Raw genomic sequence first — 55,085 nt, 5'->3', positions numbered from 1 at the left:
ATGTTGGTCTACTAGGACTCGAACCTAGAAAGACTGCACCAAAAACAGTTGTGTTACCATTACACCATAGACCAGCAGTGCTGTTAAGCGGGTGCAAAATTAAAACTTTATTTAATTTATGCAAATTTTAAATAGATTTTTTTTGCATAAAAAAAGCCTCTCATTTCTGAGAGGCTTTATGTTGGTCTACTAGGACTCGAACCTAGAAAGACTGCACCAAAAACAGTTGTGTTACCATTACACCATAGACCAGCAATGCTGTTAAGCGAGTGCAAATTTAAGGCTTTATTTAGTTTACACAAACTTTTTGATCAAAAAAAATGATTTTTTTTTGGTTTTTTGATTTTAAAACTCCCGTTAATAAGCAAAGAGTCTCATATACAATATATTACTTTGAAAAGATAGTTTTGCAGAATTTTATGTTAATGCTCGTTTCTTTAAATAAAAAAACATTTTCTTTGTAGGATAGTAAATATTCAATTTTTTAACACCTAAATATGGCACAATTCAATTTCAATAAATGGAATACAATTATTGGTTGGTTTGCATTTGCAATCGCTTTAATCACTTACACTTTAACTGTTGAACCTACAATGAGCTTTTGGGATTGCGGAGAGTATATTGCTACCGCAGCAAAACTGGAAGTAGGTCACCCACCGGGAGCTCCTCTTTACCAAATGATGGGTGCTTTCTTCGCTATGTTTGCGACAGATGCGCAACACGTAGCGCTGATGGTTAATATGATGTCTGTTTTCTCTAGTGCATTTACCATATTATTTATGTTCTGGTCATCGTCTATGATCCTAAAAAAGATTGTAGCCCGTTTTGCAGAGATTGACCAAAACAATTCTATTGTTATTTTAGGAGGTTCTTTTGTAGGAGCTCTGGCTTACACTTTTTCAGACAGTTTTTGGTTTAATGCTGTTGAAGCCGAAGTTTATGCAATGGCTTCCTTATTAATTGCATTGCTTTTCTGGCTTGGTCTGCGTTGGGAACAGGATATGGACCAACCTAAAGGAAACAAATGGCTTTTAATTATTTCTTTGGTAGTTGGTCTTTCGTTTGGAGTTCACTTCATGGCACTTTTGACCATTCCTTCCATCGGGTTTTTATATTATTTTAAACACTACGAAAAAGTTACCATAAAGAACTTTATTATTGCCAACGTAGTGGTTATCGGAATCTTACTATTTATTTTTAAATTACTTCTTCCATTAACTATGGCATTTTTCGGAAAAACCGAAATCTTCATGGTAAACAGTATGGGACTTCCTTTTAACTCGGGAACTATTTTTGTGGCGTTACTATTTATTGCTTTCTTCTACTTTGGATTAAAATATACCAAACAAAAAGGATTAATATTTTACAACACTATTATATTATGTATTCTGTTCATCCTGATTGGTTTCTCAACCTGGATGATGCTTCCTGTTCGTGCAAATGCGAATACAGTTATTAACGAAAATAAACCTTCGGATGCTACTGAGGTTTTAGCCTATTATAATCGTGAACAATATGGTGTAAACCCTTTATTTTACGGTCCTCAATATACAGAAGTATTTGCGGGACTTGATGCTAAAACACCTTATCTGGACAAAAATCCAAACTACGAAAGAGATTATAAAACTGGTAAATACGTTGTTACCAATAACTATAAAAATGCTGAACAAAATTCTGATGACAATCAGAAAACAATTCTGCCGAGAATGTGGAGTACAGATACACCGCATATTCAGAATTATATCAACTTTACAAATCCTCCAAAATTCAGAATCAATCCAAATTATGATTATGATGAAGATTTGGCCAAATACGGAATTGATGCAAGTCAGTTAAGTGAAGAAGAATATAATAAAGCTACAGCGCAATTACGTAACGAAGTTGAAAAAACAGTTTCTGAATTCAGAAAAGCTTTTGCACAGAAACAAATTGACAACGAAGGCTATACAAAATTCTTAAAGAGTTACAGTGATTATTTAATTATTGAAAAACCATCTACAGCGGATAACTTTGGTTTTATGTTTGAATATCAATTCGGTTACATGTACTGGAGGTATTTGATGTGGAACTTTGTCGGACGTCAAAACGATGTACAGGGTAAATACGACAATCTGGACGGAAACTGGATCAGTGGAATCAAACCTTTAGATTCTGTTCATTTGGGTTCTCAGGATAATCTGCCTTCAGATGTTTTAAACAATAAAGGACGAAATGTATATTTTTTCCTTCCTTTTATCTTAGGTTTAATTGGTTTAATGTGGCATGCCCACAAAGACTTAAAGAGTTTTTATGTTCTTTTGGCTTTATTCTTATTTACAGGAATTGCACTAAAAATATATTTGAACGAAAGACCTTTTGAGCCTCGCGAAAGAGATTATGCACTGGTAGGTTCATTTTATGTTTTTGCGATCTGGATAGGATTTGGAGTGTATTCTTTATACGAGAGTATTCAGAAATATGTGGCACCAAAAATTGCAGGGCCAGTTATTATTGCCGGAAGTTTATTGGCTGCTCCTATTTTAATGGCCTCTCAAAACTGGGATGATCATGACAGATCAGGTAAATATACAGCTGTTGCAATGGCTAAAGCCTATTTAAGTTCTTGTGACAAGGACGCTATCTTGTTTACGATTGGAGATAATGACACCTTCCCTCTCTGGTATGCGCAGGAAATTGAGCATTTCAGGACCGATGTCAAGATTGTCAACACGAGTTTATTTATGACAGACTGGTACATCGATCAAATGAAAGCGAAATCATATGAGTCTAACCCACTTCCTATTTCTTTTACACACGATCAGTATGTGGGAGATAAATTGGATTATACAGTGTATATTCAAAAAATAGATACGCGTTGGAATATTACCGATTTTATCGATTTCATTAAAAACCCTAAATCAACTGTTGGTTTACAAAACGGACAAACCATTCATTTTTATCCAACAAATAAAATCAGGGTGAATGTTGACAAAAATGCCATCATCAAAAACAAAGTTGTCAATCCGAAATACAATGATTCTATTGTTCCTTATTTAGACATCGATATAAAAGGAGGCGCTTTATACAAAAACCGTTTAATGATGCTCGACATTCTGGCTAATAACAATTGGAAAAGACCTATTTATTTTAGTGGCGGAGCTTTTGACGATGAAGATTATTTATGGCTGAAAGATTATTTGCAGCTGGACGGAATGGTGTACAAATTGGTTCCTGTAAAAACAACGTCAAGCAAAGACGGAGGACCATTAGACATGGGACAGATCGATGCTGATAAAATGTATGACATTGTTATGAAATGGGATTGGGGTAACAGTGACAGCGAAAAAATCTATCATGACCCTGAAACCAGAAGAAACAGTATTACATACCGCACTAATCTTTCGAGATTAATGGATCAGCTTATCGCTGAAGGTAAAATTGACAAAGCCAAAAACGTGATTAATCTGGCTGTAACCAAATTACCTTTAGACAAATTTGGCTACTACTCTTTAGTTGAAGCTTTTGGAGATGGATATTACAGAGTTGGTGAAAAGGCGAAAGCTCAGGATCTTTTAAATAAATTAGTGCAGAAATATAAAGAAAATCTAAACTATTACAGCACATTACCACCATCTGATCAGACTGATATTGCAATGGATATTGTGACTGATATTGAACGATACAGAAGTTTGCTGCATGTAATGTTAAAAAATAAAGACAATGCTTTTTACAACCAACACAAAACAACATTTAATACTTATGTAAATATGTTTGAGCGTTTTGGACGTGAAAAAGAATAATATACGAAAATCTTAACAATTAAAAAAATGCAGCGCTGTTTGATAAATAGCGCTGCATTTTTTAATTTTACTTATAATATAAATCGATTCAGTATGAGCTTTTATTGGGTAAAAACGAATGCATTTATAAAAAAGGTGTTTTCTAAATATTGTTGGGACATCCCAAACAATGAAAAGAAAATATACCTGACTTTTGATGATGGTCCTACTCCCGAAATTACAGACTGGGTTTTATCTGAATTAAAAAAGTTTGATGCAAAAGCTACTTTTTTCTGCATCGGCAAAAACATTAAAGCCAACCTTACTTTATTTGAAAAATTAATTACCGAAGGTCATTCGATCGGAAACCACACTATGAATCATGTAAACGGTTGGAAAATCCACACGAACGATTATATCGAAAATGTAAAAAACTGCGCAGAAATTCTTGAAGAGCAGAAAAGAAATCAGAATCGTTTACTATTTCGTCCTCCTTATGGGAAAATCAAAAAAGCACAATCTAAAATTCTTAGAAAACTGGGCTATAAAATTGTAATGTGGGATGTTTTAAGTGCAGATTTTGATCAGAGTATTACTCCTGAAAAATGTCTTGAGAATGTCACAAAAAATGTAAAATCCGGAAGCGTAATTGTTTTTCATGACAGTATAAAAGCTTCACCAAATTTAAGATTTGCTTTACCGCGAACACTGCATTTTTTAAAAGAAAACGGGTATAAGTTTGATATTATCCATTAAATAACATCAGAAAAGAAGTTTTTTAGACGCTGAATTGATCCTGCACAATTCCGATAATAGTATTGGCATCCAGTTCTCCGGATTGTCTCCAGATCATTTGTCCTTCCTTATAAATCATTAATGTTGGAAGTCCTTTTATACGAAGTGCTTCTGCGAGTTCCTGATTCTTATCTACATCTATTTTGATTACTTTGGCTTTATCACCAAGCGCAGCAGCAACATCCTTAATTACAGGATGCATTGAAACTGACGATTCATTCCAATCTGTGTAAAAATCAATTAACACTGGAACCTGAGCATTTATTAGTTCTCCAAATTTTGACATAAAACCAAAAATTTAAGTTTCTTAATCTATTAATAGAAATAAATATAATACAAATTTAGCACTTTTCACGAATTAAGCGACATTAGTGCCTTTTTTTAGTTGGACAACCGTTATTTCAGGCATAATTCCAACCCTTCCAGGATAGGCATGAAAACCAAAGCCACGGTTTACATAAACGTATCTTCCGAGGTTTTCGTACAATCCTGCCCATTGTTTATAAATGTATTGTGCCAGACTCCATTTGAAATATCCGGGAATTTCAATTCCGAATTGCATACCGTGCGTGTGTCCTGAAAATGTCAGATGAAAATTTTTAGGATGCGATTTAATTTCGGCATCCCAATGGCTTGGATCGTGGCTCATTAAAATTTTAAAATCCTCTTTATGAAGATTTTCTGAAGCCTTGTTCAGATCTCCTGCTTTTTTAAAATTTACACCCCAGTTTTCTACACCAACTAAAGCGATTTTATCATCACCTTTATTAATATAAGTATTCTCATTCAGCATTAATTTAAAACCAATCTGACCATACAGCTTCTTGATTTCCTGAAAGTTTTCGTTTTTTTCTTTCTCAGAAGGCCAGGTTACATATTCTCCATAATCGTGATTTCCCAAAACAGCAAACTTTCCGTATTTATAATCCTTAATGCGATTAAAAGTTTCCAGCCATGGATGCATTTCTTTTGCGTGTGTGTTCACAATATCTCCTGTAAACAAAATCAAATCAGATTCCTGCTCATTTATCAAATCAATGGCATAATTTATTTTTTCGTGGTTATCAAAACTCCCACTGTGAACATCTGAAATCTGTGTGATTTTAAATCCGTCAAAAGCGTCGGGAAGATCAGGAAAATAGATTGTCTGTTTGAAAACCTTGAAATTATATTTCCCTTCAAAAATTCCGTAAATCAAGGACAGAAATGGAACTGCAGCCAAACCTAATGCAATCTGGCTAATAAATTTTCGCCTGTCGGGCATCATTTCTTTTCTGGGTGTGTTGTAAACAAAATAGTTGACGATACTTGCCCCTATTCTAAAAATATCTTCACCAAACATTACAAGCGTCAGAACAATTTTCGGTACATAAACCAATAACATTAATCCAGTTGTAAACATGAATTGTCTGGTTTGACCAACAGAACGATCTACCTGTGAAAAAGAATATATTATAAAAATTAAAAGCAGTGCACTTAGAACCTGATAGCTAATTAAGACCCATCTCACTTTGATTAAGGTTCGAAAAGCCTGATAAGAATAGAACTCAATAAATAAGAAAAGAGCGCATAGAATTACAAAACGAAGGATCATTTGTTATAGTTTTAAGCAAAGTAACAAAGATTGCAAATTTTATCTGTTTTTATTATAAAAAATTTAACTCTCTAAAAGTAAAAAGCTGAAAGATGACTCTTTCAGCTTTATCTACCAACCTTTAAAACTATTATTCCAAGAATAGAATTGCCTTTATTTTGCTTTTGGCGTTTCTGTTTTTGCAGTTTCTGCTTTTTTCTCTGCTTTTGCTTTTTTATGGGCTTTTTTCTCGTGTTTAGTTGCCTTAGCTTCTTTTGTTGTTGTCGCTGCTGCCGGAGTGGTTTGCGCGTTTACCATTGAGAATGTTCCTAAAACTGCTACCGCTAAAATTGCTAATTTTTTCATGACTTTAATTTTTTTGATTGTTGTTATTTCATTTTTATAAGTCAAAGATATAACTGGGAAATGAAGACAAAATGAAGATAAAGTCTTACAATAAATTTTAACTTTAAATTGGCTTTTCAAACAATAAAGTAAAGGTTGTCCCTTCATTTAAAACCGATTTCACTTTAATGACAATATGATGAAATGACGCAATACTCTGAGCAATCGCAAGTCCTAAACCCTGCCCTTCCTGGTCGGAACTAATTCTCGCAAATCTGCTGAATATTTTTTCGGTCTGCGACTCCTCCATTCCTATTCCAGAATCTTTTACAGTAATAAAATAACAGTCATCTGTAAAACCGTCTTCTATCATAATACTTCCTCCGTGCTTATTGTACTTTATGGCATTGGTCACCAAATTATAAATAAGAATATGAATTAAGGTTTTGTTTCCTTTAAAAGCAAAATTATTTGTGGTCTTATTGATAAAACTAATTTTTCTATCCTCCATACGATCCTGCAGATCTTCCTGCAAATCTGAAACTATCTCACGGAGATTTATCTCTTCATTGGCTTCATATTGATTATTATCAATTCGGGAAATCAGCAATAAATTATTTATGATTTTTTTGAGCATATCCAGCGTCTTTAACGAGCCTGCAATTTTATCGACTGCATTATCATTCAAAGATTCATTTTGCAGCAAATTTTCAAGTTTGTTTTTTAGAAGTGCAATTGGAGTTAAAAGTTCGTGCGAAACATTAGAAATAAACTGTTTTTCTTTTTTAAAAACCTCAGAAATCCTGTCCATCATTTGATTCAGAACAAAATCGAGTTCTCTAAAATCTCTGGAAACCGCTTTTATTGGCGTATGATCAAAAGCGTCCGGTTCGTTTACACGTCTTATTTTAGTATCGATAATTTTGTAGAAAGGTTTAAGAAGATATTCAATATAAAAAGTATCAGCCAAAAAAGTAATAAAGAGAATCACAACAAAAACGATGATAATAAAAAAGCGAATTACAAAAGTGAGATCATTGACTTCGCTCAGACTACTACCTATTTCCAGCTGATAATCTTCTCCCTGATAAGTAAAATGATGCTGCAGGATTCGGTATTCATTTTCTTCTCCCTCGATATTTCTTAATTCATTAGTAAAAGTTGTCTTTTTATGGCGAGGTTTTACAGGCACTCTCGACAAGACTAAAAATTCGCTGTGAAGTGTCGAAAACTCTGAAAAAGTCTCTGCAGAATCATCTTGGTTTTCAAGAAAATCATTAATCTCTTCCTGATTAAGATGCTCTATAAATTTCTTCTTTTTCTCCAGCAGCGTATTATTAATATGATTATAAACCACATTTTCTACCAGAATAGGAAGCATCAGCCATAAAATTAAAATCACCAACAATCTTGTCAGTGCATTAAATATGGCCAATTGATGTTTTATTTTCACAACGATTGATTTATTCGTTTATACGATATCCAACATTTCGAACAGTTTCAAACCAGTCAATCGGTGCATGTTTGTCTAATTTTTTTCTAAGATTCCGAACATGAACGTCAATAAAATTAGAATCTGAGTTTACTTCTAAAATATCTCCCCAAATGTGTTCTGTTAACTGAAGACGTGTAATTACGCGATTTTTATTCAAAACCAAATATTGAAAAATATCAAATTCCTTTTTGGTTAAACTTATGGGCTGCTCATTACAACTCACTTTATAGTCCTGAAGCTGAAGCACAAAATTATGAATCGAAAGATTATTTAAAGTAAAACCGTGTATCCTGCGGATAACAGCAAATAATCTGGCGCTCAATTCTGTTAATGCAAAAGGTTTAGTCAGATAATCGTCGGCACCAAGATGAAGTCCGTTAATCCGGTCATCCAGTTCGCCCCTGGCCGTTAAAACAATAACTGCCATTTTTGATTTAGTTTTTCTTACAGTTTTCAAAACCTCGAAACCATCACCGTCAGGAAGACCTAAATCTAAAAGCATTGCATCATAATCATTGCTGCTAAACTCTTCTAAGGCAGCCGCGCAAGTATGGGCAATCTTGCAAATATATCCGGTATTACACAAAAAATCATAAACTTCTGAGGCAATTTCCCGGTTGTCTTCTACAATTAAAATATTCATAAACAAATTTGTTTAGCACGACTAAAATTAGTCATTTATAAAAAACCAAATAAAGCATTATTAAAACATTAACGAAAAAAGCTGACAAATTCCTTTATCAGCTTTACCATCTTCATTCATCATAATTACTATTCCTGTTTTGTTTCCTTACAATGCTTCGAAAACAAAACAAAAACAACATTATTTTTTCATTTTTGGAGTTTCTGTTTTAGAAGCTTCGCTTTTTTCTGTTTTTGTTTTTTTATCCGTTTTGTGTTTAGGATGTTTTGTCGCTTTTACTTCTTTAGCCGGAGTTTCTTTTCCATTTTTCGCAGGAAATGCCTGAACCATTGAACTTGTTCCTAAAACTGCCACCAGTACCATCAATAAATTTCTCATGATTTCTAAGTATTTGAATTAATAATATTTTATTTTACAGATCAAAATTAGCTTCTGAAAATGAAGAAAAAATGAAGAATTGCCTTCATAAAAACATTTTAACCTGATATTAACATTATGTGTTTTTCCTATTATTTAAGTAATGCAGGTCTTTCAAAATTCTCAAAGCAAACAAAATCTTTTAGACGCACTGCTATGTGCTTCAACAAAAATGAACTGATATAACTTATATGGTTCAAATACCATTCAACAAATTAATTTCGAAAACTGCTTCGCTTTTTAAAACCCAATTGACTATTTTTACAGACTAAATTTTTTAATATGTCGACTCAAAAACGCCTTTTTCTTTTAGATGCTTACGCCTTAATATTTCGTGGTTATTATGCTTTTATAAAAAACCCGAGAATTAACTCTAAAGGAATGGATACTTCTGCCATTATGGGATTTATGAATTCTCTTTTGGATGTTATTAAAAGAGAAAAACCAGACCATCTGGCTGTTGCTTTTGATAAAGAAGGAAGCCAGGTAAGAACCGAAATGTTTGCAGATTACAAAGCAAACCGCGATGCGACTCCCGAAGCTATTAAAATTGCTATACCTTATATACAGGATTTACTTAGAGCTATGCATATTCCGATTATCGAAATCGCAGGCTGCGAAGCCGATGATTTGATTGGAACAATTGCCAAGCAAGCCGAAAAACAGAATTATAAGGTCTTTATGGTAACTCCCGACAAGGACTTTGCCCAGTTGGTTTCTGATAACATTTTTATGTACAAACCTGCACGTATGGGTAACGGAATCGAAATTTGGGGAATTCCGGAAGTTCTGGCAAAATTTGAAGTGGAAAGACCAGAACAGGTAATTGATTTTCTGGGTATGATGGGTGATGCTGTTGATAATATTCCGGGATTACCGGGAGTTGGAGAAGTTACAGCCAAAAAATTCCTGAAAGAATTTGGTACGATGGAAAACCTTTTGGACAATACGCATTTACTAAAAGGTAAAATGAAAGAAAATATCGAAGCCAATAAAGACAAAGGTATTTTATCTAAAAAACTAGCTACAATTATCTGCGACTGTGATGTTACTTTTAATGAAGATGATTATGCGCTTTCGCGTCCTGATATTGAAAAAACAGATGCTATTTTTCAGGAATTGGAATTTAGAAGAATGGCAGAGCAGTTTGATAATTTGTTTAAAGTAGGCGGTGGAAACGAACTAAACAATGCCAACACAGCTTCAGACGCTAAATTATATAAAAAACCGCAGCCTAAAAATGAAGATCAGTTTGATTTGTTTGGAGGCGGAAATACCTCTGACGAAAATGCAGACGCAAGAACTTCATTTTACAGCACTTTAGAAACTACCGAACATTCTTACCAGACGGTTCAGGGCGATTTAGGAATAAAATTGTTACTGCAAAATTTAGAAAAACAACCTGCCGTATGCTTTGATACCGAAACAACAGGAATCGACGCCCTGCACGCAGAATTGGTTGGTTTGTCTTTTGCTTACGAAAAAGGAAAAGCATTTTATGTACCGTTTCCGGAAAATCAGGAAGAAGCTCAAATTCTGATCAATAAATTTGTTCCGTTTTTTGAAAATGAAAACATTGAAAAAATAGGACAAAATTTAAAATATGATTTAAAAATCCTTTCCAATTATGGCGTTACCGTAAAAGGAAAGCTTTTTGATACCATGATTGCACATTATCTGATTAATCCGGATATGCGTCATAATATGGATATTCTGGCTGAAACATATTTGAAATATTCTCCAAAATCTATTGAAACTTTAATTGGTAAAAAAGGAAAAAATCAGCTTAATATGCGCGATGTTCCTTTAGAAGATATTAAAGAATATGCGGCAGAAGACGCTGATATCACTTTACAGTTAAAAGAAATATTTACAGCCGAATTGGACAAAACCGAAACTAAAAAGTTATTTGATGAAATCGAAATTCCTTTGGTAAGTGTTTTGGCCGATATGGAAACAGAAGGAATTCGTCTGGATGTAGATTTCTTAAGTATAATGTCCAAAGAAATGGAAGTAGAAATCAAATCTTTAGAGCAGCAAATTTACGAAACTGCCGGCGAGACCTTTAATCTGGCTTCTCCAAAACAACTGGGAGATATTTTATTTGATAAAATGAAAATTGGAGGTATCAAGCAAAAGAAAACCAAAACCGGACAATATGCAACCGGCGAAGAAGTTTTGACCTATTTGGCCAATGACAATCCGATTGTAAAACAAATTCTGGACTGGCGCCAAATGGTAAAGTTACAAAGTACTTATATTCTGGCTTTGCCGGAACAGGTTGATAAAAAGACTTTACGCGTACATACCGATTATATGCAGACCGTTGCCGCAACCGGCCGTTTGAGTTCTAATAATCCGAACTTGCAGAACATTCCGATTCGTACACAAAGAGGGCGTCAGATTCGTAAAGCTTTTGTGGCAAGAGATGAAAATCATACCTTAATTTCTGCCGATTACTCGCAGATTGAACTTAGAATTATTGCCGCTTTAAGCGGAGAAGAAAATATGATTGCCGCTTTCCAAAACGGAGAAGACATTCACAGGGCAACAGCTGCAAAAGTTTTTGATGTAGCGCTGGAAGAAGTTTCCCGTGAACAAAGAAGTAATGCCAAAACCGTAAACTTCGGAATTATATATGGTGTTTCTGCTTTCGGATTGAGCAATCAGACGTCTTTATCCCGTGGCGAAAGTGCCGCTCTGATCGATGCATATTACAAAACCTATCCAAGATTGCGCTCTTATATCAATGACCAGGTTGAATTTGCGCGCGAAAACGGTTATGTACAAACTATTTTAGGTCGCCGCCGTTATTTAAAAGACATCAATTCGGCCAATGCAGTTGTAAGAAGTGCTGCCGAACGAAATGCCGTAAACGCACCAATTCAGGGAAGTGCTGCAGACGTGATTAAAATTGCAATGATCAACATTCATAAAAAATTAAAAGAAGAAAACTGGAAATCCAGAATGTTACTGCAAGTACATGATGAGCTTGTTTTCGATGTTCACAACGATGAACTCGAAAAAATCCAGCCAATGATCAAACACGAAATGGAAAATGCTTTTAAAATGTCGGTTCCTTTGGAAGTTGAATTAGGAATGGGGAATGACTGGCTGGCTGCGCATTAATTAATTTTAGATTTCAGATTGTTGATTTTATTTTTAAACAATGAAAAAAGTTTTTTTGTTTCTAATGCTCTTTTATTCTGTCATTACATTTTGTCAGGAAAAAACATATTATCTGGAGGGAACTCTTGGAAAAAGCAAAATTTTTATGAGCGTTCAGTTTTATAAGTCGGATAACGAAACTCACATAAATTCAGTTTATTTTTATCAAAATTCATTAAAAGATATCAAGCTGGAAGGAAAAACAAAAGACAGTGATAATTTTAGTTTTTATTTTAAACCTAATGAAACTGTTCTGGAAAAGTTCTACCTAAAAAAATCAGGTAATAATTTCGATGGTTTTTGGTACGATGCAAAAAACAAACAATTACCCGTTCATCTTGAACCTGTTAATTTTGTCAATTACAAATCCAATATTAAAATTAGGTTTGATGATGAAAAACTGAATCTTATAAAATATAAATTTCTTGAATTTAAGAAAACAAAAACAACTACTTACAAAAATAAAGAATTTGTTTGGTATTCTGAAAAGCACTGTAAATCCGATTTCTTTAGACTTGGAAATAATTTCTCAGAGAAAAACAAAAATCTTGTTAATCCGGTTTTAGAGGAAATTCATGTTCAAAATACATTAAGCCAGCTTGGGTGTTCTTCCAACTTTCAATATAGTAATGGTGATGGAATTGAAGAAAGTACATCTATTAATTTTCTAAATCAAAACTTATTGGGGTTTGCCATTGCAAGTTTTTGGGATTGTGGAGGCGCGCATCCTGATCAGGGCAGCAGCGGTTATTTAATTGATTTAAATAATGGAAAAAATTATGAAATTGATGAAGTACTCGCATTTGACAAAAGTGTTATTGTAGAAAATAAAAACAACTTTTCTGCTTTTTCTAAATATAGAAATGATTATTTTTCTCCTAAACTTGTTGAAGTTCTCACTTCCATACATCATTTTGTTAAACCTACAGATGAAAACGATCCCTGCGATTATACTAACACAGAATATTGGGATTTCCCGTCCTGGAACTATACAGAAAAAGGAATTCAATTTACACCGATATTTTATAGAGCAGCAAGATCTTGTGAAGAGCCCTTTCTCGTTCCTTTTGAAAAATTGAAAAAATACCGGAATCCAAAATTCCCTTACGATTTAAACTAAAAAAAAATCCATTCGATATGAATGGATTTTTTTGTCTTATTTTTTTCTTGTAGATTCTCTTTCTTTTAATTTCGTCTTAATCACGATTGTTTCGTATTCAGAAACTGTTCCTTCCGGTTCTTCCAATCTTTCGATTAACCTTTTAGCAGCCACTTCTCCAATTTCAACACCATGCTGACTTACTGTTGTCAAACTAGGCGACAAACGTCTTGACGCTAAAATTCCATCAGCAAAACCAATGATTGAAATATCTTCCGGAACTCTGAATCCTTTTTTCAGGCTTACCCTTAAAGCCGCAACCGAATCATTTTCATCCAAAGCAAAAATTCCGTCAACCTTTTCATCCAGAATGCCGTCAATCCTGTTTTTCATATCTTCTTCAGAATCGGTACGTAGAATAATTTTTTCGTTTACCGGAATATTATTGTCTTTTAAAGCTTTCAGATAACCATCTGCTCTTAATTTTCCGATACTTAAATTATCAACAGAAGAGATCAAAGCAATATTTTTACATCCTAAATCAATTAAATGCTGTGTTGAATTTAAAGCAGAATCAAAATCATCTACTACCACCTTATCACATTCTACTTCATCGGCAATTCGGTCAAACATTACAATCGGTGTTCCGTCATTTATAATTTCAGAGAAATGATTGTAATCCTGAAGTTTTTGAGCTTCTTCAGAAACAGACAATATAAAACCATCAATTGTACCGTTGCTCAGCATTTCAAGTGTGTGTACTTCTTTTTCTAAAGATTCGTTAGAAATACACGTAATTACATTATATCCTTTTTTATCGGCTACTTTTTCGATACCGCTAAAAACTTTCGCAAAGAAAGAATTTAGAATATTAGGAATAATCACACCAATCGTTTTGGTTTTACGGTTTTTTAAATTCAGACCAATAACATTCGGCTTATAATTTTTGAGTTTGGCATACTCCTTAATCTTCACTTTAGTTTGTTCACTTATTTCAGGGCTGTCGTTTAACGCCTTAGAAACGGTCGAAACAGAAACACCAAGTTCTTTCGCAATTTGTTTTAGAGTTGCTTTAGCTTTCATTTAAAAATAGTTTTTAACGTAATTGATACAAATATAGTAGAATTACCGAAAATAAAACAAAAAACAAGCAGTTCATCTCGAAATCACTGAAATTGTTATAAAGGAAAAATAAAAAATGTTAAAGTTTAAAACCGTATCTCTAAAAATTTCGTTAATAAGTTAAGACCAATGTTATTAACCTTATTAAAAAACTATTATTATGAAAAACGAAGTTAAAATTCATGAAGTTGACCCTTCACTGAATAGCAGAAGGAGCTTTCTTAAGCTCAGTGGATTAACATTAGTGACCACAGGTTTGGTCTTAGCTGGCTGCAGCGACAATGATAATGATGATAATATGGAAGACACCTCGCTGCCGGGAGTGCGAAATGGCGTTTTTGATTTAGGTTCCGGAGACTTTGGTGTTCTGACCTATGCATACGCGCTGGAGCAATTGGAAGCGGACTTTTATACAAAAGTAGTAAACGGAAGTATGTTTAATACTGCCTTTAGTTCTTTGGAAAGAGAAGTTTTAACAGATTTGTACCATCACGAAGTTGTTCACAGAGATTTTTTCAAAGCTGCATTAAGCGGAGCACTTCCAAATCCGAGCACACAATTACTCCCTACACTTGCCTTTAATTATGGCAATTTAAATTTTAACAACCGTACCGAAGTTCTTGCTACTGCGAAAGCATTAGAAGATACCGGAGTTGCTGCTTATAACGGAGCCGGAAAATTAATCAAATCTGCTGATTACCTTTTATTAGCAGGAAAAATTGTTTCAGTAGAAGCCAGACATGCTTCTGCAATCAGAAGTTTGATTAATCCGAATTCTAAAGATTTTGCCGGAGATGATATCGTAAACATGTCAACAGGATTAGACGACGCAAAAGACCCGTCTAAAATCCTGCCAATTGCTGCCAATTTTATCACTACAAAATTTACAGCCAAATACTTACCTTAATCTAACCTGTTAAAACTTAGAAATTATGAACATTTTAAAATTTATAGAATCCTTTACTGATGACAATTTAATGAATAGTACTGGCTCAAGAAGAGACAGTTTTTCTCAGTTTGGTACCCTTGGAAAAAATTTAGCAATGGCATCGATCCCATTCGGATTATCGGCTTTAACTAATAAAGCTTTTGCTAAAGACATTACAGCAACACCCGCAACTCCAATTGGAGCATTGCAGTTTGCATTGACATTAGAATATCTCGAAAATGAATTTTACGCCATGGCGCTGGATTCTGGTGTAATTCCGGCTTCTGAAAATGGCGGACGCGATCTTAAAGTATTCCAGCAAATAGCAGATCATGAAGCAGACCACGTAAAATTCTTAATCGCAGGACTGGGCGGAACAGCAAGTGCTAACTTTGTTCCTAAACCTACGTTTGATTTTACTGTTGGAGGTGCTTTTGATCCTTTTAATGATTACCCTACCTTTTTAGCTTTAGCGCAAGCTTTTGAAGATACCGGCGTACGAGCTTATAAAGGACAGGCTGCCAATTTAATAACAACCCCAGATTTATTAACAGCTGCATTGCAGATACACTCGGTAGAGGCGCGTCATGCATCTGAAGTGCGTCGTCTGCGAGGTTTAAAAGGATGGATCTCTAACGCAGAAAGAGGCGCAGGAATGCCTCCTGCCACGCAGGCAGTTTATGATGGCGAAGGCGTAACGGTACAGGCAGGTTTTAACACTGCTGCTTCATTTGGAGCTGCCGCAGGATCAGAAGCTTATGATGAACCACTAACAACTCAACAGGTTGTTGATATTGCTAATATATTTATTGTATAATACCTTTTTATAAAATAAATTTGCCGTCTCTGCGATAAAACAGAGACGGTTTTTTTATGACCGATTATTTCAAAAACTGAGTGCCTGATTTTCAGCCAATAAAATATTCTTTCAGGTATTTGGTTTTAAAATAATTAATTGTACTTTTGCATCCCCTTTATTGGGGATGGAATGTTTAATTAAAATAATATTATGGACGCATTAAGCTACAAAACAGTTTCAGCAAACAAAGGCACTGTAACTAAAGAGTGGATTGTTGTTGACGCTGATGGTCATAACTTAGGACGTCTTGCATCTAAGGTCGCTATGATCTTAAGAGGTAAGTACAAGCCAAGTTACACACCGCACGTTGACTGTGGAGATAACGTAATTGTTATCAACTCAGAAAAAATTAACCTTACAGGTACAAAATTGAATGACAAAATTTACATGCGTCATACAGGTTACCCAGGAGGACAAAGAACTTTAACTGCTAAAGTATTGCAAGCAAAAAACCCTGCATTATTAGTAGAAAAAGCGGTAAAAGGAATGTTACCTAAAAACAAATTAGGAGCTGAACTTTTTAGAAATCTAAATGTTGTTGTAGGTGCTGAGCATACTCACGGAGCTCAAAAACCTAGAACTGTTAACCTTAACGATCTTAAGTAATGGGAGTTATTCACAAAATCGGTAGAAGAAAAACCGCTGTTGCACGTGTATACGTTTCTGAAGGAACAGGAAATATCACGGTAAACAAAAAAGAATTCGCAACTTACTTTCCAACTGCAACTTTACAGTACAAAGTTTTACAACCACTTTCTATGACAGAAAATGCTGGTAACTTTGACGTAAAAGTGAACGTTTACGGAGGTGGTACAACTGGTCAGGCAGAAGCTGTAAGAATGGCATTAGCACGCGTAATGTGTGAAGTTAACGCTGAAAACAGAGCTATCCTTAAACCAGAAGGTTTATTAACAAGAGACCCAAGAATGGTTGAACGTAAGAAATTCGGTCAGAAGAAAGCTCGTAAGAGATTCCAGTTCTCTAAACGTTAATATTACCTGTCTTGTTCAAATGGGACAAGACATGCTCAATTATTTATTGAAATTAAAAAACACAGTTATTGTTGCTCTCCTATCGAGGTAGGAAATAGTTTAGCATCTAAATGAAACTGGGATTGAAAGATTAATAAATTGATTAATTAAAAGATTACATACACTGTATTTTTAAATCTTTAAATTTTTAAATCATTAATCCAAACGGGACATTGCTAATCAACAGAACGTAAACTAGTACAAAAATGGCAAACAAAATAGAAGTTAAAGACTTACTAGAAGCAGGTGTTCACTTTGGACACATGACTAGAAAATGGGATCCGAACATGGCTCCTTACATTTATATGGAACGTAATGGTATTCACATTATCAATCTATATAAAACTGCAGCTAAAATTGAAGAAGCTAATGAAGCTTTGAAAAAAATCGCTGCATCAGGTAGAAAAATTTTATTCGTAGCTACCAAAAAACAAGCTAAAGACATCGTTGCTGAAAAAGCAAAAGCTGCAAACATGCCTTACATCACTGAAAGATGGCCTGGTGGAATGCTAACTAACTTCGTAACAATCAGAAAGGCAGTTAAAAAAATGTCTTCTATTGATAAAATGAAGAAAGATGGTACTTTCATGACACTTTCTAAAAAAGAGCGTTTACAAGTTGATCGTCTTCGTGCTAAATTAGAGAAAAACTTAGGTTCAATCGCTGATATGTCAAGACTACCTGCAGCATTGTTCGTAGTAGATATCAAAGCTGAACACATCGCAATAAAAGAAGCTCAAAAATTAAACATTCCAGTTTTTGCAATGGTTGATACGAATTCTGACCCAAGAGAGGTTGATTACGTGATTCCTGCAAATGATGATGCTTCTAAATCAATTGACAAAATTTTATCTTTAGTAACTGCTGCTGTAATCGACGGTCTTTCTGACAGAGGTTCTGACAAAGAAACTGAAGTTTTTACTGAAGAAGCTGCTGCTGATGCTGCTCCTGCTGTAGAGGCTGCACCAGCTGTTGAAGCTGCTGCTCCTGCAACTGAAGAATAAATAAACTTTTAAATTCCAAATTTTAAATTCCAAAATCCAAGAATAATTAAAAACGTTATGTTGATAATTTATTAAAATTGGAGTTTGGAATTTAAAAGATGGAATTTTTACTTTTAACATTAAAATTCAAAATATTATGGCAACAATTACTGCTGCAGACGTAAATAAATTAAGACAATCTACAGGTGCCGGAATGATGGACTGTAAAAAAGCTTTAGTTGAAGCTGATGGAGATTTCGATAAAGCGATCCAGGTCCTTAGAGAAAAAGGGCAAAAAGTTGCTGCTAACCGTTCTGACCGTGAGTCTTCTGAAGGAGCTGCTGTTTCTTTTATCAATGCAGATAATACTAAAGGAGCTATCATTACTTTAAACTGCGAAACAGATTTCGTAGGTAAAAATGAAGCTTTCGTAGCTTTAGCTAAAGCTTTAGTTGAAAAAGCAATCAATTTCTCTTCTAAAGAAGAATTTTTAGCTTCAGATTTCAACGGAATTACTGTTGCTGAAAAATTAATCGAGCAAACTGGTGTAATCGGTGAAAAAATCGAAATCGGTGGTTTCGAAATTTTAGAAGGAGCTTTTGTTGGATCTTACGTTCACGTTAACAAAATTGCTGCTTTAACAGCTATTTCTGCAAAAGTTGACAACGCTGAGACTTTAACAAAAGACATCTCTATGCAAGTTGCTTCTATGGGAGCTGATACATTATCTTACAAAGATTTTGATCCTGCTTTCGTTGAATCTGAACTTGCTGCACGTATCGCTGTAATCGAAAAAGATAATGAAGAAGCTAAACGTTTAGGAAAAACTTTGAAAAATGTTCCTAAATACATTTCTTACTCTCAATTAACTCCGGAAGTTATCAAACAAGCTGAAGAAGATGCGAAAGCTGAATTAAAAGCTGAAGGTAAACCAGAGCAAATCTGGGACAAAATTATTCCTGGAAAAGTACAGCGTTTTATCTCTGATAACACTACTTTAGATCAGGAAAAAGCTTTACTTGATCAAAACTTCATCAAAGATGACAGTAAGAAAGTAAGTGATTATGTTAAAGGATTCAATGTTGAAATCACTGGTTTCAAAAGAGTTACTTTAGGTTAATATATTATTATTCAATAGTAAAAAGCGCGAATATTTACCTATTCGCGCTTTTTTTATTTTTATAAGCTTTAGTTTTCAACAGGGAAATTTCGTGCACGCATTAATGCATCAGACTTTGGAGCATGTCCTCTAAAATTCTCATACATCTGCTCATTATCTATCGTATTTCCAACACTCAGAACGGTTTCATACAAACGACTTGAAATAGTTTTGTCAAATGGTCCGTTTCCTTCTAAAAAAGCTTCATACGCATCTGCATTAATCACATCGGCCCACAAATAACTGTAATATCCCGCCGCATATCCGTCACTTGAAAAGATGTGTGCAAATTGTGGAATCCTGTGTCGCATTACAATTTCTGAAGGCATATTAATTTCCTTAAGAACCTGGTCTTCAAAAGCATGCGGATCTATTTTATCGGTTGTTAAGTGCAGCTTCATATCAACAAAAGAACTCGAAATCGTTTCTACAGTTGCAAAACCTTCATTAAAATTTGCTGCCAATGCTATTCTTTCCACCAAAGACTGAGACAGAGGCTGGTTTGTTTTATAATGAAGTGCAAACTTATTTAAAACTTCAGGTGTTGCCAGCCAGTGTTCTAATAACTGCGATGGGAATTCTACATAATCGCGTGCAACTGAAGTTCCGGAAAGTGTAGGATAAGTAACATTCGAACATAATCCGTGCAGGGCATGTCCGAATTCGTGAAATAAAGTTGTCGCGTCATCCCACGAAATCAAAGTAGGTTCTTCGTCACTTCCTTTTATAAAATTACAATTGTTGGATACAATTGGGAGCACATTCCCGTTTATTTTCTGCTGATCTCTATGTGAGTTCATCCATGCACCGGATCGCTTCCCTACGCGCGCATAAGGATCAAAATACCATAATCCAATTGGTGCTCCAGTATTTTTATTGTGAACTTCCCAAACCCGCACGTCCTCATGATAGACCGGAATATCAAGTAATTGTTTAAAACCTAAATCAAACAATTCTCCGGCAGTCCAGAACATTGATTCTCGTAAATTTTCTAATTGAAGATAGTGTTTGATTTCGTTTTGATCCAAATCGTATTTTGCTTTTCGTACTTTTTCTGCATAAAAACGATAATCCCATGGTTGAATTTTAAAGCCCCCGTTTTCCTGATTAACGATTTGCTGCATAGCCGCAACATCATTTTTTACTTTATCAACCGCCGGTTTCCAGACAGAGTGCATTAAGTCTAAAGTTCTCTGAGGATCTTTAGCCATTTTGTCTGACAAACTCCACTCTGCAAAATTATTAAAACCTAAAATTTTTGCCTTTTCAGCCCTCAATTCCAAAATAGAGACCAGAGTCGCATTTGTATCATTTTGATTTTTATTGTCGCCTCTTTTTATAAAAATTTCAAAAGCCTTTTCTCTTAAATTTCGTTGCGTAGAGAAAGTTAAAAAAGGTTCAATTGAAGATCTTGTATTTACAATACAACCCAAAACATCCAGATTTCTTTCTTTTGCTTCAGTAATTGCGGCACTTTTAAACGCTTCGGGTAACCCATCAAAATCTGATTCTGATTTTAATTCTACATACTGATCATTTTCTTCCGCCAGTAATTTTTGACTAAACAATGTAAAAAGTCCGGCAAGTTCCTGATTAATTTGCGCAACTCTGGCTTTATCTTCTTCATTTAATTCTGCACCTTCTTTTACAAAATCAGAATAATAAACCCAAAGCAAACGTTTCTGCTCATTATTTAATTTTTCCTGATCTGCCGTGTATAAAAATTTTATTCTCGAAAACAGTTTTTCATTCTGATACAGTTTATCATTAATAGCGGCTAATTTTGGAGACATTTCTGTATCTACTTCATTAAATTCAGAGCTGCTTAGATTGGATCTGTAAATCCCGTAAACTGCGTGAATTCTGTTCAGTGTTTCTCCCGAAAGTTCAAGTGCCTTAATCGTATTGTCAAATGTTGCGGCTTCCGGATTATTGGCAATGGCAGCAATCTCCTCCAGCTTTTGTTCGATAGCAAATTCAATTGCGGGTTTAAAATCTGAAATTTTATATTTGGTAAAATCCGGAACACCTCCGTAGGGACCCGACCATTTATGAAGTAACGGATTATCAAAGTTTGTTTGTGTTTTCATAATGAATTCTTTTATTAATGCCAGCAATTCTTAAAATAGAATGCAGCAGAATATCAAAATTAACCAATCAAAAGCAAACTTCATATGGGAACGAATTATAAATTAATCCGGTTACAGGATTTAAAAGAAATAGCCTACTTTTGAATCTCCAAAATACAATACCATGTTTAAAACCCGAAGAGAAATTGTTTTTGTAATTCTGGCAGGAATTTTTATAACCAATGCCGTAGTGGCTGAATTAATTGGAGGAAAACTGATCCAGATTGGACCATTTGTAATGAGTATTGGGATTCTTCCGTGGCCCATCGTTTTTTTAACTACCGATTTAATTAATGAATATTTTGGAGAGAAGGGCGTAAAAAAGCTTTCTTTTATTACAGCTTGTTTAATTGCATATGCTTTCTTAATTTTATTTATGGCTATTGTGATTCCGGCAGCAAAAGGAATTAGCCCTGTAAACGACGAGCAATTTCAGGCCGTTTTTGGTCAGAGTATGTGGATTATAGTAGGAAGTTTGATTGCTTTTATAGCATCTCAGCTTATTGACGTCTGGATATTTTGGTTTTTTAAAAACAGAACGGGAGATAAGAAAATATGGTTACGAACAACCGGATCAACCGTAATATCGCAATTATTTGATTCGTTTATTGTTTTAGGAATTGCATTTTGGCTTCCGGGAAAAATTAATTTTAATACCTTTATATCATCTGCTTTAGTGGGGTACACTTTTAAATTAGCCATTGCGATTGTATTAACTCCGGCTATTTATTTAGGTCATCATTTAATAAAAAAATATTTAGAAGGAGATTCTACTAAAAATGAGTAAAAATTTGGGCCATGAAAAAAATTAAATTAATTATTTTATCCTCTCTTTGCTGTTTAGTTTTGAGCTGCGGCAATGAAGAAAAGAAGCCGCCCAAAAAAATTATTGAGTCTGTCAATAAATTGACACCTGCCAGTGTTAAAACAAAAATTTCTTCTCAAAATATCAGTGCACCAAGAGTGATTCAACTTAAAAAGAAAATAGATAAAAAGACAGCATTTGCCGTTAAAAATCCAATTGAACTCACTCCGATTGTGCAATCTCCACAGGATACAAAATCTGCAGAAACTGAGATAAATAAGGATGCAGGCAAGCAATTAATAAATTTTGTTAATATTAAAAAAATATTAGACAATTGCGAAATAGGACAGACTGTAACCCAAAAACAGCTGACCGAAAATTTTGATATTGCGAAAGAAGCGGTAAAACTGGTTAAAACGGTAACAAAAACAGCAGAAAACGAACTGGCTGTAAAATGGCAGTCTACCTGGTTTGTCGAAAAACTGTCTGATGCCAAACTTGAAGATGGCAAAATGAAAGTTAAATTTAAAGCCAATAAAATGTATCTTTCAGGGAAAGCCATTGGTATAAAATACGAAAGGAAAATTTACAATGATCTCATTATAATTGGCCGTTCGGCTTATATTCCCAGCGTAAAAGGTTATAGTTGGCAAATTGGGAAATAATGGAAAAACCAGATTTAGTAAGATGTGGCTGGTGCACCTCCAGCGATTTGTACAAAAAGTATCATGACGAAGAATGGGGCGTTCCTGTGTATGACGATACTATTTTATTTGAATTCCTAATTTTAGAAACTTTTCAGGCTGGACTAAGCTGGATTACCATTCTAAACAAAAGGGAGAATTTCAGATTGGCTTTTGATTATTTCGATTATAAAAAAATTGCCAATTATTCTGAAGATAAAATCGAAGAATTACTCGAGAACACGGGAATTATTCGAAATAAATTAAAAATTAAAGCTGCAGTATCCAATGCTCAGGCTTTTCTCAAAGTTCAGCAGGAATTTGGAACTTTCTCCAGTTATATCTGGAAATTTACAAATGGTAAACCTATTATAAATTCTCCTAAAACTTCAAAAGAGGTTCCTGCCACTACTCCACTTTCAGATGAAATTAGCAAAGATCTAAAAAAAAGAGGATTCAAATTTGTTGGTTCAACCGTTGTCTACGCTCACATGCAGGCAACTGGTATGGTCAACGATCACGCCGAAGATTGCTGGAAGAGAACAAGATAATTTTCTTGTTTCAGGTTTCATGTTCAAAGTTTCAAGTTTCAGGTTTCAGGTTGCATACAAAATGTGATTTATTGCGTAAAGTTTCAAAACTTGAAACTTTAAACAAAAATTCCTTATATTTGCTTCACACTTTAGGGGTGTCTGCAACATGCAGGCTGAGATTTTACCCTCTGAACCTGATCTAGTTCATACTAGCGTAGGGAAAAGTAAGATGACTTCTTTGCGCGTCTACGCGTTTTTTGCAGCCATTCCTATTGTGTAACTATACACTAAACTTTAAAGGAATGGAACTAAAAATCAACCAACAAATTAAAAAATTCAATGTTGAATCGCTCAGCGTTCAGTCATTGCTCGATCTCGAAATTCCGCACAAACAAAACGGAATCGCCGTTGCTATCAACAATACTGTTGTTCCTAAAACCAAATGGAACGAGTTCTTCATACAAGAAACTGACGAAATTTTAATTATTTCTGCCACGCAGGGAGGATAAATATTCTCAAATTTTAATTTAAAAATTCCAATTTTCATTGTGAATAATCGCAATCACCATCAACCTGAAACTTCAAACCTGAAACAAAAGCACTATGACAACAGAAGAACAAATATCCAGAACCCCTTTTCCAAATTCTAAAAAAGTATATATCGACGGCGAAATTCATCCGATTAAAGTAGCGATGCGCGAAATCGTTTTGAGTGATACTAAACTTTCAAATGGAGGAATAGAAAAAAATCCGCCTGTAACAGTTTATGATACTTCTGGCGCTTACACCGATCCAAATATTGAAATTGACATTAGAAAAGGATTGCCACGCTTACGCGAAAAATGGATTCTGGATCGAAACGATGTCGAAATTTTAAATGAAATAACCTCCGATTACGGTCTTAGCCGATTGAAGGATGAAAGCTTAAACCATCTTCGGTTTGAATATTTACATCAGCCTAAGCGTGCTAAAAAAGGGGCCAATGTTACGCAGCTTTATTATGCAAAACAAGGCATTATTACTCCGGAAATGGAATATATCGCCATTCGCGAAAATCAACGAATCGAGCTTTTAAATGAACAGACCAAAGCAATGCAATGTCAGCATAACGGACATAGTTTTGGTGCCAATACTCCGAAAAGCAAAATAACCCCTGAATTTGTGCGCTCAGAAGTAGCATGTGGAAGAGCCATTATTCCCAACAACATAAATCATCCGGAGAGCGAACCTATGATTGTGGGCCGAAACTTTCTGGTCAAAATAAATGCAAATATCGGAAACAGTGCCGTAACATCCAGTATTGAAGAAGAAGTTGAAAAAGCTGTCTGGGCCTGTCGTTGGGGCGCCGATACGATTATGGATTTGTCGACAGGAAAAAACATCCATGAAACCAGAGAATGGATTATTCGAAATTCGCCGGTTCCAATTGGTACCGTACCAATTTATCAGGCATTGGAAAAATTAAAAGGAATTGCCGAAGATTTAACATGGGAAGTTTTCCGTGATACTTTGATTGAACAGGCCGAACAAGGAGTTTCCTATTTCACGATTCATGCGGGAGTTTTGCTCCGATATATTCATCTAACTGCCAACCGCGTAACCGGAATTGTGTCGCGAGGTGGTTCTATCATGGCAAAATGGTGTTTATTCCATCATAAGGAAAATTTCCTGTACACACATTTTGAAGAAATCTGCGAAATCATGAAACAATATGATGTTGCTTTTTCTCTTGGAGATGGTTTACGTCCGGGTTCTATTGCCGATGCCAATGATGCTGCGCAATTTGCGGAATTAGAAACTTTAGGCGAACTGACTAAAATTGCCTGGAAACACGACGTTCAGGTATTTATTGAAGGTCCCGGGCATGTTCCTATGCATATGATTAAGGAAAATATGGACAAGCAACTAGAGCATTGTCATGAAGCTCCATTTTACACTTTAGGGCCGCTGACTACCGATATTGCACCGGGTTACGATCACATTACATCGGCAATTGGCGCAGCGATGATAGGCTGGTATGGCTGTGCAATGTTGTGTTATGTAACTCCAAAAGAACATTTGGGTCTGCCGAATAAAAAAGATGTAAAAGACGGCGTGATTACTTATAAGATTTCAGCGCATGCAGCAGACTTGGCAAAAGGACATCCGGGAGCGCAATACAGAGACAATGCATTGAGTAAAGCACGATTTGAATTCCGCTGGGAAGATCAGTTTAATTTAGCTTTAGATCCTGATACCGCCAGAGAATTTCATGACGAAACTCTTCCTGCCGATGGTGCCAAAGTGGCTCACTTTTGCTCAATGTGCGGACCAAAATTCTGTTCTATGAAAATATCCCAGGAAATCAGGGATGTCGCTGCAGCGGAAAAAGGAATGCAGGAGAAATCAGAAGAATTTATCGAACAAGGAAAAGAAATTTACATTTAAGATAATATAGAAATAGAATAAAGTAGATATGATTGTAATTACAAATCCTTTTGCGGTTGAAGATGAAATAGAAATTATTCATTCTTTATTTGATGAAGGATTGTTTTTACTTCATATTAGAAAATCAGAATTTTCTAAAATTGAGATGGCTCAATTTCTTCATAAGATAAAATTAGAATTTCGATGTAAATTGGTTTTGCACGATTACCATGATTTGGCAGAAGATTTTGGGATTAACCGGTTTCATTTCTCAGAAAAAAATCGGATATCAGGAGATTCTTCTGCAAGATTTTCAAATCCTTACAGCTATTCTACATCTACCCATTCAATTGAAGATTTTAATTCTCTCGCTAATTTTGAATATGCTTTTCTCAGTCCGGTTTTTAAAAGTATTTCTAAAGAAAATTATTGTCCCGAAAAAGATCTTTTTGAGGAAGTAAAATCACGGACAAACAGTAACACAAAAGTTGTCGCTCTAGGCGGAATTGATTGCCAAAACCTTCATCAGGTTTTTGAAAATGGTTTTGATGACGCAGCTCTTTTAGGAAGTATCTGGATGAATAAAAATCCATTAAACCAATTTAAATTATGTCAGAAGATCGCCCTTTCGTACTAACAGTCGCCGGTTTAGATCCGTCTGGCGGAGCTGGAATTTTGGCTGATATCAAAACATTTGAACAGCATAAAGTTACTGGTTTTGCGGTTTCTACGGCTAATACTATTCAGACCGAAAATCAATTCTACGAAATTCAATGGACAGATCTGAGTTTTGTAATCAGATCGGTTGAAACGTTGCTTTTGCACTACAAAATTAGTGTTGTAAAAATCGGAATTGTTTCTTCACTACATGATTTAAACCGTATTATTTCGACCATAAAAATGCTTTCTCCCACAACAAAAATTGTCTGGGATCCTGTTCTCAAATCAACAACAAAGTTTGAATTTATGAATATTGGAAATCATTCAGATTTAAGCAAATTACTTTCTAAAATCGATTTGATCACACCTAATTATCAGGAAATTAAGGTTCTTTTTCCTGATTTTTTCCTAAATGATAACTTTAGTCAAAGCGAAATTCAAACAAATATTCTTTTAAAAGGCGGTCACAACCCAACAGAACCCGGAACAGATATCTTGTTTCTAAAAAATGAAGTTCTAAAACTTCTTCCATTAGAAAAAATATGTTCGGAGAAACACGGTTCCGGCTGTGTACTTTCCTCTGCAATAGCGGCCAATTTAGCTTTAAACCAAAGTATATCAACAGCTTGCAAAAGTGCTAAAATCTATATCGAAAATTACCTGAGTTCTACAAAAACTTTAATCGGACATCATTATGTATAAAAAACTGCAATATATTTCACAAGGCGACTCTATCCAAAAACAATTGGACAATATACATCAGGCGCTTGACGCTGGCTGTAACTGGATACAAATGCGATTTAAAAATCAAAACGGCAAAGACACTTTTACATTAGCGGAAGCTGTAAAACCATTATGCGAAAAATATGCTTCAACATTTATTATAAATGACGACATACATCTCGCCAGAGAAATAGATGCAGATGGTGTTCATTTAGGGTTAACCGATACCAAAATTGACGAAGCAAGATTCTTTCTGGGAAATTCAAAAATAATTGGAGGGACAGCCAACACTTTCGAAGACATCCAGAATCACGTTATAAGTAGTTGTGATTATATTGGCTTAGGACCTTTTTGTTTTACAAATACAAAACAGAAGCTGAGTCCGATTTTAGGTCTTGCGGGTTATCACGAGATTCTTCAAAAGTTAAAAATAAATGCAATTAATGTTCCCATTTATGCCATTGGCGGAATCACATTACGTGATGTAAGTCCGTTAATGGAAACCGGAATTTTCGGAATTGCCGTTTCCGGAATTATCACAGAAAGCTTTGAAAAACAAAAACTGATTCAACAATTAAATGAAAAATTATATGCAGACATCATTGTTTAATATAGGAGACAAAAGCTTCCGATCGAGATTGTTTCTGGGTACGGGAAAATTTGGTTCGAATGCAGAAATGGAAAAGGCAATTTTAGCATCAGAAAGTGAGTTGGTAACTGTTGCATTAAAAAGAATTGATCTTGAAACCGATACGGATGTTATTTTATCTCATTTAAAACATCCAAATATTAATTTACTGCCTAACACATCGGGGGCACGAAATGCCAAAGAAGCTGTTTTTGCAGCGCAATTGGCACGTGAAGCCTTGGAGACTAACTGGGTAAAACTGGAGATTCATCCCGATCCAAAATACTTAATGCCGGATCCTGTTGAAACTTTAAAAGCAACAGAAGAATTAGCAAAATTGGGTTTTATTGTACTTCCATATATCCACGCTGATCCCGTATTATGCAAACATTTAGAAAGCGCCGGAACTGCCGCAGTGATGCCGTTGGGCTCGCCAATTGGAAGCAATAAAGGTCTTAAAACAATTGATTTTCTGGAAATTATAATCGAACAAAGCAATGTTCCCGTGATCGTTGACGCCGGAATCGGAGCACCTTCTGATGCTGCAAAAGCAATGGAAATTGGGGCAGATGCCGTTCTGGTAAATACAGCAATTGCGGTTGCCGGAAATTCGAAATTGATGGCTGAGGCTTTTAAGGTAGCGGTCTTGGCAGGGAGAAAAGCTTTTGAAGCGCGGGTTGGTTCTCAACAGAATTATGCTGCTGCTTCCAGCCCTTTGACTTCTTTTTTGTATGAATAAAACTTAACCATAGAGATTTTTTAACCGCAAAGTTCACAAGGTTTTTTCGCAAAGTTCGCAAAGCTTTGTGAACTTTTTGTCAAAATAAAGCACTCAAAGCTTTGCGAACTTTGCGTAAATCTTAGCGCTCTTAGCGTTAAAAATCAAACTACCATGACTACCTTCAAATCCATTTTTGAACAATATAGTTGGGATGAAATCCAATCTAAAATATATAAAACCTCATCAAGAGATGTAGAACGATCTTTGGCAAAAACCAAACGAAATCTCGACGATTTTTTGACCTTAATTGCTCCTGCCGCGCAAAATTATTTAGAGGAAATGGCGCAAAAATGCCATGAAATCACTAAAAAACGTTTTGGAAAAACAATCCAAATGTACGCGCCGCTTTATTTGAGCAACGAATGTCAAAATATCTGTACCTATTGTGGCTTTAGTCTGGATAATAAAATCAAACGAAAAACACTTTCCGATGTTGAAATAAAACTCGAAACTGAAGCTTTAAAAAAGAGCGGATTTGATCATGTTTTACTGGTTACGGGCGAAGCAAATTATACGGTAAATATCAATTATTTTCTAAACGCCATTAATTTAATTAAAGAAGATTTCTCGATTATTTCTGTCGAAGTACAGCCACTTTCTACTGAAGAATACCAGCGTTTACATCAAGTTGGAGTATATTCTGTTTTGGTTTATCAGGAAACATATCATCAGGAAGTCTATAAAAAATACCACACTAAAGGTAAAAAATCAAATTTTGATTATCGTCTGGAAACTCCTGACCGAATTGGAAATGCCGGAATTCATAAAATTGGTTTAGGCGTTCTCCTAGGATTGGAAGACTGGCGTACAGACAGCTTTTTTAATGCTCTGCATTTAGATTATCTCCAAAAAAAATATTGGCAGACTAAATATTCTGTTTCTTTTCCGCGTCTTCGCCCGGCTGAAGGTATTATCGAACCTAATTTCATTATGGACGATAAAGACCTAACACAGTTAATTTGTGCCTATCGTCTGTGGAACGAAGATTTGGAAATTTCCATTTCCACGAGAGAAAATGAAAAATTCAGAGATAATATAATTCCAATTGGTGTTACAAGTATGAGTGCCGGATCTAAAACTAATCCGGGAGGTTACGTTGTTGATCCGCAGTCTTTGGAACAATTTGAAATTAGCGATGAACGTTCTGCGGATGAAATTTCAAAAATTATAAAAAAATCAGGATATGAACCTGTTTGGAAAGACTGGGACAAATCATTTAGTCAGTAAGTTGGAAAGTCTTAAAGTCTTAAAGTCTTAAAGTCTTAAAGTCTTAAAGTCTTAAAGCCGAAAGTCTTAAAGTCCGGCAATTTGAGAAATATTTGACTTTAAAGGTACTTTACATTCGTACTTATTATTCACATTCACATTTCCAAACTTACCACTTACAAATCACAATTTACAATTCAAAAGATGAGCATTATACAAGAATTTCTTCGATATAACAGACAAACCATTTTACCTGAAATTGGTGATGAAGGGCAGGAAAAACTAAAAAATTCGCGGGTTTTGGTTATTGGAGCAGGCGGTTTAGGCTGTCCCGTTTTGCAATATATTGCCACCGCGGGAGTAGGTTATATCGGAATTATGGATTTTGATGTCATAGAAATCCACAATCTTCATCGACAGATTTTATATACTGAAGACGAAATTGGAAAACCAAAAGCAATTGTCGCAGAACAGGTAGTTTCCAAACTAAATCCATTAATAAAAGCAGTAGCCATTGAGGAAAAATTGACTGAAGAAAATGCCTCTAATATCATTCAGCAATATGATATTATTGTAGACGGTTCAGATAATTTTTCAACCCGTTATCTGGTTAATGATGTTTGTGTTGCATTAAAAAAGCCTTTAGTTTACGGCAGCATTTTAAAGTTTGAAGGTCAGGTTGCTGTTTTTAATTCTGACGGAAGTAAAAATCTAAGGGATTTATTTCCGGAAATGCCAGATCCAAAAGAGGTACCGAATTGTAATTTGAATGGCGTTTTAGGAACTTTGCCCGGAATTATTGGAAATATGATGGCGCATGAAACTTTAAAACTAATCATTGGATTACCCACTTTAAAAAATGAGATTATATTATTTGACACCTTAAACTGGAGTTTTACAAAGCTGAATTTTTAGAAAATAACCTTATCTCCAACTTTAACTATTCCATTATTTAAACTGATTAAATTAGTTCCGAATAAAACAGAATTATTGACATTTCTGTATTTACTCAATGTTTTTAGAGGTTCTTTTTTAACAATCGCCTTCTGTGGATCATTATTTACCATAATACATCTTCCGCAGGGTTTTATATTTTTAAATTCAACTTCACCCGCTTTAAAAGTTTTAAAGTCGTCTTCTTCGTGCGCTTTAGAAGTACTTACAACCAGATTTGGCCGAAATCTTTTAATGGTAATTTTTTCTTCCAGTTTTGAATTCAAATAATCCAGACTTTCTGTTCCAATTAATAAGTACGGATATCCGTCTGCCAAACTCACGTTATACGTTTCCAGTGTGCGGGAACTTTCATGTTTCCGGTCGCCAATTTTATTGATTTTAACCAATTTACAATTAAAACCTAATTGTTTACTAAACCACTCTGATGTTGCTTTATTAACCTCAAACACTTCACTTTTGTCTTCCCAGACAGCAGATTCGATTGCAATATCCAAATGTTCGTTAATGGCAAATTCATGTTTGTCATTTTTAAAAGTAATACTGATTTTGTCTCCGGAAATCTCAGGATAAAACTGACTCATAACCGGATATTCTCTTTGTGTAACGTGAACATTTTCTGCATTGATCAGCATCCATCTTCTGTCATTTTCAAAACCCATTTCTTCTGCTTTAGCACTATTCAGACTGATACCTGCTAAACTTTTTACAGGATAAATATAAATTTCTTCTATCTGGTAAACTGCACTCATTATTTACTTTTTAAAATGGACATAAATTCTTCACGGTCAATTTCGCGACAGCCTAAACTTTCTAAATGCGGGTTATAAACCTGACAATCCAATAGTTGATAATTTTCTCTTTGCAAATATAAAGCTAAAGCTATAAAAGCCGTTTTTGACGCATTAGAAACTTTTGAAAACATGCTTTCTCCACAAAAGATATTTCCTAAATCTATTCCGTATAAACCGCCGACTAACACATCATCCTGCCACACCTCAACAGATTTAGCAATTCCTTCTTCGTTTAATTTACAGTAAGCATTGATCATTTCGTTAGATATCCAGGTTCCGTCTTGCCCGTCGCGCTTGATCTGTTGGCAATTTGAAATTACTTCTTTAAAATTTTTATTAAAGGTAACTTTAAACATTTTCCGATTGAGAATATTCCGCATGCTTTTGGAAATTATCAATTCATCAAAAAACAAAACCATTCTTGGGTCCGGCGCCCACCATAGAATTGGCTCTCCGTCATTAAACCAGGGGAAAATGCCGCTTTTATAAGCCAGTTTTAGACGTTCTGAACTTAAATCTCCTCCAATTGCCAAAACACCTTCTTCATCGGCTTCTGAAACTGGCGGAAAAAATAACTCTTTCGTTAAATAAATCATTTTCTAAAATTTCCAAAAAATTAAATTCTAAATTCTACTATTTTAGATTCTGTTATGTCTAAATGGTAAAAAACATTCAATACAAAAAATTCCAAATTCCAAACACAGTAAAGATTTGGAATTTGGAATTTTAAAATTGAAATTTAACCTTTTAGAAAGGTAAATCGTCTGGTTCGTCTTCGTTTAGATTTGTTGCAGGAGCAAAAGTTTCTGCTGCTGGCATTGGCGCTGCCTGAGAAGTTCCTTCTGGTGCCAGTCTTTCGATTCTCCATCCTTGAATACTATTGAAATAACGAGTTTCTCCTTGTGGATTTACCCATTCTCTTCCTCTTAAATTGATAGAAACTTTTACTGCCTCTCCTTGTTTATAGCTACTCAACAAATCGCATTTATCTTGTGTAAATTCGATTAAAATATGTTGTGGATATTGCTCCTCAGTTGTAACAACTAATTCTCTTTTTTTGAATGCTGCACTGACCTGCTGCTCCGGGTTTACCACTTTTACTTTTCCTGTAACTTCCATCTTCGTGTATATTAATTATTGTTTCTATTCTTTTTATTTTTTGGCTAAAAGCACTTTCCAGGCCGATTCTACATCGCCTTTATCCAGATATTTTTTGGCTTCTAAGTGTACTTTTTGCTGGTCATCTGAGCTTAAAACTCCTTTGACAGAAAAATTTTCTTTCACAAATATACTAACTTCTTCTTTTGTAGGCAAGGATTCAATATTACCAAGTTTGCCTAAATCATTTCCGTCAAAAACATCACTTTCCTTAACAAAATTCGGAATCGCATCTACTCCCACACCCAGTGTTGTCAAGGGTTTCGCAACTTCGAAAAGTCCCTGATTGGATCTTGAATACCAGTTATTTCCAAGTCTCGAAACCAAATCAATTTTATGTTGGTCGATTGCTCCGTTTTCGTCTAAAATAGATTCATGAATGTGAATTTTTACTACTTCACATAAAATCAAATTTCCTGCTCCGCCTTCATCACCCAGCGGAATAATCTGCGTTACTTTACACTCAAACTGAACCGGAGATTCTTTAACCCGATATGGTTTTACCAAATCTGACGGAATCTGGGTTAATCCCGATTTTATAAATTCATTTACACCATCACCATATTCTGTACTTGCCAGAGAGGTTTGCTGTACCAGATCGTAATTGACCACATTAATAACTACTTCGCGAGTGGCTTCGGCATTTATTAAGGTATGCTTTATTGTATTGTCCCGAACACGACGCGAAGGCGAAAAAACCAAAACAGGCGGATTCGCACTAAAAACATTAAAGAAACTAAACGGAGATAAATTCGGAATTCCTTTGTCGCTAATGGTACTGGCAAAAGCAATGGGTCTCGGACCAATTGAACTCTGCAGATAGCCCTGCAATTTAGCTGTCGGAATCTCTTTTGGATTAATGCTGATCATACTTTTTGATTTGAAAGAATCTCTCTTTAGTAACTACAAAAGTATTGAAATCGTTTAATTGAAAGAAATAGTTTTTGTAGATAATGCTAAAATCTTTTCACCTTCTACAAAATATAAAATGTTTATATTTCGTTATATTTATACCTCAAAAAAAACCATATGTCTTTTTCTGAAAGAACAAATACAACCCGTTGGATTATTATTTCGATCTGCTTTTTAATCATTACTCTGATACTTTGGAACACCTATACTTTCTTCCAAATTTTTAAAAACGAGGAACGCATAAAAATGAATCTTTTTGTAAAAGCGCAAATTTCATTAGTAAATGCCGACGAGTATACCGATTTAGATTTACCGCTTCAGATTATCAACAACAATACGTCTATTCCGGGTGTAATAATGCTGTATGACAATGTTGTAAGTGCTAAAAATGTTCCGGACGATATTCTGAGTAATAACAAAAAAAGAAAAGCGCTCTTAAATAAATTAAAAAATGAAAACGAGCCCATTACTTTCGAGTACGCTCCGGGAAAATATCAGACATTGTATTATGGAAATTCTGAATTACTAAATAAGCTGAAATATTATCCGGTGGCGCTGGTCCTTATTATATTTTTATGCATTGCCCTGATTTATAACTTTTACAAAAGCACCAAAATGGCCACTCAAAATAAGCTTTGGGCGGGAATGGCCAAAGAAACAGCGCATCAGATTGGGACGCCTCTGTCTTCTTTAATTGGCTGGGTCGAAATATTAAAAACAGAAGAAATTGATCCGTCGATTAGTATTGAAATTGAAAAAGATATTGACAGGCTGCAAACAATTACAGATCGTTTTTCTAAAATTGGCTCCATACCCGTTTTAGAACTTCATGATATTGTCAAAGAAACTCAAAATGCTTATGAATACCTGCAATTCCGTTTTTCCAAACAAATTGCATTTTCATTTAAAGCGCCGGAGAGTCCAATTTATGGGATGATCAATCCGACTTTGCATAGCTGGACGATCGAAAATCTAGTCAAAAACGCCATTGACGCTATGAAAGGAAGAGGAACGCTGGATCTTTTAATTGAACAAGATGCAAATCTCATAAAAATAAATGTGAAGGATTCCGGAACAGGAATTTCTAAAAAGCAGTTTAAAACCATTTTTGAACCTGGTTTTACCACTAAAAAACGAGGTTGGGGACTTGGACTTTCCTTAACCAAAAGAATCGTAGAAGAGTACCATAATGGAAAAATAAAAGTATTACAATCTGAGATTGGAAAAGGAACTACATTTCAGATTTCATTAAATAAAAAAGTGCCGTAAACTATTTTACGGCACTTTTTTATTTAATGTGATTCGACTTCGCTCACAAACTTTATCTATTTGATTATAAATTTGATTCAATAGCTTTTGCCAAAGCTTCAAATTCTTCTTTTGAAAGTGATACTTTATTATGAAAACGCATCTCATCCATTTCATTTAATGGAATAAGATGAACGTGCGCATGAGGCACTTCAAGTCCGACAACAGCCATTCCCACTCTTTTACAGGGAACGGTTTTTTCTAACGCAACAGCGATTTTCTTAGAGAATCTCATTAAACCTAAATACAGTTCATCTTCCATTTCAAAAATCTTATCGATTTCTTGTTTCGGAATACAAAGTGTGTGTCCTTTAGCATTTGGATTTACATCTAAAAAAGCTAAGAAATTATCATCTTCAGCAATTTTATAAGCAGGAATTTCTCCGTTTACTATTTTTGTGAATATAGAACTCATCGTTTATTCATTTATGTGATTAATCGTTTAATCGATATAACGACTAAACTTTTAAACAAGAATTAGTCTCTTGAGATTTCAAGAATTTCAAATTTCAATACTCCGTTTGGAACTGTAATTTCAGCGACTTCTCCAACAGATTTCCCAAGCAAACCTTTTCCAATAGGAGAAGTTACAGAGATTTTTCCTGTTTTAAGATCAGCTTCACTTTCAGCCACAAGCGTATATTTCATCTCCATCCCGTTTGCCTGATTTTTGATTTTTACATTCGATAAAACCAAAGCTTTAGAAACGTCAAGTTGAGATTCGTCAATAAGTCTTGCATTAGAATATACTTCTTCTAGTTTGGCAATTCTCATTTCCAGTAATCCCTGAGCCTCTTTGGCTGCATCATATTCTGCATTTTCAGATAAATCACCTTTGTCTCTTGCTTCTGCTATATCCTGAGATGCCTTTGGACGCATAACACTTTTTAAGTGCTCCAATTCATCTTTTAATTTTTTTAATCCTTCTGCTGTATAATAAGATACTTTACTCATAACTTCATCGTTTATATAAATACAAAAAATCCCATCGCGACGGGATTTTCTTACCACAAATATACTATAATTTTTTATAGTACATAATTATATGTTAATCATATAGATTTCAAATCTAAATAAATTATTTTTGTTTTAACTAATTCTTATTCAAATAATGAAAAAAATCTGGTTCTTTATCGCATTGTCTGCTATTTTAATTTCATGCAGTGACAACAACAGAAGCAACAATAATCCTTATATCCCCAATTATTCTATAAATGTATACCTTGACAGTAACCTGCCTTTATATAATGGTTTAAAATATGTAGCCAATCCGGTTTATGTTCCTAATTATGGAGCAAAAGGAATTATCGTTATGATGACTGGTACCGGAACCTATACCGCTTTTGATGCCGCTTGTCCTAATCAGGCTATTACTTCATGTACGCCAATGACTATTGACGGAATTAATGCGGTTTGTTCCTGCGATAAGACGCAGTATAATTTATTTACAGGACTTGGCGGAAAGGAATATCCAATGAAACAATATCGCGTCGAAGCTTCCGGAACTGTGGTTCACGTTTACAACTAAAGTAAAAAAGCCTGAAATTTAATTTTCAGGCTTTTTTATATGGATTATCCAAATTAGAATTTCAGATTCAAACCTATCAAAAAGTTAGTTCCGGCTTGTGGATAATAGTAGGGATAAATATCATACATCGCTCCGTTTGATACATATTTTTTATCGAAGATATTATTGATCAAAGCTGTAATCGTAATGGATTTAAAAATGGTATTTGGTTTTATTTCGTAAGAAGCATTAAAATCATTTACAAAATAATCTGCTAGTTTAGCCGCAGGTAGTTCAATATTATTCATAAATTGTTCTCCAACGTATTTTTGCAATAACGAGAGATATAAACCTTCAATTGGTTTGTATACAAAAATGTTCCCTGCAATAATCTCCGGCGAATAAGCAATTTTGGTTGTTCCGTAATACTCTCCTTCTACTGCCAGATCAACATTTTTATTACTGCTTATGGTGAAGTTTGGTCTTAATGTAAATTTTTCAGAAAGTGCAATTGTGGCATCAAATTCTAAACCTAAGCGATAACTTTTTTCTGTATTGGCGCGAATTGGAGAACCAACATCATCTAATCTTCCCGTTAAAATTAACTGGTCTTTGTAACCCATATAATAAAGATTAGAATTTAATTGAAATTTCTCTGAATTTAATCTCCAGCCTAATTCAAAATCATTTAATTTTTCGGGCTTTACATTTCCGCCTTCATAATCGGTTCTGTTGGGCTCACGATTGGCGCGTGCATAAGAAAAGTATAACGTGCTTTTTTGATTAATTTCGTAATTCAAACCTGCTTTCGGATTAAAGAAATTAAAATCGTCATCTACCAGACCTGTTTCTGCACTATTGGCTTTATACGTTACTCTTCTGTATTGTAAATCTCCATAAAAGCTTAATTTTTCTGTAAATTGATAATTTGCTTTCGCGAAAAGATTTCCATCCGTTTTAGCAGAGTAATCATCGTAATAATGATCTCCCAGTTCCGATAGAGAAGCATATCTGGCCCAGATTACTTTTCCAAAATGATCGCCTTCATATTTATTCCATCCACCTCCTAAAATGACATCTAACTTTTCTGTTCTATATTTAGCAGAAAAAGTGGTTCCGTAAAAATCATTATCTAACCATTTCTGACGAACTAAATCTGTTGTTGTAACTGCTCCAACTGGATTAAGATTATAGTCAGACATTTCGGCATCTTCTTTATAATTCTCATAATATCCTTTTCCTTTTGTATAATGAAGTGCAACATTTGTACTCCAGTTATCCGAAATCGATTCACTCCAGTGCAGCTGATAATGATCCTGATTATAATTATCTGTTTCGTTGTCGTAATAACGTGTATTTCCGAATTCATCTGTGTATGCTCCGGCAGAATTATATCTTCGGTTAGAATTTAATGTTTCAGCATCAATTCCGTTCCAGGATTGATACGTTTTCTGCGTTCCGCCAAAGACCAATGCTTTAATAAGGGTGGTTTTACCAACATAAGTTCCCTGAAGAAAATAAGATTTTAAATCGGAACTTGCCCGGTCTACATAACCATCAGATTTCATTGCAGACAAACGTCCGGCAATTTCAAAATGATCGTTTAATAATCCTGTGCTAAATTTTACTGTATTCTTTAAACTGTTAAATGATCCTGCAGAACTTGAGATTTCGCCTGTTGCTTTATTGGCATAACTGTCTGTCAACATATTTAAACTTGCACCGAAAGCTCCGGCACCGTTTGTAGATGTTCCAACTCCGCGTTGTAATTGCAGACTCTCTACAGAAGAAGCAAAATCGGGCATATTAACCCAAAAAGTTCCCTGACTTTCAGCATCGTTGTACGGAATTCCGTTGATCGTCACATTTACACGTGTTGCATCGCTTCCGCGGACACGTATTCCGGTATAACCAAAACCATTGCCGGCATCTGAAGTAGTTACGACAGAAGGAAGATAATTCATTAAAACAGGAATATCCTGACCAAGATTTCTGTATTTGATTTCTTTTTTATCCATATTACTGAAACTAACCGGAGTTTTAGAAGTAACACGAACAGCCGAAACCAGAACATCATCAAGCTGATTGACTTTTACAGAATCTTTTTCCTGTGCATTGGAAGACAGAGAATAGAATAAAGAAAATAGAATGTAGAAAGCAGATTTGATTACACGAGGTCTTTCAACCTTTAAACCTTTGTAAATTAGTACTTCAGTACCTTTAAAAATAGTTTTCATTCGTAAATAAATACGAATAAAAGGGGGAATTATTCTTTTGTTAAATTAATAAATGTGTTTCTTACCACAAAACTAAGTGTGCACTCTTAATTTTGTCGTTTTTTCCCTTAGCAACATTACTCGCTCAGGTTCTTTGGGTATGATCTCAGCTCGTTATTTGGAGCACCCCTTTGAGACAGTGCAAATTTAGTGTTAAAATATTTAAAACTCCAAAAAATTCGAAATTTACTCCAGGTTAGGTTTTCGGCGTGATTGTTTAATATCAGAAATATTCTTTTTATCCTTGATTCTCTTTTTAATTGCCGCTTTCGGAATTTTAGTTGCCTTTCGCACTTTAGGAACAAATAAACCCTTTTTGATTATTTCTAAAAACCGTTTTATTACAATTTCCTTATTTTTAATCTGACTTCTGTCTTCATCACAATTCAAAATCAGGATGTTTTCTGTAGTCAGTCGATGGGCCAAATTGTTTTGCAGCAAAAATTTTTCATCATCAGACAGCGCTTGAGAAGCTTGCAGGTTAAATGACAAAACTACTTTTGAAGAAACCTTGTTTACATTCTGTCCTCCTGCTCCACTGCTTCGAACCGCTTTAAAATCTAATTCTGATATGATTTTTTCTGCATCCATACTATTGTGGCTGATGTGCCGCTTTTAATAAATCATTAACCGTTTTTACCGGATTAAAAGTAATCAGGGGAACTGCAACAAAAACCGTTAGCCAATTCGCCATAGACCCGTTCCATAAACCCGGAAGTTCGTAACTTTTAACTATTTTACCCTCCATACTTTTTTCTACAATAAAACCGGCTTTCTTATCTATGAATTTTTGAAGATCAAAGATTTCTCCTTTATAATTTTTTATTCCACATACTAAATCGACTGGATTAAAATGAGTGGCCTCGGCTAAAACCTCCTGCTGTTTTTTATTTGTCAAATCAACCTGAGAAGTTTCTACCACCTGTAGTGAGATAATCCCTTTATCATTCATAACCCAAAACGGGCCTCCGCCAGGCTCTCCCTCATTTTTTACCATTCCACAAACACGAATTGGCTTGTCCAGAAGTTCTTTTATCTTTTCAATTTGATTTTCTAAAGTAAACTTTTTAAAATCACTTGACAAATCCGTATTTAATTGATCTTTAAGAAACGATACAATTTCGCCAATTTCTTCTTGCTTTATGGCATCATTGTCAATTGCTTTTAGATAATCAAAAACCTTTTGTTGAATTTTAATTAATATCCCGGCAAGGGCTTTTTTGTAAAGTGTAATTTCATCTATATGGTTCTGAATTACATTGTCAATATTTTTCACAAAAATAATATCGGCATCCAATGCATTCAAATTATCTATTAAAGCTCCGTGTCCACCAGGCCTGAAAACAATTTTATCATTTTTATCTCGGACTAAATTGTTTTTTAAATCAACCGTTACAGAATCTGTTTTTTTACTTTGGTACGAATAACTTACATTTATCTCAACTCCTGATTCGCCTTCAATTTTCTCTTTCAGTACAGATATAGCATTTTCAAATAACTCACGGTGCGCTTCAGAAACTGTAAAATGAAGATTAGAAACATCTCCGGAAGTTGCGTAATGTACGCATTCGTTTAAATGTTCTTCAATAGGAATCGCAATATGCGTTTTGTATTCATGGAAAGGCAAAACTGCCTTTGGCTTATTTGCAAAGTCAAAATATTCCGGGGACAATAATAATTTTATAAAATAGTAATTTTTATTGTCCCGGGATAGAGATTCAAAGTGAGGATAAATTTCTCTTATCTTTTTATCAACAGTCTTAAAGAATGGAAATTTTTCCATTGCCACGATAAATACCCGAAGTTCATTATCTTTTTTTCTATTAATATAAGCGTTTATAGTTTCTTTATTAATGTCAAATTCATTAAGAAAAACCGTCAAAAATTTAAACATGCGACTTGCAGCACCAGATGCAGGGACAAACTTTTTCAGTTTAAAATTTGATTTTTGACTATCATAAAAAGATGCTTTTTCCCGAAACTCACTTTCAGAAAAACTCAAAATTCCGTTATCAATTGTTGCAGGACTTATCAAGTTGCTTTTTGGAATACCACTTTTAAAAACATCTAATTGTTTGAAGACATTATGAAAATCGGTTCCGTGATGGTAGATTTCTACAAAATCATTTGATGAAAAACCCCCATCTTTTGCAATAGTCAGATTATTAATAATTTCAACCGCTTTTGCTAAGCGTGTTTTCTTGTCGCCCGATAATGTTATAAAAGGTTTTTTTGTATCAATCAGCGTTTGTTTAAATACCGAAAACACCGTTTCTCTTCCATTAGGAGTATCTCTTATATCATCTTTTTCCCAGGGAACATCAATATCGGTCAGAAAAAACAAATCGTATTCGTGTTTAAGCGCCGCTTCATTTAATAGCGGATCACAAAAACCATAATACATTTCCGAAAATACTTTTGTAACCATCAGATTGGTGTCACAAAATAAGTATTTATTTGCCAGAGCTAAATTTTCATTCTCCAGCGCAGTCTGTCCGTACGCGATAGGCATCATATCCTCGGCTACGCAAATATGCTGGTTTTCTTCCCATTTTTCCTGCAGATAATCGCGCGCAAATTCCGGAACCCATTTGGTTTCGTAATAATCTGCAAGTTGTTTTGCCAATGTTGTTTTACCTGTACTTTCAGGTCCGAACAAAGCAATTTTTATGATAGTTGTTTTTTGCTGTCTAAGATCTTTCTCCATTCTAAATAAGCTGAAATAGCCAAAATTGTAAAAATTATGTATTGAAGTGACAGCATCCCTAAGCCACGATAAGCATAAAGAGGTACAACAATAATATCACCAATAATCCAAAGTGTCCAGTTTTCTATTTTTTTTCTGGCCATGTACCACATTCCGGCGAAAAATATTCCTGATGAAATCATATCGACATAATTGTCGGGATGTATTTCATAATCAAAATAGGTATAAATGCCGAAAACTACAAAAATGGTGAAGATAAATAATAAGATTCCGATTATTTTTTCATTAAACGTTGTACGGGTAATTGGTAAATTGTCTTCTGTAGTTCCGCCCTTTCCCCAGACATACCACCCATAAATACTCATAACCGAAAAATATGCGTTAATAATCATATCTCCAATATAACCCGCAACATACAGTAAATACACCGAAATAACTGTGGCAATTAATCCCGTCGGATAAACCCAGATATTTTCTTTCTTAGCAAACCAGACGCTCAGGATGCCACATACAAAGACTAAAAATTCTAAGACAATATGCCATAGCGGAGCATTTTTGTAACTTTCCAGAAAAAAATCTATCATCAAAATTGTTTTGGATTAGTGGTATTATGATTCAAAAAAACGACTGTCGTTTTCAAAAGCTGTTCCAATAACAACTAAATCAGCGCCAGCTTTATATGCTTTCTGAATTCCGTGCAAATCTACGATTCCTCCACCAACAATTACAGGAATTTCAATATTTTGAGCAATTAACTCAATCATTTCTGTTGGAACAGGCTGTTTAGCACCGCTTCCTGCTTCGAGATAGATCAGTTGATTTCCCAGCATTTCTCCTGCGAGAGCAGTTGCAAGAACCAAATCGGGATTTTTACGGCTTAAAGGTTTTGTTTTGCTCACACGCGCAACAGCCGTTTCGTTGCCGCTTTCTATTAAAATATAACCTGTAGAAATTACTTCAAGATTTGTTTTTTTGAGTATTGGCGCTGCCTGGACCTGATATTCAATTAAATAATCCGGATTTCGGCCTGACAATAGCGACAGGAACAAAATTCCATCAGCTTTAGGAGAAATCTGTGAAGGATCACCGGGAAATAGAATTACTGGTAAATTTGTTTTTTCCTTCAATGAAGCAATGATTTCCTCTAAGATATTATTTCGAACAATACTGCCGCCTACAAAAATGTGAGTAGCAGGCGATTCATTAATTTTATCAATTAAATGATCCAGATTTTTCAAAACAATTTTATCCGGGTCCAAAAGTATGGCCAATAATTTCTGACCGCTCCTTTTAGCGACTAAAATCTGTTGTCGGATGGTAAGTAATTGTTCTTGCATACGGAGTGTAAAAGTAAAAGTTTTTTAATGTCAAAGAAACTATTTTGAATGAATTATATTTGTCTAACATCTTTGATAACGGAAACAACACATTATGATTACAGTTGAATTATTACAAAAATATGGTGCCATAATAAAATCGTTTGCTAAAAATGATATTATTTTTGAAGAAGGAAATCTGCCGTTAAACTATTTTCAGATTATTTCGGGCGAAATCAAAATGAGTAATTATAATGATGACGGAAGAGAATTTATTCAGGGCATATTTTACGAAGGACAATCGTTTGGCGAGCCTCCGTTGTTTCTCAATCAAAAATATCCTGCAAATGCCATAGCAGTAGAAAATGCTTCAATTTTTATTCTTTCAAAAGAAAACTTTATGAAGCTGCTTGAGGAAAATCCGAAGGTAAGCATTAAGGTAATTGAAAATCTGTCACAGCGTTTGTATTACAAATCGGTTATGGCTGCAGAAATTTCTACACACGAACCCGAACATCGCGTTTTAAAATTAATCGATCACGGAATTGCCTATTTCAATTTTCAAAAAGATATAAATGGCTTTTTAATCAATTTTACGCGGCAGCAAATCGGAGATTTAACCGGATTACGGGTCGAAACAGTTATCAGAACCATAAAAGCTCTGGAGAAAAAAGGCGAATTGAAGATAATTAATCGAAAAGTATACAGATAAAAAAGTTCGCGTTTTATGATTTTAATCATAAAATGCAGTTGAGTTGTGAGCGTATCTTTGCCATATAAAAATCTGAATATCATGACACTATATCAAACAACATTCGAAAATTTCAACAAAAGTTATATGGGTTCTGCTGCAATGGCAGTAATTGGTCAAAGCTGTTTAGGCGGTGGTGCAGCAATGTATGTTTTGTCTAACGGAACTTCAATTTTTCAAATGATCCAGCTGGCCATTATAGTTTTAGCCTGTATCTTTGTCAACACTTCAATTCTGGCACAAATGAAACACAAGGTGGTTTTTAACCTTTTGATTTTAAGTGCAGTCCTAAGTGTATTTTTTATTCTTTTAAACACTATTTTTCTGTGAAAAAACAAATAGAAAACAGAACAGACATAAATTTTTTAGTCCATCAGTTTTACAATAAAATAAGAGCCGATCGCGAAATCGGCTTTTATTTTAATGATATCATAACCGACTGGGATCTACATCTCGAAAAACTAACTGATTTTTGGGAAACGAATCTTTTCGGTGTTCGCAAATACAAAGGGAATCCGCATGCAGTTCATAATGAGGTTGACGCCCATTTTAATGAAAAAATAACAACAAATGAATTCGGGATCTGGCTCAATCACTGGTTTCAGACGATTGACGAATATTTTGAAGGCGAAAATGCCGATACGCTAAAAAAACGTGCCAGAAAAATGAGCACTTTTTTGTTTATAAGTATGTTTCAGCACCGACAAAAAGAGAGTGAAGTTTAATTTTTAAAGTTTCTGAGATACTGAGATTCTAAGTTGCTGAGGTTTTAAGTTTTTGGTAATATTTTTTTTTTGACCAGAAATATTATGCCACGTTTTGTTATTTCAAACAACAAAAAGATGATGAAAATTATTTCTCAAAAGCATACACCAAAGTAAAATTGTCAATTTCGAGATAATGCACTTCAAAATCCTTAATTAAATCATCAAAATAAAGACTCGCCGAAGTCTTTTTTTCGTTTAAAGAAAAATCATCTACCCGAATATGATCTTTAAAACTAATACCTTTTTCATTTCTTATTTTAAAGATGGCTTCTTTTGCACCCCATATTACCGTTAGTTTTTTAATGTACTCTTCTGTTAAATCTGGTTTTAAATAAAGGCATTCGTAATCGGTAAATTTATCAGCAATCCTGATGATTTTATCACGTTGCAATTCCATATCGATACCAACAGTTTGTTCACTAATAATTATAGCGGCATAATTGTAGGAATGTGTTATTGAAATATAATTATGACAATCAAAATACGGTTTCCCAAATTCATCATAATGCAAATCTTTATCTGTAAACCCCATTTCCTGAATCAACATTCTTACGCTCAAAAAAGCCCGCTGGTGCATTTCAGATTTCATTCCGTCCAGTCTTCGCTGCGTTTTTTCTTTTAGGGCAACCGTACTGTACAATTCATCAAAAGATTCGGTAATCTTCCAAATTAAAATTTTGGTATTTTCGTTAAATTGTATGGTTTGAAATAAAGGCATTTTTTTTTTAATTATAAATGGTAAGTTGTGAATTGTGAATTATATTTCCCTTTAAATTTAGGCTTATTTTAAGAATCTGTCTTTTAAACGAACTTCCACCACTTATATAGTTAAAATTTATTCTTAAACTAACATTCTAAAGATTAAGAAATTAAACATTTCATAAATCTTAGAGAAAGTTACAAAATTCAAAAGGTATTATGTAAATTTGCAAAAAATTATACATATACAAATATAATATAAATGAGTACTACAACTACGCCTTATGTGGCTTTCAAAGTAAAAGATATTTCTCTAGCGGCTTGGGGAAGAAAAGAAATTGAATTGGCTGAAGCTGAAATGCCAGGTTTAATGGCGCTTCGTGCTGAATACAAAGACGAACAGCCTCTTAAAGGTGCGCGTATTGCAGGATGTCTTCACATGACAATTCAGACTGCGGTTCTAATCGAAACTTTAATCGCTCTTGGTGCAGAGGTTACATGGTCTTCTTGTAACATTTTCTCTACTCAGGATCAGGCTGCTGCTGCAATTGCTGCTGCCGGAATTTCTGTATATGCATGGAAAGGTCTTGACGAAGAATCTTTTGACTGGTGTATCGAGCAGACTTTGTTCTTTGGTGAAGACAGAAAACCATTAAACATGATTTTGGATGATGGTGGGGATTTAACAAATATGGTTATCGATCGTTACCCGGAATTGGTTCCTGGAATTAAAGGTCTTTCTGAAGAAACTACAACTGGTGTTCACAGACTTTACGAAAGAGTAAAAGCAGGAACTCTTCCAATGCCTGCAATCAACATTAACGATTCTGTTACTAAATCTAAATTTGATAATAAATACGGATGTAAAGAATCTGCTGTAGATGCTGTACGTCGTGCAACTGACTTAATGTTAGCTGGAAAAAGAGTGGTTGTTTGCGGATACGGTGACGTTGGAAAAGGAACTGCAGCTTCATTCAGAGGTGCTGGTTCTATCGTAACAGTTACTGAAATCGATCCGATTTGTGCTTTACAAGCTGCAATGGACGGGTATGAAGTTAAAAAATTAAACACAGTAATTGCAAATGCTGACATCATTATTACCACTACAGGAAATAAAGATATCGTTCTTGGAGAGCATTTCGAGCAAATGAAAGACAAAACGGTTGTTTGTAACATCGGACACTTTGACAATGAAATCGACATGGCATGGTTAAACAGAACTCACGGTGCATCTAAAATCGAAATCAAACCACAAGTTGATAAATATACTATCAATGGAAATGATATTATCATTTTGGCAGAAGGACGTTTAGTAAACTTAGGTTGTGCTACCGGTCACCCAAGTTTTGTTATGAGTAACTCATTTACAAACCAAACTTTGGCTCAAATTGAATTATGGAACAACAGCGCAGCTTACAAAAACGAAGTTTATATGTTACCAAAACATTTAGATGAAAAAGTTGCTGCTCTTCACTTAGCAAAATTAGGCGTTGAGCTAGAAGTTCTACGTGACGACCAGGCTGCTTACATTGGTGTTGAGGTTCAGGGACCATTCAAACCAGAGTACTACAGATACTAAGAAATTTTAAATTTAAGATTAGTCCCCAAGTTTCGGGATGGATTTCTTAATTACATATTCAAAACCCGACAGATTTTTAAAACCTGTCGGGTTTTTTATTTGAAAAACACATAGTATAAATTGAATATTATTTCTATTTTTGTAGGAAATTTACACAAATAAAATAATGATGATTGCAACAAAAAACGTAGCCTTAATGCCCTCAAAGACTAATTTACAAAGAATTTGTAAGGCAATATCTTTATTAGATGCTATTTTCTATCCGGAGTGGGATGGCAGATATTATTCATACAATTCTAAATGGTTTGAGAACGAAGAGTTTTTTGAGATTAGAAATGGATGTGGGGATCATATCATGATTCTTTTTATTAAAGATAACTGCGTCATAAATGGGTTTGTAAATGAATTTTACTATGGCGATAAAACGAAAGAAAATTTAACGAAAGGAATGCCTGAAATTTACAATGAATTTATTTTTGGAGAACCTGTATCATCGATGGGCACAAGTTTTTGCTTATGGACAAATGGCGAAGGAGTGTGGCAAACAGGAAAAATTGGAGCAAATGAAGATGGATCAGAAGAATTCTTATATTTTTGACGGAAATCCCCAAACATATATAGATTGGGCTGTTGATTATTTTGAAATTGGCTCAGAAAATGAAGAAGATGAAGGATTAGTAAAAACCCGTATAAATAAAACGGTATCAGAAATATATGAGGGCAAAAAACTAACTAAAGAAATGGTTTTATTACTCGATAAAAACTTTGATGACTGGAAAAGACTTGAAGAGGACTTAATGGACATTGCTTACAACTATGATTTTAAATAAATCATAATGAAATTAAAAAATTTAGCTTACCTCCTAATTCTACTAAGCATATTCTCATGTGAAGATAAAAGTTTAAATTCAATCTCTAAATCTGAAACCAGGAACTCATACGACAATGAAAACGTTACCCACTTAATAAAATCACATAAGGTAATAGATTTAGCTTCTATGCCTAGAAAGAAGGATTTACAAAGAATTTGTAAAGCAATTTCTGTGTTAACTGCGATCTTTGAAGCAGAATATAAATTTACCGCTCCATATTATTCTTACGATTCTAAATGGGGTGCTAACGAAGAATTTTTTGAGATGAATGATGGCCAAGGCAGCCAGATAATGATTCTATTTCTGAAAGATGGTTGCGTTATAAATGGGTTGGTTAAATATTATATTCCAAATTTGAGAAAAAAAGATATTACAAAAGGAATACCTAAAATTTATGAGGAATTTATTTTTGGAAAAACAGTTTCATCATGTGGAACAAATTTTTGTATGTGGACAAATCCAGATGGCAGTTGGCAAGCGGGAATAAATGGAATCGATGATGACTCTATACAGGAATATTTAACGATTTTTGATGGAAATCCAAGAACTTACAGAGATTGGGCTCTTGAAGGCTACCTATTTTATTATGGAAATGAAAAGCAATATCTAAAAGGAATTCCTTTAAAAACTGTAACCCAAATTTATCAGGGCAAAGTATTAACTAAAAAAATGGTTTTATTACTTGACGAAAAATTCACTAAATGGAAAAAGCTTGAAGAAGAATTAAAAACAATAGGTTATAATTATGATTTTAACTAAATGTCATAATCAAAACCGACAGATCTTAAATTCTGTCAGGTTTCTTTTTTTTAATCTAAAATCAGAAATTAAGAAATCTAAAATATACCGGGCGTGCCACTATTTTAAAAATGGCCCAAATATACTTTGCGTACATTGGGCCTTTCTTAAAATAATGTCGGGCTATCCGAGCTACTTCGGTAGCCTGCTCCTATCCCTCACGCTCACGTAATACCAGAACAATATAATTTTAACAAGACATTGACAGCTTTTTTATTTTATAACTTTAAATTTGAACTTAAAGCTTTAAACTTAAGATATGATCGAAAATATTATATGTGATCTGCATGGAACAAAAGAAATGTCTTTTACTTGCATTCATATTGCAATGGCAATAGACCAAAAAGAAAAAGTAGGTTTCTATTATTCCGAAGCCGAAGAAGATTTACCGCAGATTGCCTGGTGTAATTCCTGCGAACAATATCTTCTGGATAATGGTGAGGAATGGACAGATGCTTTTCAAACCGTGGCCGACTTTAAAATGCTTTGTTCTGACTGTTTTGATGAAGCAAAAAACAATGAATTAGAGAGTCACCTCAGATAAAAAACATTTTCATGAAAAAGATTATTTTCCTTCTGACATTAATTATTTTAAATTCGTCTTCATATTCCCAAAGTAGTGATGTCTGGACTTCATTTCCTAATAAAGACACCACACTTATTGGTTTTAAAGATAAAAACGGAACAATTAAAATAGCACCTAAATTTACAGGTTTTACAATCGCCGGTAAATTCGAAAATATAATTGCTGTTTCTGAAGATGAAAATGGCAAATGGAAAAGCTATTACTTGACCAAACAAGGAAAAATAGTCGGACGAGATAGTTTATACAGTTTTGACAACGGGCCAGATTGCGAAAATGAAGGTTTCATTAGATTTAAAGATTACAAAACCGATAAAATGGGAATGTTTAATCGGGAAGGAAAAATTATAATTCCGGCGCAATACAGCAATTTATCAAAAGTTCAAAATGGTATGATTATCGCCTTGAAAGATGCTCAAAAAGAAATTGATGGTGAGCATTTTTTCTGGAGTGGCGGAAAAGATTATCTAATTGACAGCAATAATAAAATATTAATTGAAGACTTTAAATACAATACTGAACTGAATTTCTATTCTGTACAAAAGTCTCAGAAACCGGTTAAAGATCCATCACGCGAGAGCTTTTTAGGAATCGACGGACAATATTATTCTTTCATTAATTATGATAAGGAATTTAAAAATTGGCTAAAAAACATTTTGTTAACTGATTTATCCAAAAGTAATCTGGAAAAAAACTCTTTTGACAAAATTACTTATTGGAAAGAACCAGAGGGATGGATAAGTGAATCGAAATCAAAATTTATTGAAAAGAATTTCAATGTTTTAAAACTAAAATTACAGCAATTAAATTCGGCAAACACAGATTATTTCGTTTCCTCGGATGGTTTAAATAAGTTTATTTTTGAATCAGAAGAATATCAAGTGTATTTCAATAATTGTAATGAACCCAAAGAGTGGATGTATCCGGTTAAAAATGTCATAATCAATCCAAAAAATAAATCTGATTCCGGACAGGATCATTTTGAATTCCTTCGAACGGAAGAGGGTTACAAATTGATAAGTGTGTCACTTAAAAAAGAAGAACTTAAATAGTTTTTTTATTTCAGGTTTCAAGTTTCAGGTTTCAAGTTACCAAAACCTGAAACTTGAAACCTGAAACTTTGAACTTTGAACTTTGAACTTCCGCAAGTTTCGGATTTTATAACCGTAAAAGCCGACCGATATTTGTATTATAAAATGGAATGAAAATGAACACACAAGAAAACATCAATTATAATCGTATCGCCGAAGCTATAGAGTATATCAAAGCTAATTTTAAAGAGCAGCCCAATCTTGATGAGGTTGCAGAGAAAGTACATTTGAGTCCGTTTCATTTTCAGCGGCTTTTTAGTGAATGGGCAGGAACAAGTCCGAAGAAATTTTTGCAGTATACGAGTTTAGAACATGCTAAAAAGCTGCTAAAAGAAAATCACGCCACAATCTCGGAAACTGCTTACGAAACGGGACTTTCGGGAACCAGCCGCCTGCACGATTTATTTGTAAGCATAGAAGGAATGACACCGGCAGAATATAAAAATGGGGGTAAAAATCTTTTTATCAACTTTAGTTTTGCCGAAAGTCCGTTTGGAAATATCATTGTCGCTTCTACTGAAAAAGGAGTTTGTTTTATGGCTTTCGCCGAAAATGAAGAAAATGGATTTGAAGATTTAAAAAACAAATTCCCAAATGCGGCATTTTCCAGAAAACTCGATTGGATACAACAAAACGCCTTGTTCATTTTTCAAAACGACTGGAGCAAATTATCTGAAATAAAACTGCATTTAAAAGGAACAGATTTTCAATTAAAGGTTTGGGAAACTTTACTTAAAATCCCAATGGGACAGCTTTCTACTTACGGTTCTATTGCTTATCAAATTGAGAAACCAAATGCTTCCCGAGCTGTTGGAACTGCAATTGGCAGTAATCCTGTCGCGTTTTTAATTCCGTGTCACCGCGTCATCCAGTCTTCGGGAATATTTGGCGGTTATATGTGGGGAAATACCCGAAAAACGGCTATTATTGGCTGGGAAGGTGCACATATAAATCCTAACATATAATATCTATCGCAGGTTTTTTTGTTACGAACTATACGAATTAACACAAATTCTCTAACGTATTTTTTAAAATTAATTGGTGAAAATTAAGTGCAATTCGTGGCAAAAAATAACTATCAAAATAACTCCAATGCAACATATACAATCCAGAATTGCTTCCCAAAATTGGGAAGCAGTCACCGAATCTATGCACGAAAATGGATTTGCCATTATTCCAAATCTTCTTGATAACGAAGAATGCGAGAATCTTAAACTGAATTATTCAAATGCGAATTTATACCGAAAAACCGTGGTGATGGAACGCTACCGATTTGGTATCGGCGAATATAAATATTTCAATTATCCGCTTCCGGATTTAATTCAAAACCTTCGAACTTCGGTTTATCCTAAATTGGCACCAATTGCAAATGCGTGGATGAAAGTTTTGAATATAAATACTGTTTTTCCTAAAACACACGCAGAACTTTTAGAACAATGTCATCAAAATGAACAATTAAAAGGAACGGTTTTAATTTTAAAATATGGCAAAAGTGGTTTCAATACGCTTCATCAGGATTTATACGGCGATGTTTATTTCCCTATACAAACCGTACTTTTTTTAAATGAACCTGACGAAGATTTTACCGGCGGCGAATTTGTTCTTACACAGCAAACGCCACGCGCCCAGTCTAAAGCGATTGTGTTGAAACCTAAAAAAGGTGATATGTTGATTTTTACAACTAATTTCAGACCCATAAAAGGTACCAAAGGTTATTATCGTGTAAATATGAAACATGGAGTTAGTGAAATTCATTCGGGCGAAAGACATACACTGGGTATTATTTTTCATGATGCATTGTCATAAGGGCCAGAGGTGCAAAGAAACAAAGGTTCAAAGTTTTACAAAAGGTTTTTCTTCTTTCTCTTTGAAGGTTTAAAACTTAAAAAAAAATGATTTTACACAACAAAATTTCAGATTCTGATCTTCGAAATAAAATTAAAAATGGCGAAATTTGCTTTGGAGGCAACCAGAAACTAAAAATCTACGGAACGCTAAAATGCAGTTCCGGAAAAAGAATGAAACGCGAAAACCGGGTTTTCTTTTTATCTGAAAATGAAGCCATAGAAAAGGGTTTCAGACCTTGCGGACATTGTATGAAAACCGAATATCAAAAATGGAAAAATGGACTTATTTAATCCCGAAATAAACGAATCTGAAAACCTGCTTCCAAAAGATGGAACGGTTAATTATTACGGAACCATTTTTTCCAGAAATGATGCCGATTTTTATCGTGACACTCTTTTAAATACCATCGAATGGAAAAATGACGAAGCCATTATTTTCGGTAAATTGATTTTAACCAAACGAAAAGTAGCCTGGTACGGCGATCAGGAATTTGAATATACCTATTCTAAAACTACAAAAAAAGCACTGCCGTGGACAAAGGAATTATTAGAATTAAAAAGTATAATCGAGAAGAAAACGGGAGAAACATTTAATTCCTGCCTGCTTAACTTATATCATACCGGTGAGGAGGGAATGGCCTGGCACAGCGATGCCGAAAAAGATTTAAAAAAAAATGGCGCTATCGGATCTCTAAGTTTTGGCGCAGAACGCAAGTTTGCTTTTAAACATAAAGAAACCAAAGAAACTGTTTCTATTATTCTGGAAAATGGCAGTTTACTGGTTATGAAAGATGAAACACAAACACATTGGCTGCATCGTTTACCTCCAACAAAAATGACGCAAAAACCAAGAGTAAATCTCACTTTTAGAACAATTGTGAGATAAATTTTCATTTCTTTTTTGTAGCGACATTTTCGTACGAACGTATTAAAGCATCTTCAAACATTTCTGGTCTGGCTTTTGAAAGTTCTACAATTGTCCAGCCTTGTTTTTCCCCATTTATTCGGGATTGGATAAAAAATCATTTCTCCTGAAGAGCAAAAGACAGACTGATCAATTTCATTTAACTTTAAAACTGCGTGGTTATTTTTTTCGTCAAAAGTGGCAAAAATCTTTTTTTTGATCCGGAAAGAAATTTTCTCAAAATGAGGCTCTTCTGTGGCATCCGGAAACGATAAAGCTAATTTTCTAAAGATTTCAATGGAGACCATATATTTAATTTTAAATTAATTTCTACCAACCCTGATTTAATCCATTTTTTAAAACCTCATCGTATTTTTCTTTGTCGAAAGAATAAAGATTAGGTGCTTTATGCGCCACGTTGCTTTTCTTTTCTTCTAATTTTTTCAGAATTCCGATGTTGGTAATCTTTCTTAGAAAATTTCTTCTGTCTAATTTTCTGTCCAGAATAGTTTCATATAATTTCTGAATTTCGGGAATTGTAAATTTCTCCGGCAACAGATTATATCCAATTGGCATTAAATTCAATTCGATCCTTAGAGTGTCCAAAGCTTTGTCCAGAATTTCTTTGTGATCCAAAATCAGCTCTGGGACTTCCTTATGGTCAATCCATTCTGCAATTTCGAAATCATTCATTGCATTTGGAATAATCTTTAAAAAATCTACCAAAGCATAATAACCAATCGTAACAAAACGGCGGGTGAGCCATTTGCCTTTTTCCTCATCAATCTGTAAATATTCTAATGCTTTCTGACTAAAATGCTGATCATTACGCTTTACTTTTCCAAAAGTAGCAAACTGCCTTAAAAAAACGCCTTCAACACCTGTTCTGCTATTTAGTATCGTAATTGCTGCAGTATCAATATCCTGATCTGCCGGAATAAATCCGCCGGGTAAAGACCATTTTAAACTTTGATTTACCTTTAACAATAAAACCTTGAGCTGATTATCATGAAAACCAAAGATAACGCAGTCTATAGAAAGTCCGGGTTGGTAATTTTCACTATTCTCAATTATATCTTTTAACATTTGAATTTTATTCTTGCATCAATAACTCTGCAATTTAGCATATATTTTGAAAAAATGTTCGCCTCCTAATTCTAATAAATTTGAATATAGAAGTTTGCATCTCACAATTTTAACTAAAATTTAAAATCAAATTTAAAAAAAATAATTACATTGCGTCACAATAACACATTAAGAATTGAAATTGTTAAAATTCCAGATTCTTAATCAGAAAAAGCAGAGACGAGTTTTGTTTTTTCTTCAATATTAAATTTAAAGTTATGATTACCAATTCGTTGAAAGATATTAATCGAAAAATCAGAACCAAAATCTGGACTTCATTTGGATTTGTTTCCAAAACCTACCTTCTCGAAGCTTCTTTAAAATATAGTGAAGAACAGGAAAGAATTTTCAACGAAATGATTGTTGAAACCGATGCTAAAAATAAAAAAGCCAAACAAGAAGCGTTTGAAAAGGCTTTGTATGCTTCGTATAAAGGAATTGGCGCTATGGATTTTGTAAATACAGTTTTGAGATAATTCAAAACACTTTAAAAAATCCATAGCGCCAACTTAAATTGACAATCTGATTTTGTTAAGGTACTAATTCGAAATCAGATCTTAATTTAATGTCTGCTGATGAAGTCCCGATCATTACTTCAAAATCTCCCGGTTCAGCGACCCATTCTAATTTATTATTGTAAAAAGAAAGCTTTTCTTTGTCGATTGTAAATTCAATTGTTTTAGATTCTCCTGCATTTAATTTTACTTTCTGGAAATCTCTTAATTCTAACACCGGTCTTACAACAGATCCAAATTTATCTTTTAAATACAACTGTACTACTTCTTCTCCAGCCACTTTTCCGCTGTTTTTTAACTGGAAAGAAATTTTAATCGTTTCGTTGCTCTTTATTTTAGCTGAAGATAATTTGAGACCTGAGTAATCAAAAGTGGTGTAACTCAAACCATATCCAAAAGGAAATTTAGGCGAGTTTTTTAAATCGATATAAGCCGAAACATAATTAGTCTCACTTTCTGTTTTTGCCGGTCTTCCTGTACTAAAGTGGTTGTAATAAATAGGAATCTGCCCTACTTCTCTTGGGAAAGTCATTGGCAATTTACCGGAAGGATTGTAATCTCCAAATAATACATTTGCAATTGCATTTCCGGCTTCAGTTCCTAACCACCAAGTATACACAATGGCTGGAACATTATCTGCAGTCCAGTTAAATACCAAAGGTCTTCCGGCATTTATTAAAACCACCACCGGTT

Annotated in this window: 60 protein-coding genes, 2 tRNA genes and 1 riboswitch (1 of these 63 only partly in view); of the genes, 37 read left to right on the top strand and 25 right to left on the bottom strand. The window is 34.4% G+C overall.

The window, feature by feature from the left end; genetic code table 11:
* Positions 1-3: 3 nt before the first annotated feature.
* Together ABEB31_RS05950 and ABEB31_RS05945 are read right to left on the bottom strand one after the other, a co-directional pair.
* A tRNA-Gln gene (locus ABEB31_RS05950) sits at positions 4-74 on the bottom strand.
* A gap of 107 nt (positions 75-181) precedes the next feature.
* A tRNA-Gln gene (locus ABEB31_RS05945) sits at positions 182-252 on the bottom strand.
* Positions 253-497: 245 nt separating this feature from the next.
* On the opposite strand from ABEB31_RS05945, the gene ABEB31_RS05940 reads away from it, so the two are divergent.
* The gene (locus tag ABEB31_RS05940; protein WP_347050434.1) at positions 498-3,779 is read left to right on the top strand and encodes a glycosyltransferase family 117 protein; all 3,282 of its coding nucleotides are present in this window, start codon (positions 498-500) and stop codon (positions 3,777-3,779) included.
* A 93-nt stretch (positions 3,780-3,872) separates the two neighbouring features.
* Positions 3,873-4,514, top strand: a complete 642-nt coding sequence (locus ABEB31_RS05935) for a polysaccharide deacetylase family protein (protein ID WP_347050433.1) — start codon at positions 3,873-3,875, stop codon at positions 4,512-4,514.
* Between the two features lie 22 nt (positions 4,515-4,536).
* On the opposite strand, the gene ABEB31_RS05930 is transcribed toward ABEB31_RS05935, so the two are convergent.
* The 6 genes from ABEB31_RS05930 to ABEB31_RS05905 all read right to left on the bottom strand — a co-directional run bounded on the left by ABEB31_RS05930 (position 4,537) and on the right by ABEB31_RS05905 (position 8,987).
* Entirely contained in the window at positions 4,537-4,839 is a 303-nt protein-coding gene (locus ABEB31_RS05930) for a thioredoxin family protein (RefSeq protein WP_042566267.1), read from the bottom strand.
* Positions 4,840-4,911: 72 nt separating this feature from the next.
* Entirely contained in the window at positions 4,912-6,147 is a 1,236-nt protein-coding gene (locus tag ABEB31_RS05925) for a metallophosphoesterase (protein ID WP_347050432.1), read from the bottom strand.
* Positions 6,148-6,300: 153 nt separating this feature from the next.
* Positions 6,301-6,492 (bottom strand): hypothetical protein, encoded by a 192-nt coding sequence (locus tag ABEB31_RS05920; RefSeq protein WP_347050431.1) that lies wholly within the window; start codon positions 6,490-6,492, stop codon positions 6,301-6,303.
* Between the two features lie 103 nt (positions 6,493-6,595).
* The gene (locus ABEB31_RS05915) at positions 6,596-7,924 is read right to left on the bottom strand and encodes a sensor histidine kinase (protein WP_347050430.1); all 1,329 of its coding nucleotides are present in this window, start codon (positions 7,922-7,924) and stop codon (positions 6,596-6,598) included.
* 10 nt (positions 7,925-7,934) lie between these two features.
* A complete protein-coding gene (locus ABEB31_RS05910; RefSeq protein ID WP_347050429.1) occupies positions 7,935-8,609 on the bottom strand; it encodes a response regulator transcription factor in 675 nt (224 codons plus the stop codon).
* A 180-nt stretch (positions 8,610-8,789) separates the two neighbouring features.
* Positions 8,790-8,987, bottom strand: a complete 198-nt coding sequence (locus tag ABEB31_RS05905; protein ID WP_347050428.1) for a hypothetical protein — start codon at positions 8,985-8,987, stop codon at positions 8,790-8,792.
* A gap of 321 nt (positions 8,988-9,308) precedes the next feature.
* On the opposite strand from ABEB31_RS05905, the gene polA reads away from it, so the two are divergent.
* Entirely contained in the window at positions 9,309-12,155 is a 2,847-nt protein-coding gene (polA, locus tag ABEB31_RS05900; RefSeq protein ID WP_347050427.1) for a DNA polymerase I, read from the top strand.
* 40 nt (positions 12,156-12,195) lie between these two features.
* Positions 12,196-13,314, top strand: coding sequence for a hypothetical protein (locus ABEB31_RS05895; RefSeq protein WP_347050426.1), 1,119 nt, complete (start codon positions 12,196-12,198; stop codon positions 13,312-13,314).
* A gap of 36 nt (positions 13,315-13,350) precedes the next feature.
* Here ABEB31_RS05895 and ABEB31_RS05890 read toward each other — a convergent pair whose 3' ends face one another.
* Positions 13,351-14,376 (bottom strand): LacI family DNA-binding transcriptional regulator, encoded by a 1,026-nt coding sequence (locus tag ABEB31_RS05890; RefSeq protein WP_347050425.1) that lies wholly within the window; start codon positions 14,374-14,376, stop codon positions 13,351-13,353.
* 199 nt (positions 14,377-14,575) lie between these two features.
* Between ABEB31_RS05890 and ABEB31_RS05885 the strand changes: the two genes are divergently transcribed.
* From ABEB31_RS05885 to tsf, 6 genes are all read left to right on the top strand, one after another.
* Positions 14,576-15,322, top strand: coding sequence for a ferritin-like domain-containing protein (locus tag ABEB31_RS05885; protein ID WP_347050424.1), 747 nt, complete (start codon positions 14,576-14,578; stop codon positions 15,320-15,322).
* Between the two features lie 25 nt (positions 15,323-15,347).
* On the top strand, positions 15,348-16,160 hold the full coding sequence (locus tag ABEB31_RS05880) for a ferritin-like domain-containing protein (protein WP_347050423.1): 813 nt from the start codon (positions 15,348-15,350) through the stop codon (positions 16,158-16,160).
* 192 nt (positions 16,161-16,352) lie between these two features.
* Complete coding sequence (gene rplM, locus ABEB31_RS05875) at positions 16,353-16,808, top strand: 50S ribosomal protein L13 (RefSeq protein ID WP_347050422.1); 456 nt, start codon at positions 16,353-16,355, stop codon at positions 16,806-16,808.
* A complete protein-coding gene (gene rpsI, locus ABEB31_RS05870) occupies positions 16,808-17,194 on the top strand; it encodes a 30S ribosomal protein S9 (RefSeq protein ID WP_026728618.1) in 387 nt (128 codons plus the stop codon). The genes rplM and rpsI overlap by 1 nt, the downstream gene beginning before the upstream one ends.
* A 245-nt stretch (positions 17,195-17,439) precedes the next feature.
* On the top strand, positions 17,440-18,237 hold the full coding sequence (rpsB, locus tag ABEB31_RS05865) for a 30S ribosomal protein S2 (RefSeq protein ID WP_347050421.1): 798 nt from the start codon (positions 17,440-17,442) through the stop codon (positions 18,235-18,237).
* Between the two features lie 136 nt (positions 18,238-18,373).
* Positions 18,374-19,336 carry a translation elongation factor Ts gene (gene tsf, locus ABEB31_RS05860; RefSeq protein WP_347050420.1) on the top strand — a complete coding sequence of 321 codons (963 nt, stop codon included), beginning with the start codon at positions 18,374-18,376 and terminating at the stop codon, positions 19,334-19,336.
* Positions 19,337-19,404: 68 nt separating this feature from the next.
* On the opposite strand, the gene ABEB31_RS05855 is transcribed toward tsf, so the two are convergent.
* Positions 19,405-21,465, bottom strand: coding sequence for a M3 family metallopeptidase (locus tag ABEB31_RS05855; RefSeq protein ID WP_347050419.1), 2,061 nt, complete (start codon positions 21,463-21,465; stop codon positions 19,405-19,407).
* A 163-nt stretch (positions 21,466-21,628) separates the two neighbouring features.
* On the opposite strand from ABEB31_RS05855, the gene ABEB31_RS05850 reads away from it, so the two are divergent.
* The 11 genes from ABEB31_RS05850 (at position 21,629) to ABEB31_RS05800 (ending at position 30,844) form a co-directional block, all read left to right on the top strand.
* Positions 21,629-22,291 carry a queuosine precursor transporter gene (locus ABEB31_RS05850; protein WP_347050418.1) on the top strand — a complete coding sequence of 221 codons (663 nt, stop codon included), beginning with the start codon at positions 21,629-21,631 and terminating at the stop codon, positions 22,289-22,291.
* A gap of 11 nt (positions 22,292-22,302) precedes the next feature.
* Entirely contained in the window at positions 22,303-22,974 is a 672-nt protein-coding gene (locus tag ABEB31_RS05845) for a hypothetical protein (protein WP_347050417.1), read from the top strand.
* Positions 22,974-23,543: a DNA-3-methyladenine glycosylase I gene (locus tag ABEB31_RS05840; RefSeq protein WP_347050416.1), complete on the top strand. Its 570-nt coding sequence runs from the start codon at positions 22,974-22,976 to the stop codon at positions 23,541-23,543. The genes ABEB31_RS05845 and ABEB31_RS05840 overlap by 1 nt, the downstream gene beginning before the upstream one ends.
* 123 nt (positions 23,544-23,666) lie before the next feature.
* Positions 23,667-23,763, top strand: a riboswitch (TPP riboswitch).
* Positions 23,764-23,827: 64 nt separating this feature from the next.
* Complete coding sequence (thiS, locus tag ABEB31_RS05835; protein WP_347050415.1) at positions 23,828-24,034, top strand: sulfur carrier protein ThiS; 207 nt, start codon at positions 23,828-23,830, stop codon at positions 24,032-24,034.
* 94 nt (positions 24,035-24,128) lie between these two features.
* Complete coding sequence (thiC, locus tag ABEB31_RS05830; protein ID WP_347050414.1) at positions 24,129-25,952, top strand: phosphomethylpyrimidine synthase ThiC; 1,824 nt, start codon at positions 24,129-24,131, stop codon at positions 25,950-25,952.
* Between the two features lie 28 nt (positions 25,953-25,980).
* Positions 25,981-26,568: a thiamine phosphate synthase gene (locus ABEB31_RS05825; protein WP_347050413.1), complete on the top strand. Its 588-nt coding sequence runs from the start codon at positions 25,981-25,983 to the stop codon at positions 26,566-26,568.
* Positions 26,541-27,293: a hydroxymethylpyrimidine/phosphomethylpyrimidine kinase gene (locus tag ABEB31_RS05820; protein ID WP_347050412.1), complete on the top strand. Its 753-nt coding sequence runs from the start codon at positions 26,541-26,543 to the stop codon at positions 27,291-27,293. Before ABEB31_RS05825 ends, ABEB31_RS05820 begins: the two co-directional genes overlap by 28 nt.
* On the top strand, positions 27,286-27,924 hold the full coding sequence (locus ABEB31_RS05815) for a thiamine phosphate synthase (protein WP_347050411.1): 639 nt from the start codon (positions 27,286-27,288) through the stop codon (positions 27,922-27,924). Before ABEB31_RS05820 ends, ABEB31_RS05815 begins: the two co-directional genes overlap by 8 nt.
* Positions 27,905-28,681 carry a thiazole synthase gene (locus tag ABEB31_RS05810; protein ID WP_347050410.1) on the top strand — a complete coding sequence of 259 codons (777 nt, stop codon included), beginning with the start codon at positions 27,905-27,907 and terminating at the stop codon, positions 28,679-28,681. Before ABEB31_RS05815 ends, ABEB31_RS05810 begins: the two co-directional genes overlap by 20 nt.
* 153 nt (positions 28,682-28,834) lie before the next feature.
* A complete protein-coding gene (gene thiH, locus ABEB31_RS05805) occupies positions 28,835-29,950 on the top strand; it encodes a 2-iminoacetate synthase ThiH (protein WP_347050409.1) in 1,116 nt (371 codons plus the stop codon).
* 183 nt (positions 29,951-30,133) lie between these two features.
* Positions 30,134-30,844 (top strand): HesA/MoeB/ThiF family protein, encoded by a 711-nt coding sequence (locus ABEB31_RS05800; protein ID WP_347050408.1) that lies wholly within the window; start codon positions 30,134-30,136, stop codon positions 30,842-30,844.
* Here ABEB31_RS05800 and ABEB31_RS05795 read toward each other — a convergent pair.
* The 4 genes from ABEB31_RS05795 to ABEB31_RS05780 form a co-directional block, all read right to left on the bottom strand.
* Positions 30,841-31,635: an MOSC domain-containing protein gene (locus ABEB31_RS05795; protein ID WP_347050407.1), complete on the bottom strand. Its 795-nt coding sequence runs from the start codon at positions 31,633-31,635 to the stop codon at positions 30,841-30,843. The two genes, ABEB31_RS05800 and ABEB31_RS05795, sit on opposite strands and share 4 nt — an antisense overlap.
* Positions 31,635-32,273 carry a leucyl/phenylalanyl-tRNA--protein transferase gene (gene aat, locus ABEB31_RS05790; RefSeq protein ID WP_347050406.1) on the bottom strand — a complete coding sequence of 213 codons (639 nt, stop codon included), beginning with the start codon at positions 32,271-32,273 and terminating at the stop codon, positions 31,635-31,637. Before aat ends, ABEB31_RS05795 begins: the two co-directional genes overlap by 1 nt.
* A 151-nt stretch (positions 32,274-32,424) precedes the next feature.
* Positions 32,425-32,796, bottom strand: a complete 372-nt coding sequence (locus tag ABEB31_RS05785; RefSeq protein WP_347050405.1) for a DUF3127 domain-containing protein — start codon at positions 32,794-32,796, stop codon at positions 32,425-32,427.
* Between the two features lie 33 nt (positions 32,797-32,829).
* Positions 32,830-33,705 (bottom strand): flavin reductase family protein, encoded by an 876-nt coding sequence (locus ABEB31_RS05780; protein ID WP_347050404.1) that lies wholly within the window; start codon positions 33,703-33,705, stop codon positions 32,830-32,832.
* A 159-nt stretch (positions 33,706-33,864) separates the two neighbouring features.
* On the opposite strand from ABEB31_RS05780, the gene ABEB31_RS05775 reads away from it, so the two are divergent.
* Positions 33,865-35,016, top strand: a complete 1,152-nt coding sequence (locus ABEB31_RS05775; RefSeq protein ID WP_347050403.1) for a sensor histidine kinase — start codon at positions 33,865-33,867, stop codon at positions 35,014-35,016.
* Positions 35,017-35,080: 64 nt separating this feature from the next.
* Here ABEB31_RS05775 and ABEB31_RS05770 read toward each other — a convergent pair whose 3' ends face one another.
* Both ABEB31_RS05770 and greA read right to left on the bottom strand, forming a co-directional pair.
* The gene (locus ABEB31_RS05770) at positions 35,081-35,470 is read right to left on the bottom strand and encodes an HIT family protein (protein ID WP_347050402.1); all 390 of its coding nucleotides are present in this window, start codon (positions 35,468-35,470) and stop codon (positions 35,081-35,083) included.
* Positions 35,471-35,532: 62 nt separating this feature from the next.
* The gene (greA, locus tag ABEB31_RS05765; RefSeq protein WP_347050401.1) at positions 35,533-36,009 is read right to left on the bottom strand and encodes a transcription elongation factor GreA; all 477 of its coding nucleotides are present in this window, start codon (positions 36,007-36,009) and stop codon (positions 35,533-35,535) included.
* Between the two features lie 157 nt (positions 36,010-36,166).
* On the opposite strand from greA, the gene ABEB31_RS05760 reads away from it, so the two are divergent.
* Entirely contained in the window at positions 36,167-36,583 is a 417-nt protein-coding gene (locus ABEB31_RS05760; protein ID WP_347050400.1) for a Rieske (2Fe-2S) protein, read from the top strand.
* A 53-nt stretch (positions 36,584-36,636) separates the two neighbouring features.
* Here ABEB31_RS05760 and ABEB31_RS05755 read toward each other — a convergent pair whose 3' ends face one another.
* The 5 genes from ABEB31_RS05755 to ABEB31_RS05735 form a co-directional block, all read right to left on the bottom strand.
* Positions 36,637-38,799, bottom strand: coding sequence for a TonB-dependent receptor (locus ABEB31_RS05755; RefSeq protein WP_347050399.1), 2,163 nt, complete (start codon positions 38,797-38,799; stop codon positions 36,637-36,639).
* Between the two features lie 225 nt (positions 38,800-39,024).
* Positions 39,025-39,429 (bottom strand): alternative ribosome rescue aminoacyl-tRNA hydrolase ArfB, encoded by a 405-nt coding sequence (arfB, locus tag ABEB31_RS05750; RefSeq protein WP_347050398.1) that lies wholly within the window; start codon positions 39,427-39,429, stop codon positions 39,025-39,027.
* Between the two features lies 1 nt (position 39,430).
* Positions 39,431-41,545 (bottom strand): DUF4301 family protein, encoded by a 2,115-nt coding sequence (locus tag ABEB31_RS05745; RefSeq protein ID WP_347050397.1) that lies wholly within the window; start codon positions 41,543-41,545, stop codon positions 39,431-39,433.
* Positions 41,506-42,129, bottom strand: coding sequence for a nicotinamide riboside transporter PnuC (pnuC, locus tag ABEB31_RS05740; RefSeq protein WP_347050396.1), 624 nt, complete (start codon positions 42,127-42,129; stop codon positions 41,506-41,508). The genes ABEB31_RS05745 and pnuC overlap by 40 nt, the downstream gene beginning before the upstream one ends.
* 24 nt (positions 42,130-42,153) lie before the next feature.
* Entirely contained in the window at positions 42,154-42,882 is a 729-nt protein-coding gene (locus ABEB31_RS05735; protein ID WP_347050395.1) for a phosphoglycerol geranylgeranyltransferase, read from the bottom strand.
* A gap of 94 nt (positions 42,883-42,976) precedes the next feature.
* Between ABEB31_RS05735 and ABEB31_RS05730 the strand changes: the two genes are divergently transcribed.
* The 3 genes from ABEB31_RS05730 to ABEB31_RS05720 all read left to right on the top strand — a co-directional run bounded on the left by ABEB31_RS05730 (position 42,977) and on the right by ABEB31_RS05720 (position 44,337).
* Positions 42,977-43,573 (top strand): Crp/Fnr family transcriptional regulator, encoded by a 597-nt coding sequence (locus ABEB31_RS05730; protein WP_347050394.1) that lies wholly within the window; start codon positions 42,977-42,979, stop codon positions 43,571-43,573.
* Between the two features lie 81 nt (positions 43,574-43,654).
* Positions 43,655-43,942, top strand: coding sequence for a hypothetical protein (locus ABEB31_RS05725; protein ID WP_347050393.1), 288 nt, complete (start codon positions 43,655-43,657; stop codon positions 43,940-43,942).
* Positions 43,939-44,337, top strand: a complete 399-nt coding sequence (locus ABEB31_RS05720) for a group III truncated hemoglobin (RefSeq protein WP_347050392.1) — start codon at positions 43,939-43,941, stop codon at positions 44,335-44,337. Before ABEB31_RS05725 ends, ABEB31_RS05720 begins: the two co-directional genes overlap by 4 nt.
* Before the next feature lie 127 nt (positions 44,338-44,464).
* Here the strand turns inward: ABEB31_RS05720 and ABEB31_RS05715 are convergent, their stop codons facing one another.
* Positions 44,465-45,097 carry a 4'-phosphopantetheinyl transferase family protein gene (locus tag ABEB31_RS05715; protein WP_347050391.1) on the bottom strand — a complete coding sequence of 211 codons (633 nt, stop codon included), beginning with the start codon at positions 45,095-45,097 and terminating at the stop codon, positions 44,465-44,467.
* Between the two features lie 243 nt (positions 45,098-45,340).
* Here ABEB31_RS05715 and ahcY point away from each other — a divergent pair, with 243 nt between their 5' ends.
* The 10 genes from ahcY (at position 45,341) to ABEB31_RS05665 (ending at position 52,734) form a co-directional block, all read left to right on the top strand.
* Positions 45,341-46,657, top strand: a complete 1,317-nt coding sequence (ahcY, locus tag ABEB31_RS05710) for an adenosylhomocysteinase (protein ID WP_347050390.1) — start codon at positions 45,341-45,343, stop codon at positions 46,655-46,657.
* Positions 46,658-46,826: 169 nt separating this feature from the next.
* Positions 46,827-47,255: a hypothetical protein gene (locus ABEB31_RS05705; RefSeq protein ID WP_347050389.1), complete on the top strand. Its 429-nt coding sequence runs from the start codon at positions 46,827-46,829 to the stop codon at positions 47,253-47,255.
* A complete protein-coding gene (locus tag ABEB31_RS05700; protein WP_347050388.1) occupies positions 47,221-47,487 on the top strand; it encodes a hypothetical protein in 267 nt (88 codons plus the stop codon). Before ABEB31_RS05705 ends, ABEB31_RS05700 begins: the two co-directional genes overlap by 35 nt.
* Before the next feature lie 6 nt (positions 47,488-47,493).
* Positions 47,494-48,288: a hypothetical protein gene (locus ABEB31_RS05695; protein ID WP_347050387.1), complete on the top strand. Its 795-nt coding sequence runs from the start codon at positions 47,494-47,496 to the stop codon at positions 48,286-48,288.
* A gap of 298 nt (positions 48,289-48,586) precedes the next feature.
* Entirely contained in the window at positions 48,587-48,871 is a 285-nt protein-coding gene (locus tag ABEB31_RS05690; RefSeq protein WP_347050386.1) for a hypothetical protein, read from the top strand.
* 11 nt (positions 48,872-48,882) lie between these two features.
* Positions 48,883-49,962: a WG repeat-containing protein gene (locus ABEB31_RS05685; protein WP_347050385.1), complete on the top strand. Its 1,080-nt coding sequence runs from the start codon at positions 48,883-48,885 to the stop codon at positions 49,960-49,962.
* A gap of 155 nt (positions 49,963-50,117) precedes the next feature.
* Positions 50,118-50,966 carry a bifunctional helix-turn-helix domain-containing protein/methylated-DNA--[protein]-cysteine S-methyltransferase gene (locus ABEB31_RS05680; RefSeq protein ID WP_347050384.1) on the top strand — a complete coding sequence of 283 codons (849 nt, stop codon included), beginning with the start codon at positions 50,118-50,120 and terminating at the stop codon, positions 50,964-50,966.
* A 127-nt stretch (positions 50,967-51,093) separates the two neighbouring features.
* Positions 51,094-51,807, top strand: a complete 714-nt coding sequence (locus ABEB31_RS05675) for a 2OG-Fe(II) oxygenase (RefSeq protein WP_347050383.1) — start codon at positions 51,094-51,096, stop codon at positions 51,805-51,807.
* A gap of 86 nt (positions 51,808-51,893) precedes the next feature.
* Positions 51,894-52,139, top strand: coding sequence for an Ada metal-binding domain-containing protein (locus tag ABEB31_RS05670; RefSeq protein WP_347050382.1), 246 nt, complete (start codon positions 51,894-51,896; stop codon positions 52,137-52,139).
* Positions 52,126-52,734, top strand: coding sequence for an alpha-ketoglutarate-dependent dioxygenase AlkB family protein (locus ABEB31_RS05665; RefSeq protein ID WP_347050381.1), 609 nt, complete (start codon positions 52,126-52,128; stop codon positions 52,732-52,734). Before ABEB31_RS05670 ends, ABEB31_RS05665 begins: the two co-directional genes overlap by 14 nt.
* A gap of 53 nt (positions 52,735-52,787) precedes the next feature.
* Here the strand turns inward: ABEB31_RS05665 and ABEB31_RS05660 are convergent, their stop codons facing one another.
* Positions 52,788-53,060 carry an MmcQ/YjbR family DNA-binding protein gene (locus tag ABEB31_RS05660; RefSeq protein ID WP_347050380.1) on the bottom strand — a complete coding sequence of 91 codons (273 nt, stop codon included), beginning with the start codon at positions 53,058-53,060 and terminating at the stop codon, positions 52,788-52,790.
* A gap of 22 nt (positions 53,061-53,082) precedes the next feature.
* Positions 53,083-53,838, bottom strand: a complete 756-nt coding sequence (locus ABEB31_RS05655) for an NUDIX hydrolase (protein WP_347050379.1) — start codon at positions 53,836-53,838, stop codon at positions 53,083-53,085.
* 257 nt (positions 53,839-54,095) lie between these two features.
* On the opposite strand from ABEB31_RS05655, the gene ABEB31_RS05650 reads away from it, so the two are divergent.
* Entirely contained in the window at positions 54,096-54,353 is a 258-nt protein-coding gene (locus ABEB31_RS05650; RefSeq protein WP_347050378.1) for a hypothetical protein, read from the top strand.
* 55 nt (positions 54,354-54,408) lie between these two features.
* On the opposite strand, the gene ABEB31_RS05645 is transcribed toward ABEB31_RS05650, so the two are convergent.
* Positions 54,409-55,085, bottom strand: partial view of a glycoside hydrolase family 3 N-terminal domain-containing protein gene (locus ABEB31_RS05645; RefSeq protein ID WP_347050377.1) — the 3' portion only. It continues 1,552 nt past the right edge of the window; 677 of the gene's 2,229 nt are visible here — the last part of the coding sequence; its start codon lies off the right edge, out of view — the gene reads right to left on this strand; it ends in the stop codon at positions 54,409-54,411.

Source organism: Flavobacterium olei (genome assembly GCF_039749035.1).
GTDB lineage: Bacteria > Bacteroidota > Bacteroidia > Flavobacteriales > Flavobacteriaceae > Flavobacterium > Flavobacterium olei.
The sequence above is the reverse complement of the archived record's forward strand: the minus strand, read 5'-3'. Positions and strand labels throughout refer to the sequence as shown.

Coding starts and splice junctions, on each gene's coding strand:
- ABEB31_RS05940 (WP_347050434.1), top strand. CDS start 498: ATGGCACAATTCAATTTCAATAAATGGAATACAATTATTGGTTGGTTT.
- ABEB31_RS05935 (WP_347050433.1), top strand. CDS start 3,873: ATGAGCTTTTATTGGGTAAAAACGAATGCATTTATAAAAAAGGTGTTT.
- ABEB31_RS05930 (WP_042566267.1), bottom strand. CDS start 4,839: ATGTCAAAATTTGGAGAACTAATAAATGCTCAGGTTCCAGTGTTAATT.
- ABEB31_RS05925 (WP_347050432.1), bottom strand. CDS start 6,147: ATGATCCTTCGTTTTGTAATTCTATGCGCTCTTTTCTTATTTATTGAG.
- ABEB31_RS05920 (WP_347050431.1), bottom strand. CDS start 6,492: ATGAAAAAATTAGCAATTTTAGCGGTAGCAGTTTTAGGAACATTCTCA.
- ABEB31_RS05910 (WP_347050429.1), bottom strand. CDS start 8,609: ATGAATATTTTAATTGTAGAAGACAACCGGGAAATTGCCTCAGAAGTT.
- ABEB31_RS05905 (WP_347050428.1), bottom strand. CDS start 8,987: ATGAGAAATTTATTGATGGTACTGGTGGCAGTTTTAGGAACAAGTTCA.
- polA (WP_347050427.1), top strand. CDS start 9,309: ATGTCGACTCAAAAACGCCTTTTTCTTTTAGATGCTTACGCCTTAATA.
- ABEB31_RS05895 (WP_347050426.1), top strand. CDS start 12,196: ATGAAAAAAGTTTTTTTGTTTCTAATGCTCTTTTATTCTGTCATTACA.
- ABEB31_RS05890 (WP_347050425.1), bottom strand. CDS start 14,376: ATGAAAGCTAAAGCAACTCTAAAACAAATTGCGAAAGAACTTGGTGTT.
- ABEB31_RS05885 (WP_347050424.1), top strand. CDS start 14,576: ATGAAAAACGAAGTTAAAATTCATGAAGTTGACCCTTCACTGAATAGC.
- ABEB31_RS05880 (WP_347050423.1), top strand. CDS start 15,348: ATGAACATTTTAAAATTTATAGAATCCTTTACTGATGACAATTTAATG.
- rplM (WP_347050422.1), top strand. CDS start 16,353: ATGGACGCATTAAGCTACAAAACAGTTTCAGCAAACAAAGGCACTGTA.
- rpsI (WP_026728618.1), top strand. CDS start 16,808: ATGGGAGTTATTCACAAAATCGGTAGAAGAAAAACCGCTGTTGCACGT.
- rpsB (WP_347050421.1), top strand. CDS start 17,440: ATGGCAAACAAAATAGAAGTTAAAGACTTACTAGAAGCAGGTGTTCAC.
- tsf (WP_347050420.1), top strand. CDS start 18,374: ATGGCAACAATTACTGCTGCAGACGTAAATAAATTAAGACAATCTACA.
- ABEB31_RS05855 (WP_347050419.1), bottom strand. CDS start 21,465: ATGAAAACACAAACAAACTTTGATAATCCGTTACTTCATAAATGGTCG.
- ABEB31_RS05850 (WP_347050418.1), top strand. CDS start 21,629: ATGTTTAAAACCCGAAGAGAAATTGTTTTTGTAATTCTGGCAGGAATT.
- ABEB31_RS05845 (WP_347050417.1), top strand. CDS start 22,303: ATGAAAAAAATTAAATTAATTATTTTATCCTCTCTTTGCTGTTTAGTT.
- ABEB31_RS05840 (WP_347050416.1), top strand. CDS start 22,974: ATGGAAAAACCAGATTTAGTAAGATGTGGCTGGTGCACCTCCAGCGAT.
- thiS (WP_347050415.1), top strand. CDS start 23,828: ATGGAACTAAAAATCAACCAACAAATTAAAAAATTCAATGTTGAATCG.
- thiC (WP_347050414.1), top strand. CDS start 24,129: ATGACAACAGAAGAACAAATATCCAGAACCCCTTTTCCAAATTCTAAA.
- ABEB31_RS05825 (WP_347050413.1), top strand. CDS start 25,981: ATGATTGTAATTACAAATCCTTTTGCGGTTGAAGATGAAATAGAAATT.
- ABEB31_RS05820 (WP_347050412.1), top strand. CDS start 26,541: ATGTCAGAAGATCGCCCTTTCGTACTAACAGTCGCCGGTTTAGATCCG.
- ABEB31_RS05815 (WP_347050411.1), top strand. CDS start 27,286: ATGTATAAAAAACTGCAATATATTTCACAAGGCGACTCTATCCAAAAA.
- ABEB31_RS05810 (WP_347050410.1), top strand. CDS start 27,905: ATGCAGACATCATTGTTTAATATAGGAGACAAAAGCTTCCGATCGAGA.
- thiH (WP_347050409.1), top strand. CDS start 28,835: ATGACTACCTTCAAATCCATTTTTGAACAATATAGTTGGGATGAAATC.
- ABEB31_RS05800 (WP_347050408.1), top strand. CDS start 30,134: ATGAGCATTATACAAGAATTTCTTCGATATAACAGACAAACCATTTTA.
- ABEB31_RS05795 (WP_347050407.1), bottom strand. CDS start 31,635: ATGAGTGCAGTTTACCAGATAGAAGAAATTTATATTTATCCTGTAAAA.
- aat (WP_347050406.1), bottom strand. CDS start 32,273: ATGATTTATTTAACGAAAGAGTTATTTTTTCCGCCAGTTTCAGAAGCC.
- ABEB31_RS05785 (WP_347050405.1), bottom strand. CDS start 32,796: ATGGAAGTTACAGGAAAAGTAAAAGTGGTAAACCCGGAGCAGCAGGTC.
- ABEB31_RS05780 (WP_347050404.1), bottom strand. CDS start 33,705: ATGATCAGCATTAATCCAAAAGAGATTCCGACAGCTAAATTGCAGGGC.
- ABEB31_RS05775 (WP_347050403.1), top strand. CDS start 33,865: ATGTCTTTTTCTGAAAGAACAAATACAACCCGTTGGATTATTATTTCG.
- ABEB31_RS05770 (WP_347050402.1), bottom strand. CDS start 35,470: ATGAGTTCTATATTCACAAAAATAGTAAACGGAGAAATTCCTGCTTAT.
- greA (WP_347050401.1), bottom strand. CDS start 36,009: ATGAGTAAAGTATCTTATTATACAGCAGAAGGATTAAAAAAATTAAAA.
- ABEB31_RS05760 (WP_347050400.1), top strand. CDS start 36,167: ATGAAAAAAATCTGGTTCTTTATCGCATTGTCTGCTATTTTAATTTCA.
- ABEB31_RS05755 (WP_347050399.1), bottom strand. CDS start 38,799: ATGAAAACTATTTTTAAAGGTACTGAAGTACTAATTTACAAAGGTTTA.
- arfB (WP_347050398.1), bottom strand. CDS start 39,429: ATGGATGCAGAAAAAATCATATCAGAATTAGATTTTAAAGCGGTTCGA.
- ABEB31_RS05745 (WP_347050397.1), bottom strand. CDS start 41,545: ATGGAGAAAGATCTTAGACAGCAAAAAACAACTATCATAAAAATTGCT.
- pnuC (WP_347050396.1), bottom strand. CDS start 42,129: ATGATAGATTTTTTTCTGGAAAGTTACAAAAATGCTCCGCTATGGCAT.
- ABEB31_RS05735 (WP_347050395.1), bottom strand. CDS start 42,882: ATGCAAGAACAATTACTTACCATCCGACAACAGATTTTAGTCGCTAAA.
- ABEB31_RS05730 (WP_347050394.1), top strand. CDS start 42,977: ATGATTACAGTTGAATTATTACAAAAATATGGTGCCATAATAAAATCG.
- ABEB31_RS05725 (WP_347050393.1), top strand. CDS start 43,655: ATGACACTATATCAAACAACATTCGAAAATTTCAACAAAAGTTATATG.
- ABEB31_RS05715 (WP_347050391.1), bottom strand. CDS start 45,097: ATGCCTTTATTTCAAACCATACAATTTAACGAAAATACCAAAATTTTA.
- ahcY (WP_347050390.1), top strand. CDS start 45,341: ATGAGTACTACAACTACGCCTTATGTGGCTTTCAAAGTAAAAGATATT.
- ABEB31_RS05705 (WP_347050389.1), top strand. CDS start 46,827: ATGATTGCAACAAAAAACGTAGCCTTAATGCCCTCAAAGACTAATTTA.
- ABEB31_RS05700 (WP_347050388.1), top strand. CDS start 47,221: ATGAAGATGGATCAGAAGAATTCTTATATTTTTGACGGAAATCCCCAA.
- ABEB31_RS05695 (WP_347050387.1), top strand. CDS start 47,494: ATGAAATTAAAAAATTTAGCTTACCTCCTAATTCTACTAAGCATATTC.
- ABEB31_RS05690 (WP_347050386.1), top strand. CDS start 48,587: ATGATCGAAAATATTATATGTGATCTGCATGGAACAAAAGAAATGTCT.
- ABEB31_RS05685 (WP_347050385.1), top strand. CDS start 48,883: ATGAAAAAGATTATTTTCCTTCTGACATTAATTATTTTAAATTCGTCT.
- ABEB31_RS05680 (WP_347050384.1), top strand. CDS start 50,118: ATGAACACACAAGAAAACATCAATTATAATCGTATCGCCGAAGCTATA.
- ABEB31_RS05675 (WP_347050383.1), top strand. CDS start 51,094: ATGCAACATATACAATCCAGAATTGCTTCCCAAAATTGGGAAGCAGTC.
- ABEB31_RS05670 (WP_347050382.1), top strand. CDS start 51,894: ATGATTTTACACAACAAAATTTCAGATTCTGATCTTCGAAATAAAATT.
- ABEB31_RS05665 (WP_347050381.1), top strand. CDS start 52,126: ATGGACTTATTTAATCCCGAAATAAACGAATCTGAAAACCTGCTTCCA.
- ABEB31_RS05660 (WP_347050380.1), bottom strand. CDS start 53,060: ATGGTCTCCATTGAAATCTTTAGAAAATTAGCTTTATCGTTTCCGGAT.
- ABEB31_RS05655 (WP_347050379.1), bottom strand. CDS start 53,838: ATGTTAAAAGATATAATTGAGAATAGTGAAAATTACCAACCCGGACTT.
- ABEB31_RS05650 (WP_347050378.1), top strand. CDS start 54,096: ATGATTACCAATTCGTTGAAAGATATTAATCGAAAAATCAGAACCAAA.